This window comes from Bifidobacterium sp. LH_491 (assembly GCF_056356495.1).
On sequence record NZ_JBKEUI010000001.1, the window covers coordinates 1,095,758 to 1,153,428 of the forward strand.

Consider the following 57,671-nt stretch of genomic DNA (forward strand, 5'->3'; position numbering starts at 1 on the left):
CCCGACATGTGCCGCATGCGCCGCATGTGTTTTGAAGTCCTCGAACAACGTGCGAATCGCTTCAGCCGATACGAACGCCACCGACATGTCGAAAAAGTCGCTGCCGGCCAGCTCGTCACCCAACGCCTGCCCCATGGTGTCGCCGGGATGGTTGGCGATCAACCGGGGAGCATACACGCCCGGGACATTATCATTGTGCCGAACCAGCCCGGACGTCACATCCTCCAACAGCGATTGCTCAACAGACATCGTTTCCCTTACTTTCCATCAGCGCTGCTTCCATTACGACCATTACGAGAAACAGACAAGTTCTACGCTCTGAGCATCCGATAGACCCATCAATCGGAGAGGGCACAGCCACAGTCCTCCATGAGAAGTGACACTGCTTCTTCATCCGCAGGCGCCCACGCCAGCTGCCGTAGATCTTCCGGATCCATCCAACACACCTGCTGATGTTCCATAGCATGCACTTCGCCGCGCGCCAGACGGCAGACAAACACGGCAAGCTCCACCACACCGAAGTCATAGCGTTGTGTCGACACGCACAACCGCCGTCCCACTTCGATCTCGCATCCCAATTCCTCGATGATTTCACGATGCAGCGCCCGCTCGGGCGTCTCACCTTGTTCGATCTTGCCTCCGGGAAACTCCCACAATCCCGCCAACGGCTTTCCTTCAGGACGGCAAGCACACAATACCTTGCCATCGTGTATCACCGCCGCACCCACCACACGAATCACGGCGTCGTCCGAACGTGAACTGACACAACCATGCGCGTGATTCTCCGCCCCATTTGCTGCCTGAGATGGCATAGGGTGCGCTTCATCTGGCTCGATCATACGTTTCCTTTCCCCGATCAGCATCCCAGCACGTCCACTCTTCAATGTGGAACACCTGTTCGGATCATCAACCAGGATAACGCATATGCTTCAACACACCGTCACAACACCCGATATGGCGGCGGGGGTTCGCCAGCACCATACGCCAACGAACCCCCGTCAATCATGCATCGCGATCAACTTGCAGCCGCACCACACAGCATCAACCGCACACCCCGGCATCCCCAACCAGCCGCTATCTTCCCGCTAGACGGTCAGCGTATCCGCTCCCCCGCCACTGACACCGTTGCCGCCAGCAAAGCCGAGCATCTGGTCGATGACCGTCCATGCGGAAATGCCATTCACCCACATCCACAGCATAAGCAACGACACCGCCACGTTGATGATCACCGCAGCCAGCGCCAGGCCAAACCCACGCATATGGAAGGTGCGCGTGCGCCACAACGACAGACACCCCATAATCGCTGGCAACACCGGCACGGTCAGCGCCACCGAGAACACAAATGCGATGATCGCATACGCATCCCAACGTCCATACAGCATATTCTGCGCCGGATCATTCACATCAATGCCTTGGAAATACCGCGGCGCATACCCCGGCTCTCCAGGAAGCGGGGCATTGCCCACGCGACGCAGCGGCGCACCATTGGACAAAGCCGGCATCGGCTGACCGTACGGCTGCGGCTGACCAGGCTGCTGATAGCCGGGCTGCTGGTATCCCGGCTGCACATACGGCTGCTGCGGCTGATATGGCTGTTGGGTTGGCTGCCCCGCGGGCTGCTGCGGCTGCACATACGGCGCTTGGCCATACGCCGACGGCTGCCCATACTGCTGCCCGTACTGCGACGGCGTGGAGTGCGGCATAGCCTGCTGAGGCTGAGGCTGCACCGGCTGCGCGGCAGGCTGTGGCTCAGGGCGTCCGTACACATACGGGTCATAACCGGCCGCGTATTGCGACGCCAAGGCGCCATATTCCGGCGGTTGCGGCGCAGAAGACACCTGTTCTTGCGCATCATTGAGGTCTTGCGAATCGACCATTACCGTTCCTTTCGCCTGTTCTTACCGCGCCCGGCTTCGTCGCGAAGCCAATCAAACGCCTACCTCACGATAACCGTGGCGTCAAAGCATGCTTCGACGCCACGCATGTCCATTCCATACGCACAACATTACGCGGTACGCAGTTGCGCGCCCAACTGGGCCGCACGCTCCACAATAGCCGCCCGAATGGTTTCGCTATCCTGCGCGTCCAGCGTGCGGTCAGCCGAACGGAAGGTCACCGCAAACGCCAGCGACTTCACACCCTCGCCAATCTGATCGCCTGTGAACACGTCGAACAATTCCACATTTTCCAGCACATCGCCGGCAGCCTCTTCAATGGCTTCCTGCAACGCGGCGGCACTCACCTCAACGGGCACGGTGAACGCCAGATCCTGCTTCACCGGCGGGAACGAGGAAATCGGCTTCGCCTGCACCGGCTTGCCGCTCAAGGTGGCGAAAAGCGCCGTCATATCCAACTCGAAGGCAGCGCTGTGCACCGGGAACGACAAGGCCTCATTCACCCGAGGATGCAATTCGCCGACCATACCAACCACAACGTCACCAGCCAACACTTCGGCGGCGCGACCCGGATGCCAGCTTGCCGGCACATCCTGCGGCCGGGGCTGACGCAACGCAATCTGCGCGCCCAGACGATCGGCCACGCGACGCACGGCCTCCACCGCATCCGTCCAATCCACGGCACGACGCTCACCCAGCCAGCCGGTGTTCACCGCCAAGCCGGTCATAATGCCCGCCACGTGCATGGGCTGGTCGGGAAGACCTGCATCCAACGCCGCCAATTCCTCGTCGCTCGGACGCACACCGCCCGGCAAGGCAGGAATGGCGGGAGCCTGCGGATCCCAGTGATACACATGACCCAACTCGTACAGGCGCACATCCTGCATGCCGCGGCCCAGATTCAGCTGAACCGTACGCGCGAGGGTCGGCAGAATATCACGACGCAGGTAAGGACGATTGCCGGCCAAGGGGTTGGCGATCTCGACGCTCACCTTCGCCGTCTTTTCCTCGTCATAGCCGAACGCACGGAAGTCTTCCGCACCTACAAACGGGTAGGTCAGCGCTTCGACCATGCCGTATTCGGCAAGCTCGTCGGCCACCCAACGGCGATGACGCTGATCGGCGGTCAAACCGACGGCACCCTCGACCGGAGCCGGCGGAACCGTCGTCGGAATCTCGTCGTAGCCAACCAGTCGCGCCACCTCTTCGACCAAGTCGCACGGTTCGTTCAAATCCGGACGCCATGTCGGCGGTGTCACCGAGAAATCGCCATTGCCACCGCCAGCGACCAGGCAGCCGATATCAGTCAGTATGTCGCTAATACGGTTCACATCGATTTGCAATCCGGCCACACGCTCCACCTCAAGCGCCTTGAAGACGATGGGGCGACGCGGTTCGGTGGCGTCCACATCCGTGGGGGTTGCGCTGGCTTCGCCGCCGCCATACGTGGTCAGCAGTTCGACGGCCATCTGCGCTGCGGCCGGCTGCAGCTGGGTATCTACGCCGCGTTCGAAACGACGCGACGCCTCCGACGGAATCTTGTGGCGACGAGCCGAACGGGCAATCGACACCGGATCGAAATGTGCCGATTCGATCAACACATTCGTCGTCTCCTCCGTCACCTCGCCGTACAGGCCACCCATCACACCGGCGATGCCCAGCACACGTGAGCCACGACGGCCTTCGGGAGAATCCGTAATCAGCAGGTCTTCGACACTCAACGCATGCTGCTTGCCGTCCAACGTCGTCAAGGTTTCGCCCTCATGTGCACGGCGTACCACGATAGGCCCGCAAATCTTATCCAAATCATAAGCGTGCAACGGCTGGCCCAGATCGAGCATGGTGTAGTTGGTCACATCCACCGCCAGTCCCAGCGAGCGCATGCCGGCACGGGTCAGACGACGACGCATCCAATTGGGCGAAGGCGCCTGCGCGTTCACACCGCGAATCGCCCGGGCATAGTAGCGGTCGCATCCGGCAACTCCGTGAATCGGCGCCTCGTCCTCGATTACCACTTCCATGTCGCGATTCTCCACGCGCACGCCCTCGGTAACCGGAGCCTGCTCATTCAGCGCCAGCACCGGATCGGTAAACGCCGCCCCCGTGGAATGATGATATTCGCGGGCTACGCCGCGATACGAGAACGCATAACCGCGATCGGGCGTGATGTTGATTTCCAGCAACGGCTCGTTCAGATGCAGCAGACTCATAGCGTCATCGCCCGGCTTGAGCGCCTCATACTCCTCGGGTGTGAACCCATAGTTGCGCAGCAGGATGATGCCGTCATGGCTGTCACCCAAGCCAAGCTCACGTTCGGAAGCGCACATGCCGGCCGAAATATGGCCATAGGTCTTGCGCGGCTCGATACGGAAGTCTCCCGGCAATACCGCGCCCGGCAGCGTCACCACGACCTTCTCGCCTGCCGCCATGTTCGGCGCACCACACACAATGCCTCGTGGCACCTTGTTGCCCTGCTCGTCGACTTCGTTGTATTCGTCACCGACGTCAACATGACACCAGTTAATCGTCTTGCCGTTCTTCTGCGGTTCGGGCGTGGCATCCACCACATAGCCCACGACGATCGGACCGGTGAGCTGCGAGGCATGGATCGCCTCCTCCTCCAAGCCGACGCGCACCAAATCCTGCGCCAACTGTTCCACCGTCAGATCCTGCGCGGTCTCGACATGCTCGCGCAACCAATCAATATCGATCATAGGCATGGCTGTCACTCCCCCATCACAAACTGTTTGCTGAATCGCACGTCGCCCTCGACCAGGTCGTGCATGTCGTTAATATCGTGGCGCAGCAGCAGCGTGCGTTCCATGCCCACACCAAACGCGAAACCGGTATACACCTCCGGATCGAGGCCGGCGGACTTGAGCACGTTCGGATTGACCATGCCGCAACCTCCCCATTCGATCCAACCGGGGCCGCCCTTCTTGTCGGGGAACCACAGATCCAGCTCGGCGCTGGGCTCGGTGAACGGGAAATAGCTCGGACGTAGACGGCTCTTGGCTTCGGGGCCGAACATCGCCACGGCGAGCTTATCCAGCACGCCCTTCAAATCGGCCATAGTCAGATGCTTGTCCACCGCAAGCGCCTCGCACTGATGGAACACCGGCGTATGCGTGGCGTCCAGTTCGTCCGTGCGGAACACACGGCCCGGGCAGGCGATGTACAGCGGCACGCCGCGCGACAGCAACGCACGCACCTGGTCTGACGAAGTCTGCGTGCGCAGCACCATGTTCGAACCGACGAATCCGGCCGAATCCTTCGCCTGATTGCCCTTGACGTAGAAGGTGTCCTGCATTTGGCGCGCCGGATGGTCGGGGCCAAAGTTCAACGCGTCGAAGTCAAACCATTCGGTTTCCACTTCCGGACCTTGCGAAATCTGCCAGCCCATGCCGATGAAGAAATCCTCCACATCCTCCATGAGCTTGGCCAACGGATGACGCGCACCCAACGGCTTGCGAGACACGGGCAGGGTCATGTCCACGGTTTCGCTGGCCAGGGCGCGTGCTTCCTCCTGCGCCTTGACTTCGGTTTCCTTGGCGGCGAAGGCACGACCAAAATCGGCACGCAGGCCGCCCAACAGCTTGCCCGCTTCCTTCTTCTGCTCCACCGGCAACGCACCGATCGCCTTGCTGGCACGGGTCATCATCGAATCCGCACCCGCATACTGCGTCTTGATGGACTTCAACTGCTCCATAGTGGAGGCGCTTTGGATTTTCGCAATGCCTTCGGCAACCGCTTCGGTTACCGCTTGGGCATCGAACACCGCACTTTCTGCCACGACAAACCTTTCTGTCTGATATTCGCCAACCCCGCCAAAACAGCGATATGACAACGGTTGAACGACTTTACATTGTTCCAATATGACTCGACATGGCCAGCCCCATGAGCATCACCGCCGCACTGGTTGCCAAATTCAAGGATTCGGCTTGCCCGTATAGGGGAATGGACACGATTCGGTCCATGGCTTCCAACAGTTCCTGCGGCAATCCTCGCGCCTCGTTGCCAAACAGTACGGCCTTGGGTTCGGCTACGGCCGCACGATCGGACAACACCAACGGCAGGGATTCCACCGGCCGCTGCGGCGTGCCGTACACATCCGCGGCATACAACGCCAATCCTCGTGTGCGGCACCACGTGCACCACTCTTCAGTGCTCATGGAAAGTACCGGCACATGGAATAGCGAACCTGTGGTGGAGCGCATTACCTTGGGGTTGTACGGATCGACGCAGTCGTCGACCAACACCACTGCCGCGCAACCGGCGGCATCCGACACACGAATCACCGTGCCGGCATTGCCCGGATCGCGCACCTGCCAAAACGCCGCCACCATATCGCCCGGATTGGTGCGCGTCAACAGGGTTTGCGCGTCGGCCCGCAGCGCCGCAGCTTCTCCCACGGCCAGCACTCCCTGACAGTCGGCGCTCATCCGCGCCATCACATCGGCGTTTGCATAGTGGACATACACGCCATCGCCACGCCCCAACCGCGCAATGTCGCGCATCAGGTCGACGTCAACCATCGAAGCACCGGTACGCTCGTCCAGCCCAACGTACACGTCGCTCACCGCATCCGGTCGGTACCGCACCGCCTCGCGCACGCACTGCGGGCCTTCGATAAGGAATTTTCCCGCACGTTCGCGGGCCTTGCGGTCGGCGAGCGCCGCCACACGTTTGATACGCTCGGCGCGTGGGTTCGTCAATGTTCCTGAAGTAATGGGCATGGTTCTTACCCTACCGCGTGCCCCCTGACGGCACGAGATGCCCAGCGAATCTTCAGCAAGCCGCCAGTTATGTTTCAGTAGCCACGAAGCCAATAACCAATCACTGTATCTATTTTGATAAGCGTTGGCGTTTCGTCGTGACGTTACTTCGCCATGACGGCATTTCGCCGTGACTTCATCTGCCCCTTTACTTATGAGGAGACGCATGTTCATCATTCGCAACGCGTGCCGTAGTGTGTTACGCAGCAAAGGCCGCACCATATTGATCGTTATTATCGTCGCCATTATCGCGACGGCCGCCACGATTGGTCTGGCCATTCGTCAGGCGGCGCAAACCGCACGTGACGAAGGATTGAGCGATACCACCATTACGGCCACCATCAGCGTGGATCGGGACAAGCTTCTGGGCAATGCCAAGCCGGCGGGCGATGCCAACGGTTCGGGCAGCACCGGTTCGGACGGCGCTGACGCCAGCGGCGATAACGGCAGCCGCACACCGCCCGATTTCGACGCCATGCGCGAAAGTCTGGCCGGTAAACAGCTCACCCTCAAGGATTACAACACCTATGCCAAGGCATCGAAGGCCGTCAGCGACACGTATTACACGCAAACTACCTCGCTGGACGGCACCGACACCTTCCAGCCGGTGACCGACGATACATCCAGCACTGACACGTCGAGCACCGACACCGGCGGCACAGCTTCCGGCAACAACGCGCCGCAGAATATGGGTCCCGGCGGCATGGGTGGCATGGCAGGCATGGGCGGCATGTCCAGCGGCGACTTCCAGCTGGTCGGCTTCTCCAGCGATACGGCCGTGGCCAACGCCGCCAACGGCAGCTTTACCATGAGTTCGGGCAAAGTGTTCGGCTACGACGCCGCCTCGGACGGCGATGTGATCATCAGCAGCACGCTGGCCAGCTTCAATAATCTCGCCGTGGGCGACACGTTTACCGCCACCATCAGTTCGTCCGCAACCACCGACTCTGATTCCAGCAGCACGGATGAGGCCGCCACCCATACTTTTACCGTCGTCGGCATCTATACCAACGACGACACCAACAGCGGTCAATCCGTGGGGCCGTCTCGTTCCGGAGCGTCCGACCCGGCCAACGCCATCTACACGTCGACGCGCACCATCGACGCACTCAATCTTGGAGATGACAACGCCGCGCAAATCAACTACACCTACGTGTTCAGCGACAAAGCCCACTACGAAACCTTTGTCAAGGACGTCGCCAAGGCGGGATTAAGCGATGACTACACCGTATCCTCCGCGGACGTCGACCAGTACGAGGCCAGCCTGATTCCGCTCAACAATCTCGCCTCCTTCGCCGTGACGTTGCTGATCATCGTGCTTGCGGTCGGAGCCATAGTGCTCATCGTGCTCACCCTGTTCAACGTGCGCGAGCGCAAATATGAGATCGGCGTGCTCACCGCCATCGGCATCAGTAAGCTGAAGGTGGCCGCCCAATTCGCCGTAGAGCTGCTGGTGGTGACGGCCATCGGTCTGGCCATTGGCATAGGCATCGGCGCGGTCGCTTCGGTGCCGGTGTCAAATCAACTGTTGTCCAGCCAGGTGGCACAGCAGCAAAGCGAACGCAACAGCCAACAGGCGCAGTTCGGTCGCGATATGCAAGCCGGCCCCCAAAATGGATCGCAGGATGGGTCACAAGCTACCCCGCAAGCCAATTCGTCCGGCACGTCGACAGACAATGGCGACAAACCAACCAATCCGCCATCAGGTATGACGGGTGGTTTGCGCCAGGCGGTGAATTACGTTTCTTCCGTACAGGCCTCCGTGAATCTCACCGTGGTGGCACAACTGGCCCTCATCGGACTGGGACTCACCCTGCTTGCCGCCCTGGGCGCGGCAAGCGTGGTGATGCGCTACGAGCCGCTGCAAATCCTGGCCGACCGTTCGTAACTACCCTGTGGCATATCGACCAGCAGGATTCACCAATTCATATATGAGGAGTACTTCATGAGCATATCTACCAACCCATCTGACACCACCGTCGGCAACACAACTATGGGCGACACATCTAGCGACGTCGCCGGCACGCCTCCTTTGGCCGCACTGGCCTTGCATCAAGTGAGCTACGCCTACACCAAAGGCGGCAAAACCGTGCTGCGCGACATCAGCCACGTTTTCCACGAAGGCACGGTACATGCCATCACCGGCCCTTCCGGCGCGGGAAAGACCACACTGCTGTCGCTGATCTGCGGATTGACCACCCCCACATCGGGCACCGTGCGATATCGCGGCAACGACCTAGCCACACTGAACCGCTACCGCTACCGCAGCCACGACATCGGTGTGATCTTCCAAAGCTTCAACCTGCTGCCTGCGTTAACCGTGGCCGAAAACATCACGCTCTCCATGGATGCTTCCGGCAAACGCTTCGATCAACCCAAGCATGAACGGGTTCGCCAGCTGTTGGCGCAGGTGCATCTGCCCGAAGAATACGCCAACGAGCGCATCCTGCACTTGTCCGGCGGCGAACAGCAGCGCGTCGCGATCGCACGGGCGTTAAGCTACGACCCGTCCATCATTGTGGCAGACGAACCCACCGGCAATCTGGATATGGCCACCCAAGCGGACATCATGGATATTTTCCGTACCCTGGCACACGAACAGCATCGGTGCGTGATCATCGTCACGCACAGCCCGCAGGTCGCCCAGGAATCCGACGAAGTGTTTGCGTTGGCACCACTGAAACAACGCACCGCCACACACCGTTAGCCACTCGTCGAGGCTGGCTATTCGCCAAGGAAAGCAAACGTGCCGCCCCATACGGCGCTCAGCAACGCCACCACCGGAATGGCCAGGCACACTGCAACAAACACCCAATCACGCGCGCGCACCACGCTCACCCGAGCGTGGCTGCGCGGCCAGGGTCCACCAAACCCACGCGCCTGCATGGCCGTGGCCAACATGGTCGAACGACGAATCGACAACACCAGCAAGGCAAACGCCTGCGGGAAAAACGCACGCACCTTACTATCGTCGCCAAGTCCGCGGGAGCGCCGCGACGCGGTCAACGCCAACCAATCGTCCTGCAACACGGAAAACAGCCGCATGCCCGCCAAACCGCCATACACAAACCGATCCGGCAACCGCAGCACCTGACTCATCGCATCCGCCAAATCGGTGGCGTCAATCCCCAGCACCGCAATAATCGCCGGTATGCCGATGGCCAAAATACGCACGCCGGTGGCCAACGCCAGCCAAGCGGAACGATCGGTAATCTCCATGACACCCCACTGCCACCACACGTCGCCGCCCGATTTGCCATACAGCAACACCGCCAACGCCGACCCGGGAGCTCCGATGAACACCGGCCACGTGGAACGCACCACACGCCACGGCGTAAAGCCAATCGCCATCAGCACCGCCAGTTCCACCAGCAAGGCCACCGACGTCGACAACCAATCAAGACTGAGCAGCATGGGCAGCGACACAGCAAACGCGCCGAACAGACGGAACACCGGATTGATGGATGCCAGCAACGACGAACGACTTGACGGCTTGGGATCCTCCACACGCTCGCGCACCGCGCTTACCGGTATCGTCGCCACAGGGCCAACGTCATCGGCATGGTGTGATTCATCTTGTGATGCTTCCCACTCCATTGTACTGTCGCATGGCACCAATTCGATGACCCTGGCACCCAAAGCCGTAACCAAATCACGGTCATGTGTGACGACGATAATGCTTACGCCATCGCCGCGCAACGCCTGAATCAACGTCACCATCTGCATCCAGGTGCATCGATCCTGACCAAACGTCGGCTCGTCCAAAATCAGCACTTTCGGAGCCGCAGCCAATGCCGCGGCCACGGTCAGACGACGCTTTTCGCCACCCGACAAGGTATAGGGATTCGCATTCGCATATCGTTGCAAATGGAATCGCCGCAGCAACGCCAGCGCACGCTCGCGCGCCTCGTCCTCATCCATGCCAGTGCGCAGCGGCCCCAGCATCACCTCGTCCAACACACTGCCGCAGGCAAACTGATGTTCGGGATTTTGGAACACATACGACACCCGACTCGCCAAATCAGTCGAGCTCCACCCATTGGGCGACAAGCCCCGCGCGCCATCCGCCAACGCCTCGCAGGCGCGTACCTGCCCGGACACCGGCTCCAGCAAACCAGCCAACGTCAAGGACAATGTGGACTTGCCCGCGCCGTTCGCCCCCACCAATGCGGTAATCTGTCCGGCACCAAACACCACGTCAATATGCTCTGCGACGGCCTTGCCGTCACGTCCGATCGCCACATCATGCGTAGACAGCAGTACCTCGCCCGTGCCAACCGACGGCTCATACGCCGGCTCGCCCTCCACCCGCATGCGCACGATCTCATCCGCCTCGCGTCGATAGCGTCGTGGCACCCAAATGCCCAACGCGGCAAAATCCACGCCGGACGCGCCGAACACCTCATCCGGCGTGCCATCCGCCACGACCACCGTGCGCCCGTGCGCCTCGTCACCGCCATCCGCACCGGGCTGCGCCACCGTCTCGGTGCCCAACACCACCACACGGTCAATGATGTCGATCCACGGTTCGGCATGATGCTCGACTAGCATCATAGTCGCATGCGTGCGATCCAGCACATCACGCACCGCGTCCACCACCTGGCACACGCCCGCGGGATCGAGATTGGCGGTCGGCTCGTCCAACAGCAGCACGCCGGGGCGCATGGCCAGCGCACCCGCCAATGCCAGCCGCTGCATCTGCCCGCCACTGACATGCATGGTCGAGCGGTGCAGCTGCAACCCTTGCAATCCCACCGCACCAAGCGACTCACGCACGCGCTGCCAAATCTCGTCGCGCGGCACATCCAGATTTTCCGGACCAAAGGCCACGTTATCACCCAAACGCTGGAAAATGGCCTGCGCGTCCGGGTCTTGCAACACCAAACCGACCCGGCCACGAGCCTGGGCCACCGGCACGCCATCCACCAGCACGCGCCCCTCGCACACGCCGCCCTCTTCATCCTGGACCACACCTGATTCATCCCCGCTATAAGCACCCAGCAATCCGGCGGCACCCTCCATCATCGTGGACTTGCCGATGCCGGAAGCCCCCAGCAGCAATACCCGCTGACCGGCTTCGACGCTCAAGGACAGTCCTCGCACGGCGAAATCGCGGCGGGACGCATGACGATATCCCCAATGGTCGAATACCAACGAAGCACTATCAGCAAGACGGGTATGCTCAACGGACAACGAATCAGGCATGGTCATAGCTTTCTGACGAAGATTAACGGATGGCATGCTCTACACGCGTCGCACGATTGCGCGTCGCGTGATGCGTGACTCACTATGCGCCAACCGCATGCACCTCACGACCCGAAGCGAACTTGTCCAACGCGCCCGTCTTGGCCACCGCACGATACAACAGCCACATGCACAATCCGGCCACCAACGCACCGGAGATCACGGTAGTCAGCAAATACACCGCGCCATAAGGGCCGGCCACATCAACGGCCTGCAGACGCGACAGGAACGAATATCCCCAGCATCCCACGCCCGACAACGCACCGGACAAGGTCACCGTAAGCATCGACCATACGCGATAGCGCAGCGCGACGAACACCAATTCAGCGAATAGACCCTGCACCAGCGCTATCATAAACGTATCCGCGCCACCCCAGGAATTGCCCAGCAACGCTTCCAACACACCGGCCACCAACTCCGCAAACAATGCGGCACCAGGTTTGCGCACGATGACCGCGGCCAGAGGCCCCGCAAAGAGCCACACGCCATTGAGCACTCCGGCCAATCCGGGCACCACGGCTTGCAACACGCTCCACGGCGCAGTGGTGGCAATGGAGGCAACCCAATAAATCAAGGCGCTCACCACGCCGATGACCGACGCAACGGCGATATCGACGACGCGCCACTTCAATACTGGTTTGGCAGATACTACAACAGTAGACATAACAGTGCCTTTCTCGCTTGCGCACCGACTTTCGGCGCGGCGTTTGAGGCACGGGAACAGAACGACGTCCGTGCGCCGGCATTACCCGGTATACGTTCAATCGGTCGAGGAAACCCTCATCTCAGCCTTCCGCCGCGCACCGTGCGCGACTTCCAGCCCCCGTGTCTGACCACGAGTGTAGGACACCCCCGGGTCATCGGCATGTCGCGCGTCATCACGCGGCGCATATGCGACGGCGGCTGGAGCCAACCGGTAAGGTCAACTCCAGCCGCCGCATCCCCATGCGTCAGCGCGCGAGCTTATCGAGCAGCAACGCTTCGGTAATGATATTGTTGCGCAAGCCAGACAGGCTAATGGATTCATTCGGGCTATGCGCGTTCGCCTTCGGATCTTCCGGGCCGGTGACCAGCACCTGTGCGTTGGGGAAAATCCGCTGCAATTCTGGAATGAACGGAATCGAACCGCCCTCGCCCTTGTTCACCGGAGCGACACCGAACGCCTCTTCCATGGCTTCCAACGCATCCTTGGTGGCTTCGGCAGAAGGATCCATCGCCCAACCCATGCCGTTTTCCAGACATTCGACCTGCACCTGGGCGCCGAACGGCGCATGTTCGCGCAGGAAATCGGCCAACGCCCGCTGCGCTTCTTCGGGGCGCTGCCCCGGAGCGGTGCGCATCGACAGACGGAACGTCGTAGACGGGCTGATCACATTGAACGAGCCCTCCACCGGATGCGCGTCGAAGCCGATTACCGTAATGCTCGGCTTCGTCCACATGCGCGATGCCAACGAACCCGTGCCGGCCAAGCGGTAGGAGTCCACCACACCGGCATCGGCGCGCACATCGGCCTCGTCCAGATCGCGCTGCAAACCGCCGACCGGCTCCTGGGCCGCCACACCGGGCACGCGCACATCGCCCTGCTCGTCATACATGGAGGCAATCAGCATGGCCGCGACCGTATTGGCATCCAGAATCGGCCCGCCGTACTGTCCCGAATGCACCGGATGCTCCAGCACCTTCACCGTCACATCCACGCAGGTATTGCCGCGCAGCGACGTGGTCAGGCTGGGAATATCCGCCGACCAATTGCCCGAATCCGCCACGATGATCACATCCGAATCGAACTCATCGCGATGGCTTTCGATAAACGGAATGAAGCTGGGCGACCCCATCTCCTCCTCGCCTTCGACGAACACCTTGATATTGACGCCCAGATCATCGCCCAACGCTTGCAAGGCACCGCAGTGAATGGCAATGCCGCCGCCATCGTCGGCAGCGCCGCGTCCATACATACGGTCACCCACCGTCGTGGCTACAAAGGGATCGGTCTGCCATTCGCCGGCATCCGGCACCGGCTGCACATCATGATGCGCATACAACAACACCGTCGGCGCCGCTGGGTCGACGATACGCGAGCCCACGACCTCCCACGCGCCATCGCTGCCATCCTCGTTGCGCGCCTGCTCAACACGGGCGTCAATGCCCACCGCACGCAGCTCGTCGGCGACGAACTGCGCCGAAGCATGCATATGCTCGCCGGTAATGCCATCGGCGGAAATAGCACGCAACGCGATCTTACGAGTCAACACATCGACAATGCGCTGCCAATCCGCCTCCACCAACGAACGGATCTCCTCCACACTTTTGGATGCCATATCGCTCCTTTTATCATCTCATGCCCCATGTGCCCTCACGCCACACGACGACATGCCTACCTATCCGCGCACGCCCCGCACGCCGGCCACGCGCAATCGCGCCTGGAACACCGGCCTTCCCAAGACATAGCGTCTAGACGTCACCGTAACCTGCAAGCATGACATGGAATCCTTTCAAGAAACAGGATGCCGCGCCACAAGACAGCGCGGCGGACGCGCACCCCGAAGCCACCGCCGGCAAGGGACGCCCCACTCCGAAGCGTAAACAAGCCCAAGCGCAAAACCTGCGTCCACTCGTTCCGCAAGACCGCAAAGCCACCGCACGCGCGGCAAAAGCACGCCGACGTCAGCGTGAAGACGAGCAGTATGAGGCCATGCGCACCGGCGACCTCAACCACATGCCCAAGGCGGAGCGTCTCCCCGACCGCATCTACATGCGTGACTACATCGACGCCCGGTTCAACCTTGCTGAATTCTTCGTGCCGATTGCATTCATTATTCTGATCGCCATGATGGTGTTCTCCGCGATCACCCCCGTCATCGGCATCGCCATCATGGTGCCGCTGTATCTGTATCTGCTGGCCGCCGTCATCGACATCGCCATCATGTGGCGCGGCCTGAAGAAGAAGCTTATCGCCAAATTCGGCCCACAAGTCGTCGCCAAAGGCCGTCGCTCCTTCTCCTACGCGATGGGACGAGCCATCCAGTTGCGACGCTGGCGTCTGCCCAAGCCGCGCCATAGCAAGCGCGGCCATTGGCCCGAATAAACCACCTCGGCAATACCATCGAACGGCGGCCGTTGGCGACACGCTCGCCAACGGCCGCCGCATATCGTGGCACGCCGCACACATAGTGTTCCGCATTGTTCACCAGCCCCCAACGCACAACACCGGTCAGGCCACGGGTAGAGTTGTTGATAGAGTGTTGGATTAGTGTGTTCACCTCAATTCCCAGTAAGGAACGTGATGGCCAGCAAGGACGATAAGCCGCAAAAGAAGCAAGGCACTATCAAACAAATCATTCAGGTGTTCAAATACACCCACGCGGACGACCAGGCACTGCCATGGCTGCTGCTCGCCGCATTCGCGGCACCCCTCGTGGTGTTCATCATCCTGGGACTGGTATTCCACTGGTTCTGGCTGACATGGATTTTCATGATGATTACCGCCGTCATGTTGGGACTGTTGTTCGCGACCATGATGCTGACCCGTCGTGCCGACCGCGTGGGCTACCGCAAGATCGAGGGACGACCCGGAGCCGCCATCAGCGTTTTGGGTAACATCAGCCGTGCGGGATTCAATTTCCCGCAAGAGCCAGTCTGGATCGACCCCAAAACTAAGGACGCCATTTGGCGCGGTACCGGATACAACGGCATCTACTTGATTGGTGAAGGCGACTACACACGCATCATGCGTGCCATGGATCGTCAGGAATCCCAGATCAAGGGCGTGACCGCAGGATCGTCCATTCCGGTGTATCGCCTACCCGTCGGTTCAGGCTCAAAGCAAATAGCCCTGCGCGACCTGCGCAAGGCAGTGCTCAAATGCAAGACGCTGATTCCCGCCAACCATCGGTGGGCCTTCATGAACAAGATTCACCCCAAGAGCCGGTTCATTCTTACCCAGGACGAGCTCAAGACGCTCAACGAGCGACTGCGCACCCTGCAGGCCAAGTCGGCATTCGGCATCCCGAAGGGCATCGACCCCATGCGCCCGCCGAAGATGAGCCGTCGCGCCATGCGAGGCCGGTAAGCTCCCTGATCAAAGGTTCCCCACGAATGCGGGGAACCTTTCTTGTATTCCGCCAAACTTGCATCCTCCAAAGTCCCCACCGACCGAACGCATCGAATGCCAAGGACGGGATGAAACATATTCGTAACCCAACCCGCGAGTAGTTGAAATTCAACCACCTAGACTAGTACCCCGAACCACCACTACGAAAGGAGCGGTCAGTGACTGCACTTGAAACCAAGGCCGATACCGAGGCGTTGATCAACACCGAAGGCATCGAATATGTGTCCGTACGTTTTACCGATCTCATCGGCGTCCAACAACACTTCACGGTTCCCGCCAGCGAGTTCCTCAAGGACGCCTTCGAGGAGGGCATGCCTTTCGACGGCTCTTCCGTCGAAGGCTTTCAGGCCATCAACGAATCCGACATGAAACTCATCCCGGATGTCGCGACCGCCTATGTCGATCCGTTCCGCAAGCACAAGACCCTGAATGTGGCCTTCTCCATCGTTGATCCGCTCACCGACGAACCGTATTCGCGCGACCCGCGTCAGGTGGCCGCCAAAGCCGAAGCGTACCTGCAATCCACCGGCATCGCCGACAGCGCTTCCTTCGGAGCCGAAGCCGAGTTCTTCCTGTTTGACAAGGTGCGTTACGAGAACAGCATGCAGCGTTCCTTCTACGAAGTCGACTCCATCGAGGCTCCTTGGAATATGGGTAACGACGTCGAAGCGGATGGTTCTCCCAACATCGGGTTCAAGAATCGCGCCAAGCGCGGATACTTCCCAGTGCCTCCCATCGACCATTACCAGGATCTGCGCGACGACATGGTTTCCAACCTGCAGAAAGTAGGGCTGACGCTCGAGCGTGCTCATCATGAAGTCGGCGCCGCCGGCCAGCAGGAAATCAACTACCGCTTCAACACCCTGCAACATGCGGGCGATGATTTGATGAAGTTCAAGTACGTTATCCACGAAACCGCAGCAATGGCTGGCAAGGCCGCCACGTTCATGCCCAAGCCCATGGCCGGCGACAACGGCACCGGCATGCATTGCCACCAGTCGCTGTGGAAGGACGGCAAGCCGCTGTTCTACGACGAGACCGGCTACGCGGGACTTTCCGACCTGGCCCGCTGGTACATCGGCGGTCTGATCAAGCATTCCTCGTCCGTGCTGGCATTCACGAACCCGTCCATCAACTCGTACCGTCGCCTGGTACCTGGCTTTGAAGCGCCGGTCAACCTCGTGTATTCGGCACGCAACCGTTCCGCGGCCATCCGCATCCCCTTGGCGGGAACCTCGCCGGCTGCCAAGCGCGTGGAATTCCGCGCCCCGGATCCGTCGTCCAACCCGTTCCTGGCATTCTCCGCACAGATGATGGCAGGTCTGGACGGCATCATGAACCATATCGAGCCGCCGGCACCGATCGACAAGGATCTCTACGAGCTGCCGCCGGAAGAACATGCGGGCATCAAACAGGTGCCGGCTTCCCTCGATGAGGCGCTCAACGCGTTGGAAAACGACCATGACTTCCTCACCGCAGGCGACGTCTTCACCGAAGACCTCATTGAAACCTGGCTGGACCTCAAGCGCGGCGAAATCAATCAGGCTCGCCAGCTGCCCACGCCACTGGAATACGAACTGTACTTCCACATCTGACGGATAGCACCGTCAACGTGCAAGGCCCCGCCCAACGCATCACGACGTTGGACGGGGCCTTTATCTATGCGATACACCTGTGGCACGTATCTTGGGCGTATCCTAACATGTCTTGACGCCCTTAAACGCCATCGCGCATTGCCGTGCGAAGTTGACAACCGCCATACGGCGACGTTCCGATACTATTCGACGTCGATGCGGCGGTCGCGGAAATAATACTCTTCGTCATGCGCATTGATGGGACGCATGACCCGGCACGGCGTGCCTACCGCCACCACATTCGCCGGAATGTCGCCGGTGACCACGCTGCCCGCGCCGATTACGGTGTTGTCACCAATCGTCACGCCCGGCATCACCAATACTCCCGCGCCCAGCCAGCAGTTGGCGCCGATGTGGATGGGCGCGTTGTACTGGTAGCCTTGACGGCGCAGCCGCGGCAGAATCGGGTGTCCGGCGCTGGCCAGCGTCACATTCGGGCCGATCATTGCATGGTTGCCCACGTAAATGTGTGTGTCATCCACCAACGTCAAGTTGAAATTCGCGTACACATGACTGCCGAAGTGCACATGCCTGCCGCCAAAGTTGGTATGAAGCGGCGGTTCGATGTAACAGCCTTCCCCTATCTCGGCAAACATGTCGTGCAGCATCGATGCGCGTAGCGCCATTTGCGTCGGGCGCGTCATATTGAAGTCATACAGCCGGTCAAGCGCCGCCGTCTGCTCGCGCACTATCTCCTCGTCATCCGGCAGATACAACTCCACCGTATGCATCTTGTCCTTCATGCTCACAGCGCCCGTCCTCCTCGTCGTGCACGCACCGTGCATGCATCTGTGCAGTCAAAGCCGTACCAGCATCACAGCATGGTACATCGTTAGATTATCCGTACACCAACGTACACCCATCCCTGCCGCGCCGATGCCCCACGCCGCGCTACCGGCCTTGGCTTACCGGCGATGTACCGCCGCCGACACACCGCGCTCACTCAAGGCCTTAGGCAACTAGCTATGCCCGCTCATCCATCAGCGACTTGGCCAGCGATGCAAACGCAGCGGCCAACGGCGTATCAGCCAACGTGCCATCAGCGTTCAACACCACAGGGCGTCCGGCTTCCCCGCTTTCACGCAGGTCCGGTTCCAATGGCAACTGCGCCAACAACGGCACCTCATAGCCGAGCGCATGGGTCAACTGCTCACTAACGCGACGGCCGCCACCTTCACCGAACAGGGCGATGCGTTCGCCGCGATGCTCATACCAGCTCATATTCTCCACCACACCACGCACCCGCATGGGGATCTGCAGCGCCACCAGCCCGGAACGCACCGCCACATCGGAGGCGCTGGGCTGCGGCGTGGTCACCACCACCACTTCGACATTGGGCAAGGTTTGCGCCACACTAATCGCCATATCGCCTGTTCCCGGCGCCAAATCCAAGATCAACACGTCAGGATCGCCCCACCACACATCGGCGAGGAACTGCTCCAACGAACGCTGCAAACGCGGGCCCCGCCACAGAATCGCACGGTCGGAACCGGCGAACACACCAATCGACATGAGTTTGACGCCCCACGCGGTTACCGGCATCAACATGCCATCAAGATTGGTTGGCTGGTCGCGCACGCCGAATATACCCGGCTGGGAAAACCCGTAGATATCCGCGTCGATTACGGCTGTGTCATAACCCAACGCCGCACATGTTGCCGCCAAATTTGCGGTTACCGACGACTTGCCGACACCGCCTTTGCCTGAAGCCACGGCGATGATGCGCGTGCGGTTGGACGGCTGGACGAAGGGATTACGGTTGCGTTCCTCTTTCAGACGGTTCACCAATGCTGACAATTTGTCCTCGCTCATGGACGACACCTCGACGTGTGTACGCAACTGCGCGTGGGGATATCGTTGCGCCGCTTCGACGATACGATTGACAATGGTTTCGGACAACGGACAGCTGGCCACCGTGAGCTCCACACGAATGTCGACCTCATACACGCCACCACCGCAAGGCCGCACGTCAATGCCTGCGATCATGCCAAGTTCCGTCACCGACTTACCCAGTTCTGGGTCGATCACCGTGTTTAGCAGCTCGTACAGCGCGGTTTCAATCTCGTGGCACTGGTCCATGCAGCTCCTACCATCCTTTCGTTAGTCCATCCACCACCCTAACGCGAGCGCCGCCACCACGCCAGAGTCCGGTGAGTATTCCATCATCATGAACACTATATGGACACTGCACCACATAATGAACTTGTTTCCTTTAGGCTGACTACCACGTCGACGCAACACCATACGCCTTGCAAGCGTTCCATCAACGTATCAGGAGTTGTCATGTCTAACACCACCGTACTGCCCGAAAACCCGCAGCGCCATGTCACGGATGCCCAACAGGAAGCCTTGCGCGAATTGGCCGGTGTCATTGATATCAGCACTCACGATGACGCGTTGAAATCAAGTTGGACGGACCAGGGAGGTTGGGCTCCCGACCATCTGCCGTTGGCTGTCGCTTATCCGACCTGTGTGGAGCAGGTGCAGGCGGTGATGCGCTGGGCAAGCAAGCACCATATCGCCGTGGTTCCCAAGGGCGCAGGCACGGGCGTGGCCGCCGCAAGCTCCAGCACCACCGGCCAGCTGTCCTTGGATATGACCCGCATGAACCGGATCCTGGAAATCAACGTCGACGACGCCACCGCCACGGTAGAGCCCGGCGTCATCACCAAGGATCTGGACGACGCGGCCCGCGCGCACGGCTTGCGTTACGCGCCAGATCCCGCATCGTATGCGAGCTCCACTATCGGCGGCAATATCGCCACGAACGCCGGAGGCCTGCAATGCGTCAAATATGGCGTGACCAGCGAGTCGATCATGACGCTGGACTGTGTACTCGCCAACGGAGAACTGATTCATTGCGGCCACAAATCCATCAAGGGCGTAACCGGCTACGATCTGGTGCATCTTATCGTCGGCTCGGAAGGCACGCTGTGCGTGGTGGTCGGCGCCACCGTGCGTCTGCACGCCGTTCCTCAAGAGCGCGCCACGCTGGCGGCCTACTTCGATTCCATCACCGATGCCGCCAAGGGCGTTACGGCCATTCTGCGCAGTGGCGTCACGCCGTCACAGCTGGAATTCGTGGATGGACCATGCCTCAAACAAATCGACGTCGTGCACGGTTCGCAGTACGCCGATTACGGCAACGCACTGATCATCGCGGAAAGCGATAGCATCGGCGCCGCCGCCGAGCTGGATATCATGCGTCAGGCGGTCGAAGGGCTTGCCACGGCGATTCGCACCACCACCGACCCGCAGGAAGCTGATGATCTGGTTGCCGCGCGCCGTCTCGCCTTCCCCTCCATCTGCGAGCTGGGCCATGTCATCACCGAGGATATCGCCGTACCGCGTGGAGCGCTGGCCGATGCCGTCGCTGATGTGCATCGCATCGGCGAACGCCACGGGGTACCGATTTTTATGCTGGGCCATGCCGGCGACGGCAACCTGCATCCGCTGGTACTGGACAACGGCACCGATGCGGTCGACCAGGTGGTCGATGAGATCATGCATTTGGCAGTGAAGTACGAAGGCACGCTCTCGGGCGAACATGGCATCGGACATATCAAGAATCCGTGGCTGGATATCGAGCAGTCTCCGGCATTACGGGAACTGCAGCATCGCATCAAGGACGCCTTCGACCCGGAGCATCTGCTCAACCCCGGGTGCGCCATCTGACGGGCATTACGCCGGTTTGATCACCAACAGGCGAGGGCGGGCGCCGAAGAATTCGACACTCGCCCTCGCCGTATGCCGTCGCATGACTACTCGGGACGACCCGTCTGCAGCAGCGTTCTAAAACCATCCTCATCCAGCATGGGAATGCCCAGTTCCTCCGCCTTGGCGGCCTTGGACCCGGCGTTAAGACCGACCACCACATAGTCGGTATTGCGGCTGACCGACCCGGCCGCCTTGCCGCCACGAGCCATAATGGCCTCCTTCGCGCCCTCGCGCGAATATCCTTCCAGAGAACCGGTGACCACTACCGTCAATCCTGCCAACACCTGCGGCAGCTCATTGCCGCTCATGGCCTGGCTGGCCACACCGGCTTCACGCCACGCGCGCAGTACCTCGCCATGCCAATCACCCTCGACACGCGCGGCGGCAAACCATGACACCACCGACTGCGCGATTTCCGGCCCCACGCCATCAATGGCCAGCAGCGCTTCCTCGTCGGCGTTCGCAAGAGCATCCAACGTCCCGAAATGCGCGGCGATCAACCGGGCTGTGGGCGGCCCCAAGCGGCGAATCGACAATGCCACCAGCACCCGCCACAAATCCACATGCCGCGCCTTGTCGATCTCCTCCAGCATTTTGCGCGTATTCTCGGCGGGTCTGACCACCACGGGCTGCAACACCGTACGCCCATCGCGCGTGGTCTTGGTAATTTCCTCAACCACCTGCGCATCCTCAGGCACGTCGAATCCGGGATAATCCGCATTCGGGTCATCTTCGGCCGCTTTGCGAGCCAACGCCGGCGTGGTCCAGAACGCCGGCACCTGATGCCACAGGCCGGAACCACCAATGCGCTTGCGCACCTTCTTATTGCGCCCTTGCTCGGTGCGCACGGTACGCACCTCGACGATCGGCGCCTCGCGCCACACCATCACCTTGCGCAACGCATCGACGTCCAACGCAAACAAGCCTGCTTCGTTGGACAATACCGGTTGCTGCGGCAGGGACAACCGCAACCCTTCGGCAGGCTCGTACGGGGACGGTTCCTGCCCCGGTTCGACTTCGATTTCCGTAATATGCGGAGCGTAGGTCGCCGTCGATTCAGGACGGTTTTCCTCCGGATTGGTCAACGCAATGGCACTTTGCTCGCCCAAATGCTCAATATCGAAGGCCTTGCGCGACGCCAGGTTGATCACACGCTCGGTAAGCTGGGCTGGACACGATTCCACATTGGCGCAGCGAATGTCCTTGTCGCCTTCCTTCGCCGGAGCCAACGGTCCGCCGCACGATGGGCACCGCGCGGGCATGACGAAGGCACGCAGCTCATCCTCACGGCCCTTGCGCCGTTCCAACACCGGTCCCACCAATTCGGGAATCACGTCACCAGCCTTGCGCACCACCACCGTGTCGCCGATCAGCACGCCCTTGCGCTCCACTTCATACGGGTTGTGCAATGTGGTGCGCGAAACGGTCGAACCGGCCACATACACCGGCTGCAATATGGCCACGGGCGTGACCCGTCCGGTGCGGCCGACCTGCACGGTGATATCCAACAACTGGGTATTGACCTCTTCCGGTGGGTACTTGTACGCCACCGCCCAGCGCGGCGCACGCGAGGTCGCTCCCAACCGGCGTTGCAGTTCCAGGTCGTCCACCTTCACCACAATGCCGTCCAGCGCATGCTCGATATCCGCACGGTGTTCGCCGTAATACTCAATCATGGCCAGCACTTCGTCGAACGACGACACCACACGATTGTGCGACGAGACCGGCACGCCCCATTTGCGATACCACGCATAGGCCTGCGACTGGTCGGCAATCTCCTCCTCATGGCCTTGCGCCCAACGCACCATGCCAAGTCCATGCGCGTAGAAACTCAGCCGCCTGGTGGCGGTGATACGCGGATCCTTTTGCCGCAATGACCCTGCGGCGGCGTTGCGTGGGTTGGCGAATGGCACGCGCCCGGCTTCCTCCTGCTCGTCGTTTAAGGTACGGAAATCATCCCAACGCATGAACACTTCGCCGCGAATTTCCACAAATTCGGGGATCTCGTGCGGGTCTCCCCCCAGATTGTGCGGAATGCCTTCGATGGTACGCACATTCAACGTAATGTCCTCGCCGGTCACGCCATCACCGCGCGTCAATCCCTGTTCCAACACGCCATTACGGTACAGCAGATTCAGCGCCAGCCCATCGATCTTCACCTCGCAGCTCATCGGCAACGGCTTGCCTTCGGGCCACTGGGCGTCGCGCAGGGCGCCATCATACCAGGCACGCAATTCCTCTATGGAAAAGACATCATCCAAACTCATCATGCGCGAGGGATGCCGCACCGAGGTGAAATCATTCGAAAATGTGCCGCCCACCCGCTTGGTCGGCGATTGCAGGGAATCCAGCGCCGGAAAGGCGCGTTCCAACGCCTGCAGACACCGCAAACGCGCATCGTAGGCGGCATCCGAGGAGACGGGATCGTCATCGATATAGTAGGCGATCTGATCGGATTCCACCCATGCAGCGACCTTCGCCCATAAGCGCGCCGCCAATTCGGCGCTCATCGCCGACACATCCACGCCGTCCAGGCGCATGGCGTCGGCGTCCGTGGCCTGCAAGCCGGCCACCCAAGCCGCATCCGGCCGATACTTCACCGAAGCGTCCGCAGACGCGCCGGCACCGCCCCGCCTCGCCTGCGCATCATCATCCATATCGAACAACAGCGACTCGTCCACATGCCCGTCGTATGCCATGCCCGGTTACCTCCCATCGCGGCCCCACAGCCACATTCATGCCGATTGTACGTCACCGCCCATGCCGGCCTAGCCTGCCAGCGAGCGTTCCGCTACGAGTTCAGCGAGCGCAGGAACTGCGCCTGTACCACATCGATGCCTTCGCCATCATCCATACGTGCCGCCGCCACCGACAACGTGCGCGCCACCACGAACATGCCGCGATCGACGCAGATTCGCGCGGCATCGCGCACGATATCGGCCACCTGCGTATGCGGCCATACCGGCACGTCATTCGTGCGAAGCACCGTTTGCGCCGCCGCCACCGTATCAGGCACCGGTATGCACTGCGATTCCGCGCGGCTTCGTAATTCATGTAATTCCGCACCCAACATCGCCACAGCTCCAGGTGCAATATGCTCGCTCATCATATAAGCGGCGACTGCCACATCGAATCGATCTTGCATCCATGCCGTATAGGCAAAACGATAGTAGGCGAACGCCGCATCCTCCCGGTCAAGCGCGACGCGCAAAGCATTCAGGCATGCGGCCGACGAGGACACCCAATCCTCGTCACGAGCCAACTGCAGCGCCAACTTCATATGCGACAGCGGGTAGGACGGTGCGTAGGACACCAGCATATTCAAATGCCGCAACGCTCCCTGAACGTCACCCGTGTGCATGAGAATATCAGCCAATTCCATATGCGCGTAAAACAGGTTGTCTGGAATCAACACAGTATGCTCGCCCACTGTGGCAAACAGTCTATTGTAAATCACCCGCTCCGCATAGGAGTTGAAATACCGAGGCACGCCGTTGCAACACGCGAAACGCTCATCCAAGGTTTGCACCGCCTGAGACAGGACTTCCACGGCTTGGCCCATGTGTCCGGAGAACAGAAGGTCACGTGCGCGCAATCGTTCCCGATCCAGCGTCTGCGACCATGCGTCATCGCAATCGGGCGTATCCACGCCATCGATCAACGCACCAGTTACCTGCTGCGCCATCGTATCGAGTTCGGGGTCTGCGATGTCGCGGATGATCGCCATCGCCTGCTGCGCTTTGTGCGCCGCCGCATCGATACTGCCTGCGATACGATGGAATTCCGCACAGGCGCGTTGCAGCACGTCCACTCGCTGGATCGACAGTCCGAATGTGTCCGGCGTGCCGAGAATACGAGCCGCCGCATCGTCGAGTTCGACCTGCGACAATTCCGGCTCCTCCTGCGACCCGCGCGGGGCGTACTGAGCCTCATGGATGTCACTTATCGAGTCGATAGGCGCCAAAGCACCTTCTTCGGTATAAGCCATGAGCGCATCGAACATCCCATAGGTCTCCTGCGGATGTGACAAACCGTCTTGCTCAAGACGACGCAATAGTTCATCGCGTTCAAACGTCACCGTCACCAATTTTCGGGCGGTGGGATTGCCCGGCATCATGGTCGGCTCCTCACCAGACGATGTCTGCGCCGCATCGGGTATGTCAGCGCGTGGCGCCTCAACCGATCTGTCCGACGTTACCGTATGGTCGTCGCTCGTTGCCTCCGCGCTCGACATGGTGTCATGTTGTTCCTGCTGCGGATCGGGCAACGCCAACGTCATGCTATCCAGTTCTATGCCGCGAACCATATCAGCAAATCGTTGGTCAATCAGCATGCCGTCAAGCCCATCCATGCCATCCAGCTCGCCGGAACCGTCCGTCCCGTCACGCTCCTGCATCGCAGACGATGCATCGCCATCGGATTGTGCGTCGTGCAACGGATCACCAACCCCCATCATGCCTCGGCTGGGATCGCCATGCACGTCACCATCCTTGGGATCGGCCTTGGCATCAGCCACGTCGGCGCCGCCCAGACGGGCACGCTCAAATACGCGCATCACACGCTGCAACGAGGCGGCCATCGCGTTGTCCTGTTCAGCCACGATTTCCTCCAGGCCGATGGAATCGATGTGTATCGTCACCTCGCGCACCCGTTCATCTACACCGAACGCCAGCGCAGCGAGCATCAGTCCAAGACGTAAGTTATATCGCGCGCTCATCGACGCACGCATACGCTCGTCGGCATGCACCCACGCGCGCGTGGGCTCGTCATACACCGTGGTCGGCATCATCGCCACACCCGCACTGGTAAACGCAATCGCAGCCTTGCCGCCTTCCACGTCATCGCGGAATTCTACGTCGAATCGATACGGCACTCGCAGCCCTCGCACCAATGATGCCAAGGTCTGCCGATACACCCATTCGCCGCACCCAGCGCCATGCCCATCGGTCGGGTCGGGATACCGCTCGCTCATGCGTTGTGCGGCTTGCCGAGCATGATCCACCATTGCCATCACCGGCTGCGTGCCGTCTTGCACAGACGCATCACCGTCATCTTTCCATGGTTGCAACGCCGGATTATTGAGCAACGTCATATCCATCTGCGCTGCCTGCGCCTGCGTCACTGTATCTTCCGTAGGCGCAATCCCTTGTCGCGCGTTGCGTTCTAACCATGCGCTTACCGCTGCGAACCGGTTGAGATTGCCTTCGATACGCAATGATTCGAGCACTGCCGGGAACGCCAACGCCGTATCCCACGAGAAGAAATAATTGCCAGTTTGCTCGGATGTATGCAGCCGCAACGGTTCCGCACCATGCCTGGCCCGCAATCCTATGGAAGGATCCAACGCATCCACCTCGCGCATCAACGCCACAAAATGCTCTTCCAACCCGGACACGCGCAACCCATGCGCCCTGGCGGACACAGCATCGCGCACACTGCGTCGAATTGCCCCCATCGGTGCCTCACGATGCAATCTGCGGAAAATGTTGCCCGCGCCGAATCCAATCAACAATCCTCGCATATCAGGCAGAAGGTAGGCTGCCACAAAACCGATGGTCAACGCGTCGCGATAGGCCAGTCCCTCACATCGGCGCGCGGGAAGCTGAGCACGAAGCTGCTCAAGCGTATAGCGTCCGTCACGGCATGTCCACGAGGCCAGCCACGCCATACGGCCCGTGGGATCCTTGCCAATCATCACCCCACGATCAGGACTGGACGCGGCAAAACCACCCCGTCCATCGGCGCCGTCAGATCGCCGAGCACGAGGGCGCAACCCGCCGATACCACGACGCGCCGCATGAGCGGTAACCTCGCCATCAGGCGACACCAACGCAAAAGCCGGATCCATTCCATGGGTATCGGGATGCAGGTCATCGGTGAAAAACACACGGCCATGTTCATCGGCAACCGCAATCTGAATGAACCGACGGCGCGACACAAACACACCTATACGAAATAGCCCCGACTCACGCCCCATGCACAGCCAGCCGAACCGCAGCCCGCTACCCTGCTCATCCAAATCCTCGAATATGCGGCGCTCCCGCCACGCCTCGACCCGTATTGTCTGCCGACGCATCATCGCCCCCAAACGATGGTCCAACGACTCATCGCGCATCCCTTCGCCACCAGACGACGAACGGCGGCGCGCGCGCAGAACATTACGCACGTCGAACAGCGACGACACAGTGATATGAGGCATATTGCTCATTGTTCCAACGCAACAAGACATGCGCGACGCCCCGGCCTCCACAGGATAATCGTAGCGAGCCGCACTCTTCGCGTCGCATCTACGCGGTTGCCCGTACAATGGGATGCCGTGCGTATCTTGTCCTTGCCTCGTATTCGCCACCGTTCGCTTGCCTACGTCATCGTGGCGACGGTCATTATTGTCGTGATGGAAACGGTGGTATGCAACCTACCGTTTTGGACGACTATGGGCGCAAGCACCGATTCCGTGTCGGCTTACAACACCATGGGCTCGGGACTACAACGCCGAGACGACGGACTGCTGGTCGTCACCGACCCCACGCAAGCCTTTATGCAAACCGCAGCGGACGGCACCTCCGATTACGCCCGTCTCGACGTCACCCCACTCCCGCAGCACCCCGATGCCGATGTGCAACGCAACCTGCGAAGCACCTTCCACATCCGCCTAGATAGCGACAACCATGTAGGCCGCTCCACATCGGTCAACACCGACACTCCACGCTCACTGTACGTGCGCACTACGGCGCACCACATCATTCGTCTGTGGGTTCAGGAACCAATCGGCACCATCATCCCCCTGACGGCGGTACGCGCAAACATTCATGTTCCTTGGTCTTTGGATTGGTGGCGTGTAGGCGTCATGGCAGCAATTGCCTGCTGCATCGCCTTGTGGAACCCATTCTCCCGCTGGTGGCGCATACCGTTGAACACCACAAGCCGACGTCAGCGGTGGGCATTGGGACTTGCATTGGGCGCGGTAGGTGTGGCCACTGCAGTCAGCGTAGTGCGCCAAATCATGTTCTCCGCACCATTGGTGTTTCATCAGCAGGGCGGATACACCTATGACTTTGATCAATATGGGCATATCGCCGATGCGCTGCTGCATGGACACACATGGCTTGATCTGCCGGTACCCGAGGCTCTTGCCAATGTCGACAACCCTTATGATGTTGCCACGCGCAACCAACTGCTGGCACAAGGCGTCAGCCCTGTGTATTGGGATTACGCCTTCTATCAAGGGCATTGGTACTCATATTTCGGCGTACTGCCCGCGGTGATACTATTCGTCCCGTATCGCCTGTTCAGCTCGCTTTGGATCAAAGGCGGCGCCATGCTCCCGACCTCCTGCGCGGTATTGCTGTTGATGTTCGCCTTCGCCGTGTTCGCCTGCCTGCTTACCATCCGTTGCGTGCGTTGGATATGGCCACACACCTCACTGGCATCCGTCACCATGGCCATCGCCGTGGTGCTATTGGCGTCCAACGCCAGCTATCTATGGTTCCGCACGAATTTCTATTCCGTGCCCATTGCCGCCTCCTTGGCATTGTCGTGCTGCGGCTTATGGCTGTGGATGGGGGCAGTGCGCGGCTCGTTGAGCACACGTGGTGCCACCGACTGGCATGTCGGACGAGCTCCCGCCCTGTCGCTGCCGCATGTCGCAGGAGGCGCAGCCTGCATCGCCGCCAATTTCGGATGCCGTCCATCGTTCTGCCTGACGGCACTGTTGGCCCTACCCATGTTCTGGCCGCAGATTCGTACTTTGCTAAGTCAATGGAGACGCGGTGTCGTCACTTGGCGCACCGCATGCCGTGCTCCGTTGTCCATGATCGTACCCGCCGCGCTTGTGGTCGCGCCCCTGGCTGCCTACAATGCGGCGCGTTTTGGCTCACCGTGGAATTTCGGCAACACATACCAAATCACCGTTGCCGATATGACCGCACGCACCACTTCTTGGGATACCATACTGCCTACCATCGGCTACTACCTATGTCTGCCGGTTCGCTTGATAGGACAATTCCCCTTCATCGCCCTCTCCCCCACGCCATTACCGCAGTGGGGGTTTGCCGAACCGATGGTGGGCGGATTGTTCATGCTGTGCCCATTATGCTCGTTGGCGTTGTTCCTGCCGATTATGCGCCAGCGCTTACGCTATACCGGTTGCTGGGGCATCGCCACAAGCATGCTCGGCCTGTCGCTGGCTTTGATGCTGTTCGATGCCTATGAAGGCGGGTTGGGCTGGCGGTATATGGCAGATTTCGGTTGGTTGATGGCACTGGCGAGCCTGCCGGTATTGCTGCGAGTGGTGAACTATCGACCGCTGGCCGCGCATCGCCGAGGGGGGTTTGATACCGACCTGTCACATACCACCTGGAAATTGACCACCCAGGCAAGTCGCCCCATAGCGGTGCGTATGATGATGGCGGTTCGACGCACGCTGGTGGCGGCACTGCTGGCGGCCGGGATAGCCGTTACCATCGGATCCTGGCTGGTGATCGGCCGCGATGACGCGCTTATCGCGAACGCCCCCACACTATGGCATGACATACAATCATGGCTATTATGACGTATTATTGGGGATAGTCAACACGATTCTCAGGATATTGTCAGTCGCATACCAGCATTTTGCCATCCCATTATGACGAGATACCGGGGTTTCCCTGCCGTAGCTTGGACATAGTAGTGCATACTATAGTGTCCGCAACACGCTACCGCCCATGGAGAACAATATCGTGATACAGCCCTCTTTACTGATGCAACGTCGTCATGTTCGTCACACTCTCACCGTGGTGATCACACTCCTGCTAGTCGCCGGATGCCTGCTGGCCCAAGGAGACGTTTCCGAAGGCGTCAACGCCAGTCGCGTAGCCACGCTCAACGCCCGCATCACCAACATCTACACGACGCAATACCAGCAGATGGCCGACGATACGCTCGCAGCCAAGCGCGACAAAGCCTCGCATGACTTCGACCATATCTTCCTGGAAGCGAACCCCTATGGCACGAACACCACGTCACTGTACGCCTACTTCACTACCGACGATCCAACCAGCGTCTCCTACACAGTCAGCGCCGAAGGCTATCCGGATTTCACTCGCACCGCCTACCAGGACCAGCAGTATCAAACCACCCACGAATTCAGCGTGCTGGGACTGATCCCCCAAGTCACCAACACCATCACCTTCACCGTCACCGACAAGCAGGGCAACACCGACACCCGCAGCGTGACGCGCAAGGGTCCCAAGTTGCTCGGCGTGGAGGAAATCCAACTCGAACGCACCGCAATTCCGGCCTCCAGCACCGACCTGGGCGACGGCCTGTACGCCATTTTAGGCAATGACAGCAACGAGCAGGACTTCATGTTCTACTATGACACCAACGGAGTGCTGCGTGGCGAAATCCCCATCATGTTCTACCGCAGCCATCGGTTGCTGTTCGATGACAACGGACTGATGTGGTTCTCCGCATCCACCCACACTATGGTGGGCATGAATCGTTTGGGCAAGTTGGAGAAAATCTACAATCTTGGCGACCGATTCATACTGCATCACGACTACGCCTTCGACCAGGACCAGAATATCGTGCTGCTGGCCACCGATCTGACCCGCGAGGACCATGCGGTGCAGGATCAGATTATCAAACTCGACACCACCACCGGCAACGTGACGCTACTGTTGGATTCAGGTGAGATGTTCCCCGAATACAAGAATCTGACCGAACATGCGGGCATCGACGAATCCGATCCCACCGCCACCGGACGCTGGGATTGGATCCATTACAATACCATCCAAATGCTGCCCGACGGCTCGGCGTTGCTCTCTGCGCGCGAGACCTCCACCATCATCAAAATCAAGGATTTGGAAACCAATCCGACCTTGGATTACATGATCGGCGAGTCCAGCGTGTGGGACGGTACCGATTACACAGATGATTTCCTGACCAAGGTAGGTAACTTCTCCGACACCGGAGGCCAACATTCCATCACATATGTGTCCGACCCTTCGCTGCCCGCCGGGCAGTACCGGCTCTATATGTTCGACAACAACTACGGGTATGCTTCCACACGTCCCAATTTCGACTGGTCGGTGGTCAAAGGCATCAATACCGGCAAGTTCGACCTGGAGAATGTTCATTCCCAATACCGTGAGTATATTGTGGACGAAAACACCGGCACGTACACCGAAGTCAACCAATTCGATGTTCCGGCTTCGAATTACGTCAGTTCGGCGCAACAGCTCGATAACGGCAATATCCTTATCGATTCAGGCGGACAAGGTCTCATCGGCGTCTACAATACTGCAGGAACCTTGTTGACTCAATATCGGATGAAAATCAACGTCTCCTATATTTACCGCGTGTACAGCTACGATTTCTCTGGATTCTACTTCGCCTGATGTCACATGCCGACGGCAGGGGATCGACATTCGATTATCGGTCATCGGCATTCATCCCATCGACGGTGGGGTACGTCATACGTTTTGGCGTGCCCCTCCCTGTTTTAACATGGCATTTACAATGCGGCATACATTGATGCCGTTACCACAGACCGTTTCCATTACAATAGAAATCATGGATTTGCTGCATCGTCTGCGTCGTTCGCCTCGCGTGCGGCTTCATGCCGAAGACACCGTCCAATGGCAGCTGGACGGCGCCGGTTACACATATGAGGACGGATCGGTGGGCTTGCGGCCCACTTCGCTTACCTTGACCGAAAACCGCATCGCCGTCATCGGCTTGAACGGGTCCGGCAAAACCACCCTGCTCCGTCTACTCGACGGCTCTCTCACCCCGAGCACCGGGAACATCCTCATCCAAGCCGGAAGCTGGCAGACCGATACCGCTTCCTCCGCAAGCCGCCGGAATATCGAATACATTATCGGAAAAGTACGCCGTGAGGAATTGGACGAATCCTTGGTACGCGCCGACCGATTGGAAAACGGTCTTGACGCCTCTCTGCGTCGCGACGTGCGTGATGCCACCGACCGTAGCAATCGCATCGCCGACGTGTTGGCGCAATACGGCATATCCGATCTCGCTCGACAACCCGGCATGAGCCTATCCGCCGAGCAGCGCCATCTAGCGGCGTTTGCCGTAGCATCTTTGCGACAGCCAGCCGCCATCGTCGCCGATGAGCCCACCAAAGGCTTGGACGAGCGCTCCAGCGCGACTGTAGCCCGCAATGCCTTCACCCATACGCACCAACTGATCATCGCCACTCATGATATTAGCTTGCTGGACGGCCCCGTCTACGGTATCGAGCGCGCGCTGGTCCTCCACGAGGGCTCGGTGATCTTCGACGGGCCGGCAAGCGACGCCAGCCAAACATACGCCGCGCTGATCAAGCGGCTGCGCCAACAGGCGTAATCCGGCGAGCCGCAGCCACAGCATCCGACCCATCGGACGGCGCTCCAGACTGGGCACAGCAAGTTATATGGCCGCCAATTCGTCGCGCACCGCCCGCAACAGCACCTGCACGCCTTCGACGAACACCGATGGTTCGGGCAGCAACGACACCGCCATGTATCCATTCGTCGTCATGTCGAACAAGTATCCCGGCTGTCCCGTCCAGTCATATGCCGCAATCATGCGCGTGACCAATGCATTGTCGTCAATGCAGCTGGGCACACGCAGCAACGCGCTCCACCCGCCCTCGGTACGCAGCGCCGATACCGGCGCGGACTGGTCGGCGGACAACATGGCGTGCAACGTGTCCAGATTGTCGCGCACACGGGCACGTACCATGGCGGTATGCCGTGGCAACAACGCCAACAATCCATCCACACGTTCGTCGATCAGGGCGCTCATCGGCAAATAGTCATCGGCAACCACGTCCAAGGCGGCACAGGCCTGCCGCACGTCATCATCCGGGCCGCTCACCTCGATCCATCCGATTTTGGCGTGAGGCGCGGCCAATAATTTGGAGCATCCATCCAGCGCGAACGTCAACGCCCGAGACTCCCCCGCCCAACGACGGCGGTCGTCAAAGGCATCCAACGCATATTCGTAAAACACTTCATCCGCGATAATGGCAATATCGCGTTCGCGGCACCACCGTACAATCGTCTCGCGTTCCGTGGCACGCATATACGAGCCAGTGGGATTATTCGGATTGATCACCACCAGCGCGCGCACCTTGCCCATCGACGTATCATCCAACAACGCGCGCAAGGACGGCAAATCGATATACCACGACCCGTCATACGCCAACCGGTAGGTACGCACGTTGACACATTCCAGCCGGGCGATGGATTCGATCAGCGGGTACCCCGGCGTCGGCGCCACGATCACGTCCCCCGGATCGCACAGCACTTTCATCAGCCACGAATACGCCTGCGAAGTGGAGTTCAAGGCATACAACGTCTCAACATCCACCGTGCGTCCATCACGTTGCCGCATCATCGCCGCCAAAGCCTGCCGCATATGACGAGGGCCGCGTGGGTCGGCATCATACTGCTGAGGCAATACGTCTGGTGACAACCCATGTCTGGTCGGATTGGCGTCATTGAGCGAACGCAGCGCCACTCCCCTGGCGCGAGCCTGACGTTCCGCCATAGCGATGGGATTCAATGCCGTCGTACCAATACGCGAAGAACAATACACGGCTCTTAGCTTAGCCCCGACCGCTGCCAGCACCTCAACTGCGACACGAATCCTCGACAGGCCATACCTCGGCATATCAAGTAGAACTTGTCTGCGCGGCAACCGACGTTTCCGCACCGTAGCCGCCACATAATCGCACACGGTCCCGCTGCCGACCTGCGGCAACGGGACCGTGCATATTCACAACGCCCTAGTGCGTCATCTTGGTGCTGGCGTAGTATGCAGCGCCTACAATACCAGCCTCATTGCGCAAGTTGGCAGGAACCATCGGAGTCTTGACATCAACGAACGGCAAGAACTTCTCGCTCACGCGGCTCACTCCGCCGCCCACCACGAACAAATCCGGGTTGAAATACTTCTCCAGCAAGCCGTAATACTTGGTCAGGCGCTTCGCCCACTTCTTATATCCCAAGCTCTGCTGCTCACGAATCGAGGAAGCGGCATACTTCTCGGCATCGCCCTTGCCCTTGGGCAATTCGATGTGTCCCAGCTCGGTGTTAGGAATCAGCACACCATTGTAAATCAGCGCGGTGCCGATGCCAGTGCCCAACGTGGTGGCAATTACCAAGCCGTCATGCCCCTTGGCAGCGCCGAACTGCTGCTCGGCCAAACCGGCGGCATCGGCATCGTTCACCACGGTGACGGGGCGACCGCATGCCTCGGAGAACACCTCGGTAACGTCCACGCCGATCCAGGATTGATCAAGGTTGGCCATAAAGTCCAGTGGCACGCCCGGCTTGATGGGCGCGGGGAACGCAATGCCCACCGGAGCCGACTCGGGAACCTCAAAATGTTCCAACTGTTGGCGAACGATTGCCGCCACTGCCTTCGGGGTGGAAACTTCAGGGGTAAGAATCTTCAAACGCGGTTCAGCGAACTCACCACGCTCCAAATTGACCGGGGCCGCCTTAATGCCCGAGCCACCAATATCAACGCCAAAAGCCTGCGCTGTCTCAATCATCGTCGACCTCTCCTGTCACGGTGTGGTTTATGTATGTTGAACCGGTATGGGCATTGTAACTCTCCACGAATACGACACGCACATTTTCGGTAGGTTTTTGCAAACGTATTCACCTAAGCTTACGCCAACATACACCGTTATACTGCATATACCCGCGCAACGCCCAATACCCACGCCATAGGGACATCCGACCTGCATGACCCATACGACCGTTATGGGCCGGATACGCCGTCCACCTAGCGCTTCGGACCTTCCAACGGCGGCATGGGCCGCCACTGCGGATCATGCAGCAACGCCCTCGAATCACGCCATCCGCGAGCAATCTGCACCAACCCCGTACGCCAATGCTCACGGTCCACCGCCAGCAGACGAATCACTTCCTTGGCTGCAGTAGCCAACGTTCCCAACGCGAACAACGCCGGACGATAATCACCGAACGTCATGAAGTACCGTGCCATGTACCCCCGGTTGCGCATGATGTGATACCGGTTCACATCCGACGTGGAGTTCAACTGGCGCACGCCGGCGATATCCCAATTGCCGATCTCACGGGTACGGCGCAGCACTACGTCGGGCACCACAATGGGATCGGTGACCTTACTGGCACGATAGCCATACATAGTGTCATCCCAATAAATGAAGAACCTTGGGTCAGGCAAACCGATGCGCTCGACCACACGACGGTTGAACAACCCGCCCTCGAAGCACAGCGTGTTCATCACGCGGTAACCGGCCGGGCCGAATGCCGCCGGCGCGATGGGATTGGGAATGCCCAACCCAATCATGAAGTCATACTGCCAGTAGAACGGCCCGCCATCGTAGTCGAAACGGCTGCCCTGGATCACTTCATGACGATCGGTCCAGCGCGCCAGCTTGCCAATGGCGTCCGGCAGCACCGCCACATCATCGTCCATCACCCAAAACCATTGGGCACCCAGTTCATATGCTTTGGACACACCGGCACTGAAGCCACCGGCACCACCCAGATTCTCGGTTTGCGGAGCATATACCACACGCGACTCATTGCCCGTGGCATCCGGCACGGTCGTGCCCCACTGCGAGGTAAGCCTTTCGGCAAACTCACGAACCATCGCCTCGGTGCGCGGGGAACTCTCGTTGTCCACCATCACCACGCGCCAGGGAGCGTCGTCCAATTGCGCGATGGAATCCATCAGAGTCGACAAGAGCTCCTGCCGCTTGTATGTCACCACCACAATGGCTAATTTGTCAATACGCGAGGAAGAACGATGCTGTTGTGTCATAGTTCCTATTCTTGCACCCGCCCCCGTCCACCGCCACCAACACCCTGACGGCAATGTGGACAACGCCACAGCCACGACATAACGGCAAAGCTTGCATCCGCCAGCGCAATACGGTATAGCTGAAAGGGCAAGTTTCAGGAAAGGCGAAATTCCTTACTGGCGGTGATGCGCACGTACGCGTGCGCCAGCCCGCGAGCCGCGCAAGCGGCCGATCCGGTGCGATTCCGGAGCCAACGGTTACAGTCCGGATGGAAGAAACAAGGAGCTCACCATGAGCGCATCTTTACATACCCATACTCGTACCCACGGTACCGGCGTCAATGATTCGGGACGCTGGTCCACCCGTCGCATCGCCATCTATGCCCTATTCGTGGCGCTGGCGATTGCCTGCAGTTTCATCGAATTGCCCATTATGCCGGGCGTGCCGTGGCTCAAATACGATCCGTCAGGCATTATCTGCCTAGTCAGCGGCTTCGCCTTCGGACCATCCGCCGCCGTATTGGTCAGCGTGTTGGGATTCGCTCCGCACGTGTTCATGGACCCTTGGGGCACGCTCATCGCCATTGGCGTGGCGCTGGCCTTAAGCGTACCGGCTAGCCTGGTGTACCGCCGCTGGCATACCCGCACGGGCGCTCTGGCGGGCATCATCCTCGGCGCCGTATGCGCACTTATTTTCGCCTTGGCGGCAAACCTGCTTATCACACCGCTGTACGCGCATATGAGCGTCGGCCAGGTCGCCGCCATGATCGTCCCGATTTTACTGCCGTTCAACCTCATCAAATTTACCATCCACGGCGCGGTGACATTCTTGGTCTACAAACCGATTTCGCAATTGGTGGCCCGCTGACGAGGCAGTCCGCATGCGTAAATACGACAGCACGACGTCACCCGATACCGACAGAGCGGACACAGCCGTCATTGCCCATGCGGCACCCGTCGTAGCGGAACTCTCCCATGTGTGGTTTCGCTACGACACCCCTGCCGGCCCCATCCACACCTCCACCGATGCACACGGCGGCCCCACTAGCGATCACACCGAAACGGCCAGCGACGCCGCATGGGCGTTGCGCGACATCAATCTCACCATCCATGCCGGCGAACGCCTGTGCCTGATGGGAGCCAATGGTTCGGGAAAATCTACCTTGGCGAGGCTGCTGGCGGCATTATCCTCCCCGGATGAGGGCACAGTCACACTGATGGGCCATGCCGTCTTCGATGACACCGGCATCCATGCCGACGCTTACCGCCAGGCGCGACGGCATATTGGCATGTGCCTGCAACAGCCAGAAGACCAAATCGTCACGACATGCGTGGAAGAGGATGTGGCATTCGGCCCGGAAAATCTGGCCATCGCCCCCGAAGCCATCGGCGACCGCGTGCGCCATGCACTGCATTCAGTGGACATGGATGCCTGGCACACGGCAGACCCCTCACATATGAGTGGCGGACAGCAACAGCGCATTGCCATCGCCGGCATGATTGCCATGCACCCAGACATGCTGATTTGCGACGAACCCACGGCCATGCTTGATCACCAAGCCCGACAGGCCGTCATGACCATACTCGATCGTCTCCATGCCGAAGGCGTCACCATCGTGCATGTCACACACGACCCTGCGGAAACCTTGCATGCCGACCGGATCATCACCCTATCGCAGGGACGCATTGTCTCGGACAAACAGCTACGACAGACTGCCGAGCAAGCGACAAATCTCGATGCAGCCGATATCTCCCCCGGCAACAAAGCACCCGCATATGGCGTCAGCACCCATGTCCGCCATGACGCCAACGGCCGTACCGAACGGTCCAGCCACGCGGACGATATCATTGTTATGAACGGCATAACCTACCGCCATCCAGGCGCAGATTATGCCACGTTGGAACACTACTCACTATCCGTGCGACGCGGAGAAATGCTTGCCATTATTGGAGACAACGGCGCCGGCAAATCCACCGCGGCGCGACTGATGTGCGCTTTGGCAACACCACAGTACGGCAGCATCACGGTTGATGGCATCACACTCGCCACCTCTCGCGGACGCCGGCGCAGCCGCGGGCTCGCACGTCGTGACAGCCGACGGCTACGGCGCACCATCGGATATGTCATGCAGCACCCCGAACGCCAATTGTTCGCCGAAACGGTGGAACAGGACATTGCCTACGGGCCGCGCAACCTGGGATGTTCATCTGACGAGGCGCTTGCCCGAGCGCGTCAGGTCATGGAATATCTGCATCTGACCGCTTTGGCGCATCGCTCGCCGCATGCACTCTCAGGCGGGCAGCGACGCATGGTCGCCATCGCCGGTGTGCTGGCATGCCAGCCGTCCATCGTGGTGATGGACGAACCCACCGCCAGTCTTGATCGCAAGTCAAGCGAACGCATGTGGGACCTTATGCATGAATTGCGCCAGCAAGGAATCACCATCGTCATCGTCACCCATCGGCACGAGGAAACGGTCATGGCCGACCGTGTGGTACGACTTGAGCCCAATAGTCAGGCCGAACGACATGCCACCGGGCATGAGCGCGAGCACAACGCGACGGACACCGCGGCACGGCAGCTCGACCCGCGCGCCATCTTGCTCGGCTCATTACTGATGATGTTCAGCGCGTTCCTCATCAAGACGCCCTGGCAGCTGGCGTGGGCGGCATTGTGCGTCGGCGGCCTGATATGGCACGCACGCCGCCACGCGATTGCCATCCTTGCCCGACTGCGCGCCCTGATTGTCATGCTGATCGTCATCGGCGCATGCAACGTGCTGGTGGTACGCAGCGGCCACGTATGGTGGCGTTGGGGTGCATTGACGGTAACCAGCGATGGTGTGGCCACGGCGGGACTGTATACCGCGCGTTTCGCCATGGTGCTGATATTGGGTGCCATCGCCATGGCCTATGTAACCCCTACTACATCCACCGAGGCTGTCGCCACTCTGCTCTCGCCGCTGTCACGCATCGGCATGCACCCCCAGGAAAGTGCACTGGTCATGACGCTCGCACTCCGTTTCCTGCCAACTCTAGGCGGCGAAATACGCGCAATCGTAGATGCGCAGGCAGCACGCGGCGGAGCCATCGAATACGGCTCCCCCCTAAGCCGCATCCATGCACTGGCAGCCATCGTCACGCCAGTATTCGTCGGCGCTCTACGCCATGCCGACAATCTCGCCTTGGCGCTAGACGCCCGCTGTTACGAATCCGGAGCGCAACGCACCCACTGGAAACATTTGCAATGGCAGATTACAGACACCATGTGCATGCTTGCGGTCGTGTGTTATGTGGCGATATTACTGATACTAAGTCTTGTCTAGCACCCGACCGCAACGATCCCAACGATTGCCATCATTGTCTTTGCAAGACCGTGGCTCGACCATGAACCGACAATATCGAGCGCACGCCAATGCGGCTCGAGTCCGGTACGCCGCACCATGCCCATGCCGCGTGGATGAGATCATGATGGTCACGCGCCACTCTGGTCGGCGGGCATAGTTCGCAGTGTGTCATGAAAATCTTCAATCATCGACTGCAGCGTGATTTCTTCCATGGCACGTCTGACCGCATCTTCAATCTTGCGATACGAAGGCTCCAATACCTTACGGATATTACGCGCAACCGGACAGGGGCGTTCATCGCAATGATGGATTCCAATAATGGAATTCACACCATCCGGATCAAGCGCGGAATAGATTTGGTATAGAGTGACCTGAGACGGGTCAACGCATAATCGCGCCCCGCCAGTCCCGCGAGACACCGTAATAATTCCCGCCTTGCGCAACGCACTGAGAATAGTGCGAATTACCACAGGGTTGCTTCCCGTACTTTCCGCCAAAAGAGTACTGGTTACTTTTACCGCGTCTTTCGCTTCATGGATAAAAATCAGACAGTGAACCGCGACGGAACATTGCACGCTTATCTGCATAGACGGGTTATGTCCTTTCACAACACAAGCAACACGTTTTGATGTAATTATTGACTTTACATCTTTGAGGCGCTACGCTACTTAGATGTAAATTCATTTGTTACAACCGATATTTTACCGACTCTTGCGCAAAAAGCAAGAAGAAGCATAAGGCCCAGCCGACCACAGAGAAAGGCTTCACATGAAAGCGGCTCAAATCATGCGCTACTCACAGAAAATATCCACAATGCCCAACGATATAGCCAAACCTGAAATTTCAGATTCCGAAGTGCTGATTCAGGTAAAGGCAGCAGCGGTCAACCCGGTGGACCTACTGATCTCGAGAGGAAGCGTAAAACTCATCCAGCATTATCCTATGCCACTGACCCTGGGAAACGAATGCTCGGGCATCATAGTCCAGGCCGGCCGCAACGTGCGCAATTTTCACGAGGGCGACAGCGTTTATGCACGTCTACCGATCAACCGCATTGGAGCATTCGCGGAATATGTAGCGGTCGACCAAGATGCCATCGCCAGCATGCCGAAAGGCTATGACTTCAATACCGCCGCCGCTATTCCATTGACCGGATTGACGGCATATCAGGCCATCACCGAAGAACTGGAAGCACGACCGGGGCAAACAATTCTCATTCCCGGCGGATCAGGTAGCTTCGGACAAATAGCGGTTCCTATCGCCAAGGCATTGGGACTGAAAGTAATGGTAACCGGCAATGCACGGGCAAAAGAGCGATTCCTCTCCATGGGCGTCGATCGTTATCTTGACTACAGAACGGAACGCTACTGGGAACTCTTGTCCGACATCGACCACGTAATCGACACGTTGGGACCGACTGAATTCGAACACGAATTGTCGGTTTTGAACAAGGGCGGACGATTGGTAAGTCTGCGAACCGGCCCCAACAAAGCATTTGCCCAACGCCATCACTATGGCAGTCTGAAAAAGTCACTGTTCGCATTCGCCGGCCACTCATACGACAAGATCGCCAGAAAGCAAGGCAAAGAATATCGCTTCATCTTTGTCCGCTCCGACGGAAAACAGCTGCGACAAGTAACCGAAATCATGGAAAACATGCAAATGAGACCCGCCATCGACTCACGGATATTTCCATTGGATCAAACCAACGAGGCATTGCGGCTTGTCGACAATGGGACAATCAACGGAAAAGTCATAATCCAACCATAAAAAAGCGCAGCCGTGACCACGCGATGACCATTTGCCCTTATGCATGCGATCGCGAAATAGTACGCCGCCCTCCACCGACATGAACGAAGACGGCAACCGTCGGGCGCGCGGAAATATTGCCCCTGTCGCAACCCACGCGGAAGTAGGTGACTTTCCCGCAACGCCGCACGGATACACACCAGGCGTCAATGGCACTCACGAATACATATGGGGCGCATATTCCGCCGAACCCACACCATACGACCCCGTCAACGCCCTGCCGCTACTCGCCACGCATGGCGATGCGCTTACGGTTCAACCAATACAGGCCGTAGCATAAGGCAATAAAGATGATTTCAGATACCAGCGCCACCCACTGTTCGGGATCAAGCGCTACCAATACGCACGACAGCACGCATAAGCCGAACGCCAACCAAGACACCACCGGAAATCCCGGTGTGCGATACGGCAGTTCGTCAAGCGTATGCCCATCACGCAACCATTGCTTGCGAAATCGAATCTGGCACCACGCCACTACGGCCCATACCACTACCGCAGACAAACCGGAGATACCCACCAAAATCAGATATACGCTCGATGCGGCCACCACCGAAGACAGCAACGCCAGCAACCCTCCGGCCATGCTCACACATAACGCCAGCACCGGCGCGCCATGACGATTCGTCGCGGCGAAGCACCGAGGCAGCATCCCCTCGTTACCCAAGGACCACACCATGCGTGTGGCGGCATACAGTCCCGAATTCGACGCGGACAGCAATGCGGTCAGCACCACCGCATTCATAATGTCACCCGCATACGGCAGTCCGATGGCGGAAAACACCATAACGAACGGGCTTTCGTCCACACCGGCATCCTGCCACGGAATCAACGCGGACATCACCACGATGCTGCCGATGAAAAACACCAGCAAACGCCACAGGGTCGTATGAATCGCCTTGGGCACCGCCGTCCGCGGATCGCGTGTCTCCCCTGCGGTCACCGCCACCAATTCCGTACCCGAAAACGCAAAGTTCACCGTCAGAATCGTGGCAAATACCGGAGCGAACCCATTGGGGAACAATCCGCCGTCCACCACATTGCTCAGCCATGGCGCATGATCGTGCCCGCTGATGGAAATCACCCCGGTAATGGCCAGCACGCCAACCAGCATAAACACGACGATGGCGGCGACTTTCACCGATGAGAACCAAAACTCGGTTTCGGCGAAAAACCGCACCGACAACGCATTGACGATAAACACCACCACGATGCATATGGCGCTCCACACCCATGCGGGCGTATGCGGAAACCATCGTTGCATCAACAGTCCGGCAGCCGTAAATTCCGACCCCAGCGCCACCGTCCACGTGATCCAATATTGAATCGCCACCACAAACCCCGTCGCCGGGCCGATATATCGGGTGGCATATACATGAAACGAACCGCTGACCGGCATGGCCACGGACAATTCGCCCAGACACAGCATCACCAGATACACGATGAGACCGCCAATCGCATACGCCAGAATCGTGCCGAAAGGCCCTGCCTGATGAATGGTGTACCCGGAACTGACGAATAGTCCGGTGCCGATCACGCCACCCAGCGCGATCATCCGCACATGACGGGTTTCCATGCTCCTGCGCAGCGTCGTGCGCGAAGCCGCATCACGTTGCCGTGTGTCATGAGCCATTATGGTGCCTTCTTTCATCAGCCATACCGGTTATATGCCTATTGCCAGACACTGCCGTCCGCCCCATCGAACCGACGCCAACGCCATCAATACTGCATATATACAAAGTTGCGTATAACAATATACATGTTGGGGCGACGACCTGCTATCATGCCAAGTCGACGGCGAACATCAGCCACGGAAGGGGAATCATGCTGCGCACCTGCATGCGATGGCTTACATACGACCTGGTGCTTACTCTTTCAGCCATCGCCGCGATTATATCCAGCGTCATCGTGCCGCCCGACGCGCACTACGCGGGCTATATCGACGCCGACACGCTTATCGTACTGTTCGCACTCATGCTGGTGATGGCGGGACTGCGGCAATTACAGGTCTTCACGCGCGTAGGACACGCCTTGGTGCGCCGCGTACACACCACACGCGGCATCGCCCTGACGCTGGTACTGCTGTGCTTCCTGTCAAGCATGCTGGTTACCAACGACGTGGCGCTTATCACCTTCGTTCCTTTCGCCATGCTGGTGCTCACCATCACGGCAATGAACCAATCCAGCTGCCTTATCGTCACCCTCATGACCATCGCCGCCAATCTTGGCAGCATGCTCACCCCCGTAGGCAATCCACAAAATCTCTTCCTCTATGGTTTGTCCAACAGCGATATCGTGACGTTCCTCGGCATCACCGCACCGTATGTGCTGGTTTCCGGCATAGCGCTTGTCGCGGCCTGCGTCCTCACCGTACGCAACACCACCATCGACGCGCCGATGCAGAGCGAGCCCTATCACATCGATCCGAGGTTGTACGGCTACCTCATACTCTTTGCGCTATGCCTGTGCTGCGTCGCCGGATGGCTGCCGCATTGGACGCTGGCCATCATCGCCATTATCACCATCGCCCTCCTTGACCGGCGTCTATTCGCACACGTCGACTACACACTGCTGCTCACCTTCGTATGCTTCTTCATCTTCGTCGGCAACATCAGTCGCGTCGACGCCCTGCACCAATGGCTTACCGAGCTGGTCAACGGCCACGAGCTACTCACCAGCGTTGCATCCAGCCAAATCATCAGCAATGTGCCGGCCGCCGTGCTGCTCTCCGGGTACACCCCTCATGTCAATGCGCTGATCGTGGGCACCAATATCGGCGGATTGGGCACGCTCATCGCTTCCATGGCCAGCCTGATCTCCTACAAGCAAATGGCGGCGAATCACCCCTTGCGACTCAAGCGCTACACAGCGACCTTCACCCTGTGGAACCTTGCGTTTCTCATCGTGCTCTACCCTATGGCAACCATATTGCTCGCACGCTAAGGCGCATTCCGCAACCGGCCGCTGTCCGAGCCATCGCACGACCCGCACCATACGTCATTCAGGAACACGCAGGCCCCAACGCAAACGGCTCATACCCCAGCGCGTCATCCCACTGCGGCTTCCACGAGTAGTGCATGGCATACGCCGACTGCCAGAACATCACCTCATGCTCGACGCCGGTCACGAAAATCTCCTCCAGTTCACGCAGCCGCGACTCGTCCAAGGATGCCGCCAACCGTTCGATCTGTTCGACCAGCCACACGGTGCTGTCCCAAAACTCATCGGAGGCATACATGTCAATCCAACTGCGATACGGATTATCCGGCAGCCGATCGGCAAACTGACGCGCCAGCCGCACGCCATAATCGGCATACACCCACGCGCACGGCAGCACAGCCACCAACACATCCACCACGGGCCGCGCATACGCGATGGCAAGAATATTCGACGTATAGGCCCGCGCAAACGCCGATTGACGCACCTGATCCATCTGCTCCCGGCTCACCCCGTAACTGGCCATGTAGGCACGATGCACGGAAGTCTCCACCTCGATGATCTGCCGTTGAACGCGCACCATATGCTCGGCGATCTGCGGGTCATCGGTTTTCGCCACCACCAACGCATGCACCTTGGCATATTCACGCAAATACCGGAAATCCTGCAGCAAATAAAACGCGAACCGCTCACGTGCCAACGTGCCCGCGCCCAGTTCCTGCACGAACGGCTGACCATAGCCATCGCGCCACACCGCGTCGGCGGCAGCCCGAAAACGCCGCGCCAACGGCGGCACCTGCCGGTTCGGCCACGCAGCATCGCAAGCCACCCGCCCCCAAGCATCGTCATACGTACCGGATTGCCGCATATCAATAGCATCACTCATATCATGCCTCCCTACGATGGTATTAACCAAACAGGTTCAAAGGGTCAGGCCTGTCGCCTTTCTCAACCCGCAACGGGTTCCCCTGCATTCCTGCGTTATTGTTGCACCACATGGCGACCAAGCGCAAATAGAGGGCTTGCAGTATGCTATTAAGGCGGCCGGCAGCCGTGGATATTGCCGGCGCGAGCAACCGTCCCCCAACATGAAAGCGTCCCCATGGCACTGACCAAGAAGCAGACCAAGCAATTGCGCGCCCTCGCCAACCGGCTCAATCCGATTCTGTGGGTGGGCAAAAACGACGTAACCGAAGCCAGCCTGACTCAGGCCGACGAGGCGCTGGAGCATCACGAGCTCATCAAGGTGGTTGTTCAGGACGGCTCCGGCCTGACCGCCAAGGAAACCGCCGAAGCGTTGGCTGAGCCATTGCACGCCGATATCGTACAGGTCATCGGCAATCGCTGCGTCCTATTCCGCGTCTCGCAGCGCAAGAACATCGAGCATATTCGCCTGTGCCGCGACTAAGACGGTCGACGCCGTCGGCGACTGCCTGCAATCCGCTATGCCACAACGCTCAACCGACTTTTTACGAATTACCCCATCGGCTCGCGCTCAGCCAGCGCGAGCCGATGTCAATTACGATTGCAGTTAGGCACTTTTACGGTTAGACGCGATTACGCTATACGACGTACCACTGACGAATCGACCACTAATGTGCCACAATAATCATATGAGCGAAACCTATGATCATGCTGCATTACCCACCCGCCTCGACGCCGGCACCCCAGCCCCCGACTTCACCCTACCCACCGATGACGGTGGCACCTTTACCCTATCCGAGCATCGCGGCAACCGCGTGATTCTCTACTTCTATCCGGCCGCTATGACTCCGGGATGCACTACCCAAGCCTGCGATTTTCGCGACAACATCGCCCGCTTGACCTCCTACGGGTACACCGTGGTTGGCATTAGCAAGGATCCGGTGGACAAACTGCGCCGATTCCGCGAACGCGATCATCTGCCCTTCACCCTGCTCAGCGACGAAACCCTTGAGATCCATCGACTATTCGGCGCCTACGGCGAGAAGAAACTCTACGGCAAAACGCATATCGGCGTCTTACGTTCGACATTGGTCATTGACGAACAAGGCATCATTACCCTCGCTAAATACAATGTGCGCGCCACAGGACATGTGGCCTCATTAATGAAAGCCCTGTCGCGCTAACAACTGCATTGCACATACCGCCGTTACTAACGCCATGCCGCCATAATCACCGGCATGGCGTTCCATATCAACCAGCCGCCTACCACCGTTAGCAACACACCGATCCCTACAAGCGCGCGCACCACAGCGCCCCGTTGAGAACGACGAATAGGCCGACTCACCAGACCATCCGCCTCTCGGTTCGCGCTACCAGTGCCATACTGCTCATGCACGAATCGCCGAACGCCGTACGCTACAACACCCGCCAGCAACAGTGCCAGTCCAAGAAACAAGAGAGGCAGTCCGACAACGATGAGTCCCCATGGAGACAATACGTTGAGCTCAAGCATCATGGCCTCCCATTCCACAATGATGACATTTATGTCGAATATGACATTGTCGTATACGACATTATGCACCACAACGACCAGATGCTCACTCATTCCACAGGATGAATATGCCGCCGCACGCACCGCAACAGATCGTTAAGAATGCCACGATGCAGCACTCATCAGCAGGTGAGCATGCTCGCCATCCAATGCCATCAGCCATGAATTTGCAAGATACTCCCACCTGCGACACGACGATATCATCACACGCGAGCCACCGATATTGATCGGACCACTAATTCATCAGTCAGCCGTCCGCCTACGCGCGCGCAGACGGAACGCCGCCACCAACGACAGCCACGAGACCACGCCAATGCCTACCATCGTCGCAAATGTCCACATACCACCCACCGCAGTGGCGTGCGCCAACACGGCATCCGACTGTCCATCGGCTCCGGCTTGAGCCACAGCGATCATCGTGGAGAACAACGCCGTACCCGCAGCCCCGCCGAACTGCAGCATGGTATTGAACACGGCATTGCCATCCGGCATGAATTCCGGCGGTAGTTCGCTCAACCCACTGGTCATTACATTAGAAAAGCCCAGTGAATAACACACACCGAAAATAAAGTAGAAACCCGACAACGTCCACGGCGTCAAATGCATGGCGTTCACCAGCAACAGCACCGGGCCAATCACCGCAACGCCCAACGCCGCCAGAATCGGACGAGTGGCACCGAAACGGTCATACAACATACCCCCCACCGGCGCGAAGAACGCCCCCACCAAAGCACCCGGCAGCACCAACGCACCGGCGACGAACGCCGACGTGCCCAACGCCATCTGTGCCACATTGGTAATCACATAGCCAAAACCGATACCCACCATCGGCAGAATCGTATACGGCAGCAAATGCAACAGCACTACGCGGTCGCGCATCCAACCGAGACGAATCAGCGGCGAAAACACCCGCGACGACGACCATCCGAAGAACACCAAGCTACCGATACCCACCAAGGCACTGACCACGGCGACCGTCAGACTGCTTGCATACTCCATACCGGACACTGCCTGGCTCATGGCCACACCGCCCTGGTTCAACGCCAACACCAAACCACACAAACCAGCCACGACGGCAACCACCTGCAATGGATTGATACGCGCCTGCTCCACCGGGCGACGCTGTTCGATGCAATACAATCCCAACGGCAGGGACACCAACAGCACCACCGGAATCACCATCATGAAAATGGCACGCCACGGCAGCACGCTCGCCACGGCGCCACCCACCGTGGGGCCAATGGCGGGAGCGACGGTAATCACCAACGAGCCCACGCCCATCAAACGGCCGACCTTGGAACGCGGTGCCTGTTCCAAAATAATGTTGATCATCAACGGCGTAGCCACCCCGGATCCGATGCCCTGAATAACGCGCGCCACCAAAATCACGGCAAAACTATGCCCAACAATCATGATGAAAGAACCACACACGGCCAAGACAACCGCGACGACGAAAATGTGCTTCAGCGGGAAGCGACGCTTAATGAAGGAGGACATGGGCATGGTCGCCGCTACCACCAGCAAATAGATGGTGGTGATCCACTGCACCGTCGCCGTATCCACCTGCAATTCCACCATCAGCTGCGGAAACAACACCGTCATCACCGTTTCCGTCAAAATACCAATGAATGCCAGCGATCCCACAGCCACAATCGAGCCGATAAGCCGCTTGCTAATGCGATCGTCCTGTATCTGTTGCGTCGTCAAAGCGTAATTCTCCCTCTCTCTATGTCACGCCCGCACCGTTTGATGGCGCAGCATGTCCGTCCGCGCGCTTCGGCATGCCACATCACGCAAACTCCTATGCTTACGCTGCCCATAGGCAGCGTAAGGGGGCAGTCGCACAGGCTGCCCCCTTGATGTCGATCACGTCGCAGTCAGCAATACGTCGGACTAGTCGGCGACCAGTCCCAGCTCCTTGAGCTTATTCGTCAGCTGCGGATTCGTGGGTTCCACCAATACCGCGCCATCAGGAAACACAATCACCGGAATGTGGCGTTGTCCACTTATCTCCTGGGCTTTCTCGGCGGCGCCTTCCTCAGCCTCAATATCATGGTGGGTGTACTCAACGCCCAAACGCGCGAATACCTGCTGGGCCCGACGGCAATCGCCGCACCAATCAGCGCCATAAAAATCGATGGTAGCCATCGTGTTGTCCTTTCTTTTCATTATTGTCATACGGCGGACGTGCGCCTAGTGCGACGTGTCGCCTTCCGCGCGCCCCTCAGGTTCAGGAGACGCTCGATGCAGTATTGCGCGTATACGCGCCAACCTCGGCCCAAGCTCATGCTCATAACCTCGGTCACTGGGTTGATAATACTCGCGCCCCGTCAATTCCGCCGGCAGATATTGCTGCGCGGCCACCGCTCCGGGAGCGTCGTGCGCATACTGGTAGCCCTCGTGGTTGCCCCAGCTTTTCATCAACGCCGTGGGCGCGTTGCGTAAATGCAACGGGACTTGGCCGATCAGTCCCGCATCCACATCCGCCAACGCGGCGTTGATCGCCAGATAGCTGGCATTGGACTTCGGCGCGGTCGCCACTGCCACCACTGCCTCACCCAGAATAATACGGGCCTCCGGCATACCCACCATGGCCACGGCCTGCGCCGCCGCCACTGTCACCTGCAGAATCTGCGGCGCAGCCATGCCGACTTCCTCGGCAGCCGCAATCATAATGCGACGTGCGATGAACCGCGGGTCCTCTCCCGCCCGCAGCATGCGGGCCAGGTAATGCAATGCGGCGTCCACATCCGAACCTCGCATGGATTTGATGAACGCCGAAGCCACGTCGTAATGGTCGTCGCCATCCTTGTCGTACCGAATGGTGGCCGCATCCATTACCTGTGCCACCACGGGGGCGGTAATCGTAGGCCGGCGAGCACCCTTACGCCGTTCTCGATCGCCCGTCACCGCACCGGCCGCTGCTTCCAGTATGGTTAGCGCTTTGCGAGCATCGCCGCCGGACATGCGCACCATATCGTCGATGGCAGTCTCGTCAGCCTTGACTTCACCAGCGAGGCCGCGAGGATCGGTGAGCGCCCGTTGCAACAGCGCTTCGATATCCTGCGGTTCCAATGATTCGAGTTTGACCACCACCGAACGACTCAGCAATGGTTTGATTACCGAAAAACTTGGATTTTCCGTGGTGGCCGCGATAAACGTCACATCGCGGTTTTCCACGCTGGGCAGCAACGCGTCCTGCTGTGATTTGGAAAACCGGTGCACCTCGTCGATGAACAGCACGGTTTCCTTGCCTTGCGTCACTAGCCGCTCGTGTGCGCGGGCCAAGACGTCACGCACGTCCTTCACACCCGATGTCACCGCGGACAATTCCTCGAACACACGGTCGGACTGACGTGCCACGATATATGCCAACGTGGTTTTGCCCACACCGGGAGGTCCGAACAGAATCACCGAGCTGGGAGCCGTCAGCGCACCTCGGGAGGCAGGATTCGCCAGGCGACGCAACGGCGAGCCTTCACCCAACACCCGACGCTGCCCCAGCACATCATCCAGGGTCTCAGGCCGCATACGCACCGCTAAGGGGCGCGTCATGTCCCGCGGCGCATCGGTGGCCGCAAACAGATCCTCACTCATGCGTTCCAGTATACCCCACAGATTCGAACAACTGTTCTAATATCTTTGACGGCGAGTCCAGCACCTCGCCGTTGCAACGTTTTCCTATTCGGCGCCTCGCACGTCGTAGTCAAGGAACACCACAGCGCCGCTCTCCTGGGTCGCATCAAGATCGACCACGCCGACGATCGACCAATCGTGGTCGCCTTCGGCATCATCGAGAATCTGCCGTACCCGCCACACATGGTCACGTCGCTCATCCGCGTCATCGATAACGAACCACTCGCCGGAACGGGCCTGCGCATCGGTGTTCACGTACTCATGCTCCTCGTAGAATTCATCAAGCGCGTCCTCCCACTCATGCACGCCGTACCCCCATTCGCCATCCAACGCCGCCAAGGCCTGCGCATCGTCATCGGCCATAAGCTGCACCCTGCGGAACATGGCATTGCGCACCAACACGGTCAAACCACGCCGATCCTCCACCACGTCCGCGCCCGGAGCCGCCGTATGCAGCCCTTGCGCCTCGTCCTGCCCCGCCTGCTCCCATTCATCGACCAAGCTGGAATCAATGGAACGCACCACCACGCGCAACCAAGAGATAATGTCGCGCAACCGCTCGTCGCGCATATCCAGTGGCACCGTACGCGACAACGCACGATAGGCGTCCGATAAATAGCGCAGCAACGTACCTTCGCTGCGGGCAATGCCATAGCGCGCGACGTATCCCGTGAAGTCGGACGCGGTTTCCACCATGTCGCGCACCACTGATTTGGGACTCAGCCAATAGTCATTCGCCCACGGCACATCGCGACGGTATCGGTCGAACGCCGCAGCCAACATATCCTCCAAAGGCTTGGGATAGGTGATTTCGGCAAGACGCTCCATGCGCTCGTCGTAATCCAGGCCCTCCTCCTTCATCCGCATCATGGCGGCATCACGCGCCTGACGCTCCTGAGCACGCAACACCTGGCGAGGATCTTCCAAGGTGGATTCGACCATAGAAATCACATCCAGCGCGTACGTATCCGACTGCGGATCGAGCAACTCCAACGCTGCCAGCAGAAACGGCGACAACGGCTGATCCAACGCGAAATCATCGGGCACATCCATGGTCGTCACATACTCTACGACGCCATCGGGCCGATCGATCGTTTCAATGACTCCCGTATCGGACAACGTCTGGAAAATCTCATCGGCACGCGCATGCAATCGCTGCTTCTCGTCTTCGCGCTGTGCCGAATCATCGATCAGCCGATCCACCCGAACGCGGGCGTCGCCACCTTGAATCACCTCGTTCAGCACCATCGCATGCGTAATCACCATGTGCGGCACCAAGGTTTCCGGATCGGCTTCGATCAGCTTGCCAAACGTGCCCTCGTTCCACGAAACAAAGCCTTCCGGCGCTTTCTTGCGCTTGACTTTCTTCAACTTCTTCGGATCATTGCCGGCTTTGGCCAGTGCCCGGGCATTCTCAATCTCATGTTCCGGCGCCTCGGCGATCACCAGCCCTTCGGTATCGAAACCCATGCGCCCGGCCCGTCCGGCAATCTGATGGAACTCACGTGCGCGTAGCTTGCGCATGCGCGTGCCGTCAAATTTAGTCAACGCCGTCAGCAGCACCGCGTGAATGGGCACATTGATGCCCACACCCAACGTATCGGTGCCGCAAATCACCGGAAGCAATCCTTGCTGCGCCAACTGCTCGACCAGACGGCGATAGCGTGGCAGCATGCCGGCATGGTGTACGCCCACACCGGTACGCAGCAGCCGTTGCAGCAACTTGCCGAACGCCGTCGTAAACCGTACGCCCTTCATCGCCTGCACAATGGCATCACGCTGCTGTTTGCTAGACACGCCCGCACTGGAGAGCGCCTGGGCGGTTTGCACGGCAGCATCCTGCGAAAAATGCACGATATACACGGGAGTATGGCCCCGCTCGATCAGCAGCTCGACGCTGGAGGCCAACGGCTTGTCGGTATAGGCATACTCCAACGGCACCGGTCTCGGCGCATCCGCGATCACCTGCACGTCACGTCCCGTACGCTGCTGCAGATCATCAGCAATGGACGTCACATCTCCCAAGGTGGCGCTCATCAACAGAAACTGCGTACGCGGTAGCGTCAGCAACGGTACCTGCCACGCCCATCCACGCTCTCGATCGCCGTAATAATGGAACTCGTCCATCGCCACACACCCGATATCGGCATGCTCACCCTCACGCAGCGCCCGATTCGCCACAATTTCCGCCGTACAGCAGATAATCGGCGCTTCGGCGTTGATATGGCTGTCCCCGGTGATCATGCCCACATAGTCACGGCCGAACACCTCCACCAAGTCAAAGAACTTCTCCGACACCAAGGCCTTGATGGGCGCGGTGTAATAGGAGCGCCTCCCGGTGCACAACGCCGCGAAATGCATCCCCAACGCCACCAACGACTTGCCCGACCCCGTAGGCGTATTGACAATCACATGATCGCCGGCCAGTAGGTCCATAATCGATTCTTCCTGGTGAGGCCACGGCGTTATGCCCTTGACGTCGCGCACCCATTGGAAAAAGCGCTCATAAATGGTTTCCTCATCCAGCGTACGCTCCTGCCCCCATTGCGGCGCCAACGCTCCCAACGAACCATACGAACTCTCCTGTGCTGTCATGCCGACCAGTCTACCCGATGCCCCGATACGGCGAGACTGGTTGCTCCGCCTCTCCGACAAAGGGCATGACCCGCAAGCCATGCCCCTCATCCACAACGATCCGCGCCATTCCCAGCCGCGACCTGCAACGTCGCCTATGCGACGCCGTCATCCTTGCCGCGCTTGCCGTCCGGATTCTTGCCTTCTGCCCGCGCGCCCTCATGCGAGCGATGCGGGAACCATTCGGGCAACTCGCGCGAGTCGAGCGTAACCTGACTCTCCGGCTGCGTCTCGTCATATCCCTGCACGTATCGGGTATGCCGCCAATGATGGATGGAGGCATTGGTACCGCGATGATGCACGTGGTACTGGCGTTGCGCGCCACCCAGGGGACGTTCTTCCTTCGCCACCGCAATCTGATTGATATTGGAGGGATCCATGATGGCGATGGGGGCAACCGGTTCGGATTCGGTAGGCGCCGCGGTATGCCGGCGCATACGTTCCGGCAGGCTCTCCGCCAGACGAGACAATAGCAGGCAAACAATGAAATACACCACCGCGGCCACTACCAGCGTTTGCAAAATATTGAAGTACATGGACCCCAGCCGGCGCGACTCCTGAAGCAAGTCCGTATACATAATGATGGAGCCCAATGCCGTGTCCTTAAGCACCACGACCAGCTGTGTCACCGCCGCCGGCAGCATGGCGTACACGGCCTGCGGCACCTCGATCTGCATCAACGACTGCGTCGGCGACAGCCCTAACGCCTGCGAGGCCTCGCGCTGTCCATTGGGTAGGTTGCCCACGCCAGAACGCACCAGCTCAGCCACTACCGAACCGTTGTACAGCACCAAAGCCAACACCACCGCCCAATACGACGAATCCGACAGGCCGGCGAATGCGAACCAGCGCCAGAAAAAGATCATCATGAGCAGCACCGGTACGGCACGGCAGAACTCCACCACCAAACCGGATATCGCCCGCACGATGATATTGGGCAACAAACGGCCGATGCCAAACACCAAACCAAACGCCACCGAGCCAACCACGGCCAGGAGCGAAGCCTTCAACGTCATCCACAAGCCCGGCAAATAGAAATCGGTCCACGCCTCGGTTTCCAACGCAGGACGCCACAACTGCCAGCTTAACTGATTCTCTCCCTGCGGCGGATCGCTCAAGCGCCACAATATCGCCGCCACCACAAGCGCCACGAGGACGCAGGCCACGATATTCGCCACACGAATACGCCGCTTACCGCGAGGCCCGGGAGCGTCAAACAAAATCGAACTTTCACGCATACCCTGCATGGTCATCACCTCCGCACCGCGAGCTTATTGGACAGATACGTGGTGACCATGCCGATCGGAATGATGAGTATCACGTAGCCGATGGCAAAAATCAGGAAGATGGACACAATCACATCCGGATGGAACTCGATCATGGTGCTCATCAACGAGGACGTTTCCGTCGTCACCGACGCCGCGGCCGCCACCGTGGAATTCTTCAGCAAAGCGATCAACGTATTGCCCAACGGCGCCACCGAACCGCGGACAGCCTGCGGCAATATCACTTGCGTGGCGGACTGCATGAAATTCAAGCCCAGCGCACGAGCCGCCTCTGCCTGTCCCACCGGCACGGTGTTGACGCCCGAACGTAGCGATTCGCAAACGAATGCCGCCGTATACAGCGACAGTCCGGACACAGCCAACCAGAAAAAGTTCACCGCAAAGATATCGGAGAACCCAAGTTTGAGCTGCGCATAGACTCCTAACACCATAAACACCATGATGATCGTCAACGGCAGATTCTTGAACAACTCCACATATCCGGCAGCCACCATACGAAGGGATGAGACCGGACTGATGCGCATCATCACCAGCAACACGCCAAGTATGGCGGCGAAGAGCGCCGACCACAGCGTTAATTCGATATTGACGACAAAAGCGCCCACCACATCATATTGCGCAAACAACTGCATCAACGAGGCCATATCATTCCCCCTCGTTCGGCGTTGGCGGGTTGTACTGACCATTCGGCTCGTACCCCGTGCCACGAGTGTTGTCGCTGATGGCACGTTTCCACGAACCATCCTGAATCATGTCGGTAATCGCATTGTTGATGCGGGCGGCGAACGCCTTATCGCCCTTCTTGATGCCCACGCCATAGTATTCCTGCGTAAAAGGCTTACCCACCACGCGCAGTCGCCCGCGCGAGGCGGAGGCCAGACCGGCAAGAATGATATCGTCGGTGGTCACCGCGTCAACGATGCCGGAGAACAGCGCCGTGGCACATTCCGCGTAACCAGGCTGTTCCATCAGCTGCACTTCGGAAGCGAACTTCTCTTTCACCGTCTGTGCCGAAGTTGAACCAGTCACCGAGCACAGCCGCTTGCCGTTCAAATCCTCCGGCCCGTTGATGGATGTCTCGTCCTTGCGTACCAGCAGATCCTGTCCGGCCACGAAATAGGGACCGGCGAACGATACCGCATTCTTGCGCTCCGGCGTGATGGAATAGCTGGCGACGATCATATCCACATCGCCGTTTTGCAACATGGCTTCACGCTGCTTGGATGGTGCTTCCTTCCATACGATCTGATCCTCGCTATATCCCAAGTCACGCGCAATGTACTTGGCGACATCCACATCGAATCCCACATACGTACCGGATTTCTTAAAGCCCAATCCAGGCTGGTCGAATTTGATACCGATACGAAGCTTGCCCGCTTCATCGGCACTGCCGCAACCGGCCATGGCCGCCACGCATGCCATCGCACACGCAGCAGCGAGCACGGCGCGCCAGCGGCGACGCCATTGGACGCGAATCGTCATGCTGTTTCCTCTCTACAACTCACCCGGCTGCATGGTGCCGCCATCCACATCAGTGCGTCAGAATCTTGGATAGGAAGTCTTTGGCACGATCGGTCTTCGGATGCTCGAAGAACTCATCCGGGGTAGCTTGCTCCAGAATACGGCCGTCTGCCATAAATACAATGCGGTCGGCAGCCTTGCGAGCGAAACCCATCTCATGGGTGACGCAGATCATGGTCATGCCCTCACGCGCCAATTCCACCATGACGTCCAGCACCTCGTTGACCATTTCCGGATCAAGCGCACTAGTGGGCTCATCAAACAGCATGACCTTGGGACGCATGGCCAGCGCACGGGCAATGGCCACACGCTGCTGCTGACCACCGGAGAGCTGGGATGGCATCTTCGCCGCTTGGGATTCCACACCCACGCGGGCAAGCAGATCCATAGCGAGATCTTCGGCTTCCTTACGATCCATATGCCGCACCTTCATCGGCGCCAACGTCACATTCTCCAAAATGGTTTTGTTGGCAAACAGATTGAAGGACTGGAACACCATGCCGACTTCGGCACGTAGTTGGGCCAGCTCCTTGCCTTCTTGCGGCAGGGGCTTGCCATCAATGCGAATATCGCCCGAATCGATGGTTTCCAAGCGGTTGATGGTGCGGCACATCGTGGACTTGCCCGAACCGGAGGGACCGACCACCACCAGCACCTCGCCTTTGCCGACGGTGAGGTTAATGTCTTTGAGCACGTGCAGATCGCCGAAATGCTTCTCCACGTGGGTTAGCTCGACCAGCGGACGAGCCGAATCGGATGCGCCGGGCACCAGCGGTGCGAGAGGACGCTCGGTTTGCGTAGCAGTTGCTTGTACATCAGTCATGAATGACGAGTATAGCGACACTGTGTTACGGATATCGCCCAAAGCTCACCAACGCCATGTACAACCGGTCCCGCCCCATCTTGCGCAGATGGGGCGGGACCGGTCAGTTACAGGCTGCACATCAGCTGGTGCGTACCGACATAGTCGTCGGACAAGTTCCAGCCGGCTCCGCCTACTCTTCGTCATCCTCCGGCACGTAATCCACACCGGTTTCCGCACGCTGCTCATCGCTAATCGGCGCAGGCGCGTCCGTGAGCAAATCACGGCCGCCGCCCGCCTTCGGGAAGGCGATGACATCGCGAATCGAGGAAGCGCCAGCAAGAATCATCGCCGCGCGGTCCCAACCAAGAGCGATGCCCGCGTGCGGCGGAGCACCATACTTGAAGGCCTCCAGCAGGAAGCCGAACTTCTCCTCGGCCTCTTCCTGGCTGATGCCCAACACCGAAAGTACACGGTCCTGCACATCCTCGCGATGGATACGCACCGAACCGCCGCCCAACTCGTAACCATTGCACACGATGTCGTACGCATCGCTCATCGCATGCTCGGGATCCTGATCGAAACGGTCAATCCAATCCGCCGATGGCATGGTGAACGGGTGATGCATCGACGTCCACTTGGAATGGCCCACGGCCACATCGTCGTCATCCGGATCATCCGTGGACTTGAACAACGGGAAGTCCACCACCCATGTAAAGGCGAACTCGTCAGGCTTGAGCAAACCGGCTCGATCTGCCAGCTCCACACGCACCGCGCCCAGCAGATTCTGCGAGGCCTCGCGAGCACCGGCGGCGAAGAACACCGCGTCGCCTTCCTCGGCATGCACCGCTTCGCGCAAGCCAGCGCGCTCGGCTTCGGAAAGGTTCTTGGCCACGGGCCCCTTCAGCTCGCCGTCTTCAGCGAAGACCACATACGCCAAGCCCTTGGCACCGCGCTGCTTCGCCCAATCCTGCCAAGCGTCGAACTGGCGACGCGGCGTGGCGGCACCGCCCTTGAACACCACGGCACCCACGTAAGGAGCCTGGAACACGCGGAACGGCGT

At 59.3% G+C, this 57,671-nt stretch carries 44 protein-coding genes and 2 riboswitches (2 of these 46 running past the window's edge); of the genes, 15 read left to right on the plus strand and 29 right to left on the minus strand.

Translation table 11 applies throughout. The annotated features are described in order from the left end of the window. The 6 genes from AC1AWK_RS04185 to AC1AWK_RS04210 form a co-directional block, all read right to left on the minus strand. Positions 1 to 249 carry the 5' portion of a DUF3427 domain-containing protein gene (locus tag AC1AWK_RS04185; RefSeq protein ID WP_476568355.1) on the minus strand. It extends 3,066 nt beyond the left edge of the window, so only the first 249 of its 3,315 coding nucleotides appear in the window; the start codon lies at positions 247 to 249; its stop codon lies off the left edge, out of view. An 89-nt stretch (positions 250 to 338) separates the two neighbouring features. Then, the gene (locus AC1AWK_RS04190) at positions 339 to 839 is read right to left on the minus strand and encodes a (deoxy)nucleoside triphosphate pyrophosphohydrolase (RefSeq protein ID WP_476568357.1); all 501 of its coding nucleotides are present in this window, start codon (positions 837 to 839) and stop codon (positions 339 to 341) included. Between the two features lie 246 nt (positions 840 to 1,085). After that, positions 1,086 to 1,877 carry a hypothetical protein gene (locus AC1AWK_RS04195; protein ID WP_476568359.1) on the minus strand — a complete coding sequence of 264 codons (792 nt, stop codon included), beginning with the start codon at positions 1,875 to 1,877 and terminating at the stop codon, positions 1,086 to 1,088. 128 nt (positions 1,878 to 2,005) lie between these two features. Next, the gene (gene pheT, locus AC1AWK_RS04200; RefSeq protein ID WP_476568361.1) at positions 2,006 to 4,615 is read right to left on the minus strand and encodes a phenylalanine--tRNA ligase subunit beta; all 2,610 of its coding nucleotides are present in this window, start codon (positions 4,613 to 4,615) and stop codon (positions 2,006 to 2,008) included. Positions 4,616 to 4,620: 5 nt separating this feature from the next. Continuing rightward, positions 4,621 to 5,688 (minus strand): phenylalanine--tRNA ligase subunit alpha, encoded by a 1,068-nt coding sequence (gene pheS / locus AC1AWK_RS04205; RefSeq protein WP_476568363.1) that lies wholly within the window; start codon positions 5,686 to 5,688, stop codon positions 4,621 to 4,623. Between the two features lie 67 nt (positions 5,689 to 5,755). Next, positions 5,756 to 6,631, minus strand: coding sequence for a TrmH family RNA methyltransferase (locus tag AC1AWK_RS04210; protein WP_476568365.1), 876 nt, complete (start codon positions 6,629 to 6,631; stop codon positions 5,756 to 5,758). A gap of 205 nt (positions 6,632 to 6,836) precedes the next feature. On the opposite strand from AC1AWK_RS04210, the gene AC1AWK_RS04215 reads away from it, so the two are divergent. Continuing rightward, entirely contained in the window at positions 6,837 to 8,558 is a 1,722-nt protein-coding gene (locus AC1AWK_RS04215) for an ABC transporter permease (protein WP_476568366.1), read from the plus strand. 57 nt (positions 8,559 to 8,615) lie between these two features. Continuing rightward, complete coding sequence (locus AC1AWK_RS04220; RefSeq protein WP_476568368.1) at positions 8,616 to 9,377, plus strand: ABC transporter ATP-binding protein; 762 nt, start codon at positions 8,616 to 8,618, stop codon at positions 9,375 to 9,377. 17 nt (positions 9,378 to 9,394) lie between these two features. On the opposite strand, the gene AC1AWK_RS04225 is transcribed toward AC1AWK_RS04220, so the two are convergent. The 3 genes from AC1AWK_RS04225 to AC1AWK_RS04235 form a co-directional block, all read right to left on the minus strand. Next, positions 9,395 to 11,881 (minus strand): ATP-binding cassette domain-containing protein, encoded by a 2,487-nt coding sequence (locus AC1AWK_RS04225; RefSeq protein ID WP_476569609.1) that lies wholly within the window; start codon positions 11,879 to 11,881, stop codon positions 9,395 to 9,397. Between the two features lie 76 nt (positions 11,882 to 11,957). Next, a complete protein-coding gene (locus tag AC1AWK_RS04230; RefSeq protein WP_476568370.1) occupies positions 11,958 to 12,578 on the minus strand; it encodes an ECF transporter S component in 621 nt (206 codons plus the stop codon). 286 nt (positions 12,579 to 12,864) lie between these two features. Next, positions 12,865 to 14,232, minus strand: coding sequence for a M20/M25/M40 family metallo-hydrolase (locus AC1AWK_RS04235; RefSeq protein WP_476568371.1), 1,368 nt, complete (start codon positions 14,230 to 14,232; stop codon positions 12,865 to 12,867). 158 nt (positions 14,233 to 14,390) lie between these two features. Here AC1AWK_RS04235 and AC1AWK_RS04240 point away from each other — a divergent pair, with 158 nt between their 5' ends. From AC1AWK_RS04240 to glnA, 3 genes are all read left to right on the plus strand, one after another. Beyond that, positions 14,391 to 14,999: a DUF3043 domain-containing protein gene (locus AC1AWK_RS04240; protein ID WP_476568372.1), complete on the plus strand. Its 609-nt coding sequence runs from the start codon at positions 14,391 to 14,393 to the stop codon at positions 14,997 to 14,999. Between the two features lie 198 nt (positions 15,000 to 15,197). Further along, positions 15,198 to 15,983 (plus strand): DUF4191 domain-containing protein, encoded by a 786-nt coding sequence (locus AC1AWK_RS04245; protein WP_476568373.1) that lies wholly within the window; start codon positions 15,198 to 15,200, stop codon positions 15,981 to 15,983. 200 nt (positions 15,984 to 16,183) lie between these two features. Then, positions 16,184 to 17,620, plus strand: coding sequence for a type I glutamate--ammonia ligase (gene glnA / locus AC1AWK_RS04250; protein ID WP_476568374.1), 1,437 nt, complete (start codon positions 16,184 to 16,186; stop codon positions 17,618 to 17,620). Positions 17,621 to 17,802: 182 nt separating this feature from the next. Here glnA and AC1AWK_RS04255 read toward each other — a convergent pair whose 3' ends face one another. Beyond that, positions 17,803 to 18,402: a sugar O-acetyltransferase gene (locus AC1AWK_RS04255; RefSeq protein WP_476569611.1), complete on the minus strand. Its 600-nt coding sequence runs from the start codon at positions 18,400 to 18,402 to the stop codon at positions 17,803 to 17,805. 220 nt (positions 18,403 to 18,622) lie between these two features. After that, entirely contained in the window at positions 18,623 to 19,738 is a 1,116-nt protein-coding gene (locus tag AC1AWK_RS04260; protein ID WP_476568375.1) for an Mrp/NBP35 family ATP-binding protein, read from the minus strand. A 204-nt stretch (positions 19,739 to 19,942) separates the two neighbouring features. Here AC1AWK_RS04260 and AC1AWK_RS04265 point away from each other — a divergent pair, with 204 nt between their 5' ends. Continuing rightward, on the plus strand, positions 19,943 to 21,334 hold the full coding sequence (locus tag AC1AWK_RS04265) for an FAD-binding oxidoreductase (RefSeq protein ID WP_476568376.1): 1,392 nt from the start codon (positions 19,943 to 19,945) through the stop codon (positions 21,332 to 21,334). A gap of 86 nt (positions 21,335 to 21,420) precedes the next feature. Here AC1AWK_RS04265 and ligA read toward each other — a convergent pair whose 3' ends face one another. Both ligA and AC1AWK_RS04275 read right to left on the minus strand, forming a co-directional pair. Continuing rightward, positions 21,421 to 24,075 (minus strand): NAD-dependent DNA ligase LigA, encoded by a 2,655-nt coding sequence (gene ligA / locus AC1AWK_RS04270; RefSeq protein ID WP_476568378.1) that lies wholly within the window; start codon positions 24,073 to 24,075, stop codon positions 21,421 to 21,423. A gap of 92 nt (positions 24,076 to 24,167) precedes the next feature. Further along, on the minus strand, positions 24,168 to 27,575 hold the full coding sequence (locus AC1AWK_RS04275; protein WP_476568379.1) for a tetratricopeptide repeat protein: 3,408 nt from the start codon (positions 27,573 to 27,575) through the stop codon (positions 24,168 to 24,170). A 117-nt stretch (positions 27,576 to 27,692) separates the two neighbouring features. Here AC1AWK_RS04275 and AC1AWK_RS04280 point away from each other — a divergent pair, with 117 nt between their 5' ends. The 3 genes from AC1AWK_RS04280 (at position 27,693) to AC1AWK_RS04290 (ending at position 32,725) form a co-directional block, all read left to right on the plus strand. After that, positions 27,693 to 29,927, plus strand: a complete 2,235-nt coding sequence (locus tag AC1AWK_RS04280; protein ID WP_476568381.1) for a hypothetical protein — start codon at positions 27,693 to 27,695, stop codon at positions 29,925 to 29,927. Positions 29,928 to 30,078: 151 nt separating this feature from the next. After that, positions 30,079 to 31,755 (plus strand): aryl-sulfate sulfotransferase, encoded by a 1,677-nt coding sequence (locus tag AC1AWK_RS04285; RefSeq protein WP_476568383.1) that lies wholly within the window; start codon positions 30,079 to 30,081, stop codon positions 31,753 to 31,755. Between the two features lie 175 nt (positions 31,756 to 31,930). Then, positions 31,931 to 32,725 carry an ATP-binding cassette domain-containing protein gene (locus AC1AWK_RS04290; protein WP_476568385.1) on the plus strand — a complete coding sequence of 265 codons (795 nt, stop codon included), beginning with the start codon at positions 31,931 to 31,933 and terminating at the stop codon, positions 32,723 to 32,725. Positions 32,726 to 32,788: 63 nt separating this feature from the next. Here the strand turns inward: AC1AWK_RS04290 and AC1AWK_RS04295 are convergent, their stop codons facing one another. From AC1AWK_RS04295 to AC1AWK_RS04305, 3 genes are all read right to left on the minus strand, one after another. After that, positions 32,789 to 33,913 carry a pyridoxal phosphate-dependent aminotransferase gene (locus AC1AWK_RS04295; RefSeq protein WP_476569613.1) on the minus strand — a complete coding sequence of 375 codons (1,125 nt, stop codon included), beginning with the start codon at positions 33,911 to 33,913 and terminating at the stop codon, positions 32,789 to 32,791. Positions 33,914 to 34,151: 238 nt separating this feature from the next. Next, positions 34,152 to 34,922: a polyphosphate--glucose phosphotransferase gene (ppgK, locus tag AC1AWK_RS04300; protein WP_476568386.1), complete on the minus strand. Its 771-nt coding sequence runs from the start codon at positions 34,920 to 34,922 to the stop codon at positions 34,152 to 34,154. Positions 34,923 to 35,158: 236 nt separating this feature from the next. Beyond that, entirely contained in the window at positions 35,159 to 36,184 is a 1,026-nt protein-coding gene (locus AC1AWK_RS04305) for a glycosyltransferase family 2 protein (protein ID WP_476568387.1), read from the minus strand. Between the two features lie 126 nt (positions 36,185 to 36,310). Continuing rightward, positions 36,311 to 36,448, plus strand: a riboswitch (FMN riboswitch). A gap of 7 nt (positions 36,449 to 36,455) precedes the next feature. Between AC1AWK_RS04305 and AC1AWK_RS04310 the strand changes: the two genes are divergently transcribed. Further along, positions 36,456 to 37,031, plus strand: a complete 576-nt coding sequence (locus AC1AWK_RS04310; RefSeq protein ID WP_476568389.1) for an ECF transporter S component — start codon at positions 36,456 to 36,458, stop codon at positions 37,029 to 37,031. 13 nt (positions 37,032 to 37,044) lie between these two features. Then, positions 37,045 to 39,489, plus strand: coding sequence for an energy-coupling factor transporter ATPase (locus AC1AWK_RS04315; RefSeq protein WP_476568391.1), 2,445 nt, complete (start codon positions 37,045 to 37,047; stop codon positions 39,487 to 39,489). A gap of 149 nt (positions 39,490 to 39,638) precedes the next feature. Here AC1AWK_RS04315 and AC1AWK_RS04320 read toward each other — a convergent pair whose 3' ends face one another. After that, positions 39,639 to 40,097 carry an Rrf2 family transcriptional regulator gene (locus AC1AWK_RS04320; RefSeq protein WP_476568393.1) on the minus strand — a complete coding sequence of 153 codons (459 nt, stop codon included), beginning with the start codon at positions 40,095 to 40,097 and terminating at the stop codon, positions 39,639 to 39,641. A 181-nt stretch (positions 40,098 to 40,278) separates the two neighbouring features. On the opposite strand from AC1AWK_RS04320, the gene AC1AWK_RS04325 reads away from it, so the two are divergent. Beyond that, on the plus strand, positions 40,279 to 41,280 hold the full coding sequence (locus AC1AWK_RS04325; protein ID WP_476568395.1) for an NADP-dependent oxidoreductase: 1,002 nt from the start codon (positions 40,279 to 40,281) through the stop codon (positions 41,278 to 41,280). Positions 41,281 to 41,542: 262 nt separating this feature from the next. On the opposite strand, the gene AC1AWK_RS04330 is transcribed toward AC1AWK_RS04325, so the two are convergent. Further along, the gene (locus AC1AWK_RS04330; RefSeq protein ID WP_476568397.1) at positions 41,543 to 42,949 is read right to left on the minus strand and encodes an amino acid permease; all 1,407 of its coding nucleotides are present in this window, start codon (positions 42,947 to 42,949) and stop codon (positions 41,543 to 41,545) included. Between the two features lie 191 nt (positions 42,950 to 43,140). On the opposite strand from AC1AWK_RS04330, the gene AC1AWK_RS04335 reads away from it, so the two are divergent. Continuing rightward, positions 43,141 to 44,259: an SLC13 family permease gene (locus tag AC1AWK_RS04335; protein ID WP_476568399.1), complete on the plus strand. Its 1,119-nt coding sequence runs from the start codon at positions 43,141 to 43,143 to the stop codon at positions 44,257 to 44,259. 58 nt (positions 44,260 to 44,317) lie between these two features. On the opposite strand, the gene tenA is transcribed toward AC1AWK_RS04335, so the two are convergent. Continuing rightward, the gene (gene tenA, locus AC1AWK_RS04340) at positions 44,318 to 45,139 is read right to left on the minus strand and encodes a thiaminase II (RefSeq protein ID WP_476568401.1); all 822 of its coding nucleotides are present in this window, start codon (positions 45,137 to 45,139) and stop codon (positions 44,318 to 44,320) included. After that, positions 45,130 to 45,233: riboswitch (TPP riboswitch) on the minus strand. It overlaps the preceding gene by 10 nt. Before the next feature lie 122 nt (positions 45,234 to 45,355). Here tenA and yhbY point away from each other — a divergent pair. Together yhbY and bcp are read left to right on the plus strand one after the other, a co-directional pair. Continuing rightward, a complete protein-coding gene (yhbY, locus tag AC1AWK_RS04345) occupies positions 45,356 to 45,661 on the plus strand; it encodes a ribosome assembly RNA-binding protein YhbY (protein WP_476568403.1) in 306 nt (101 codons plus the stop codon). Positions 45,662 to 45,866: 205 nt separating this feature from the next. Further along, entirely contained in the window at positions 45,867 to 46,361 is a 495-nt protein-coding gene (bcp, locus tag AC1AWK_RS04350) for a thioredoxin-dependent thiol peroxidase (protein ID WP_476568405.1), read from the plus strand. A 26-nt stretch (positions 46,362 to 46,387) separates the two neighbouring features. On the opposite strand, the gene AC1AWK_RS04355 is transcribed toward bcp, so the two are convergent. The 10 genes from AC1AWK_RS04355 to aspS form a co-directional block, all read right to left on the minus strand. Then, positions 46,388 to 46,783 carry a hypothetical protein gene (locus tag AC1AWK_RS04355; RefSeq protein ID WP_476568407.1) on the minus strand — a complete coding sequence of 132 codons (396 nt, stop codon included), beginning with the start codon at positions 46,781 to 46,783 and terminating at the stop codon, positions 46,388 to 46,390. 189 nt (positions 46,784 to 46,972) lie between these two features. Next, positions 46,973 to 48,436 carry an MFS transporter gene (locus AC1AWK_RS04360; RefSeq protein ID WP_476568409.1) on the minus strand — a complete coding sequence of 488 codons (1,464 nt, stop codon included), beginning with the start codon at positions 48,434 to 48,436 and terminating at the stop codon, positions 46,973 to 46,975. 186 nt (positions 48,437 to 48,622) lie between these two features. Next, positions 48,623 to 48,877, minus strand: coding sequence for a glutaredoxin domain-containing protein (locus AC1AWK_RS04365; protein ID WP_476568411.1), 255 nt, complete (start codon positions 48,875 to 48,877; stop codon positions 48,623 to 48,625). Positions 48,878 to 48,922: 45 nt separating this feature from the next. After that, complete coding sequence (locus AC1AWK_RS04370) at positions 48,923 to 50,326, minus strand: replication-associated recombination protein A (protein WP_476568413.1); 1,404 nt, start codon at positions 50,324 to 50,326, stop codon at positions 48,923 to 48,925. An 84-nt stretch (positions 50,327 to 50,410) separates the two neighbouring features. Next, entirely contained in the window at positions 50,411 to 52,960 is a 2,550-nt protein-coding gene (locus AC1AWK_RS04375; protein WP_476568415.1) for a DEAD/DEAH box helicase, read from the minus strand. Positions 52,961 to 53,094: 134 nt separating this feature from the next. Continuing rightward, positions 53,095 to 54,246 carry an amino acid ABC transporter permease gene (locus tag AC1AWK_RS04380; RefSeq protein WP_476568417.1) on the minus strand — a complete coding sequence of 384 codons (1,152 nt, stop codon included), beginning with the start codon at positions 54,244 to 54,246 and terminating at the stop codon, positions 53,095 to 53,097. Between the two features lie 5 nt (positions 54,247 to 54,251). Continuing rightward, on the minus strand, positions 54,252 to 54,929 hold the full coding sequence (locus AC1AWK_RS04385; protein ID WP_476568419.1) for an amino acid ABC transporter permease: 678 nt from the start codon (positions 54,927 to 54,929) through the stop codon (positions 54,252 to 54,254). A gap of 1 nt (position 54,930) precedes the next feature. Then, entirely contained in the window at positions 54,931 to 55,767 is an 837-nt protein-coding gene (locus tag AC1AWK_RS04390) for a glutamate ABC transporter substrate-binding protein (RefSeq protein ID WP_476568421.1), read from the minus strand. Between the two features lie 49 nt (positions 55,768 to 55,816). Further along, positions 55,817 to 56,629: an amino acid ABC transporter ATP-binding protein gene (locus tag AC1AWK_RS04395; RefSeq protein WP_476568423.1), complete on the minus strand. Its 813-nt coding sequence runs from the start codon at positions 56,627 to 56,629 to the stop codon at positions 55,817 to 55,819. Between the two features lie 172 nt (positions 56,630 to 56,801). Next, on the minus strand, positions 56,802 to 57,671 hold the 3' portion of the coding sequence (gene aspS, locus AC1AWK_RS04400) for an aspartate--tRNA ligase (RefSeq protein ID WP_476568425.1). The gene runs 930 nt beyond the window's last position; only the last 870 of its 1,800 coding nucleotides appear in the window; its start codon lies off the right edge, out of view; its stop codon occupies positions 56,802 to 56,804.

Coding starts and splice junctions, on each gene's coding strand:
- AC1AWK_RS04190 (WP_476568357.1), bottom strand. CDS start 839: ATGATCGAGCCAGATGAAGCGCACCCTATGCCATCTCAGGCAGCAAAT.
- AC1AWK_RS04195 (WP_476568359.1), bottom strand. CDS start 1,877: ATGGTCGATTCGCAAGACCTCAATGATGCGCAAGAACAGGTGTCTTCT.
- pheT (WP_476568361.1), bottom strand. CDS start 4,615: ATGCCTATGATCGATATTGATTGGTTGCGCGAGCATGTCGAGACCGCG.
- AC1AWK_RS04210 (WP_476568365.1), bottom strand. CDS start 6,631: ATGCCCATTACTTCAGGAACATTGACGAACCCACGCGCCGAGCGTATC.
- AC1AWK_RS04215 (WP_476568366.1), top strand. CDS start 6,837: ATGTTCATCATTCGCAACGCGTGCCGTAGTGTGTTACGCAGCAAAGGC.
- AC1AWK_RS04220 (WP_476568368.1), top strand. CDS start 8,616: ATGAGCATATCTACCAACCCATCTGACACCACCGTCGGCAACACAACT.
- AC1AWK_RS04225 (WP_476569609.1), bottom strand. CDS start 11,881: ATGACCATGCCTGATTCGTTGTCCGTTGAGCATACCCGTCTTGCTGAT.
- AC1AWK_RS04230 (WP_476568370.1), bottom strand. CDS start 12,578: ATGTCTACTGTTGTAGTATCTGCCAAACCAGTATTGAAGTGGCGCGTC.
- AC1AWK_RS04235 (WP_476568371.1), bottom strand. CDS start 14,232: ATGGCATCCAAAAGTGTGGAGGAGATCCGTTCGTTGGTGGAGGCGGAT.
- AC1AWK_RS04240 (WP_476568372.1), top strand. CDS start 14,391: ATGACATGGAATCCTTTCAAGAAACAGGATGCCGCGCCACAAGACAGC.
- AC1AWK_RS04245 (WP_476568373.1), top strand. CDS start 15,198: ATGGCCAGCAAGGACGATAAGCCGCAAAAGAAGCAAGGCACTATCAAA.
- AC1AWK_RS04255 (WP_476569611.1), bottom strand. CDS start 18,402: ATGAAGGACAAGATGCATACGGTGGAGTTGTATCTGCCGGATGACGAG.
- AC1AWK_RS04260 (WP_476568375.1), bottom strand. CDS start 19,738: ATGGACCAGTGCCACGAGATTGAAACCGCGCTGTACGAGCTGCTAAAC.
- AC1AWK_RS04265 (WP_476568376.1), top strand. CDS start 19,943: ATGTCTAACACCACCGTACTGCCCGAAAACCCGCAGCGCCATGTCACG.
- ligA (WP_476568378.1), bottom strand. CDS start 24,075: ATGGCATACGACGGGCATGTGGACGAGTCGCTGTTGTTCGATATGGAT.
- AC1AWK_RS04275 (WP_476568379.1), bottom strand. CDS start 27,575: ATGCCTCATATCACTGTGTCGTCGCTGTTCGACGTGCGTAATGTTCTG.
- AC1AWK_RS04285 (WP_476568383.1), top strand. CDS start 30,079: ATGGAGAACAATATCGTGATACAGCCCTCTTTACTGATGCAACGTCGT.
- AC1AWK_RS04290 (WP_476568385.1), top strand. CDS start 31,931: ATGGATTTGCTGCATCGTCTGCGTCGTTCGCCTCGCGTGCGGCTTCAT.
- AC1AWK_RS04295 (WP_476569613.1), bottom strand. CDS start 33,913: ATGGCGGAACGTCAGGCTCGCGCCAGGGGAGTGGCGCTGCGTTCGCTC.
- ppgK (WP_476568386.1), bottom strand. CDS start 34,922: ATGATTGAGACAGCGCAGGCTTTTGGCGTTGATATTGGTGGCTCGGGC.
- AC1AWK_RS04305 (WP_476568387.1), bottom strand. CDS start 36,184: ATGACACAACAGCATCGTTCTTCCTCGCGTATTGACAAATTAGCCATT.
- AC1AWK_RS04310 (WP_476568389.1), top strand. CDS start 36,456: ATGAGCGCATCTTTACATACCCATACTCGTACCCACGGTACCGGCGTC.
- AC1AWK_RS04315 (WP_476568391.1), top strand. CDS start 37,045: ATGCGTAAATACGACAGCACGACGTCACCCGATACCGACAGAGCGGAC.
- AC1AWK_RS04320 (WP_476568393.1), bottom strand. CDS start 40,097: ATGCAGATAAGCGTGCAATGTTCCGTCGCGGTTCACTGTCTGATTTTT.
- AC1AWK_RS04325 (WP_476568395.1), top strand. CDS start 40,279: ATGAAAGCGGCTCAAATCATGCGCTACTCACAGAAAATATCCACAATG.
- AC1AWK_RS04330 (WP_476568397.1), bottom strand. CDS start 42,949: ATGGCTCATGACACACGGCAACGTGATGCGGCTTCGCGCACGACGCTG.
- AC1AWK_RS04335 (WP_476568399.1), top strand. CDS start 43,141: ATGCTGCGCACCTGCATGCGATGGCTTACATACGACCTGGTGCTTACT.
- tenA (WP_476568401.1), bottom strand. CDS start 45,139: ATGAGTGATGCTATTGATATGCGGCAATCCGGTACGTATGACGATGCT.
- yhbY (WP_476568403.1), top strand. CDS start 45,356: ATGGCACTGACCAAGAAGCAGACCAAGCAATTGCGCGCCCTCGCCAAC.
- bcp (WP_476568405.1), top strand. CDS start 45,867: ATGAGCGAAACCTATGATCATGCTGCATTACCCACCCGCCTCGACGCC.
- AC1AWK_RS04355 (WP_476568407.1), bottom strand. CDS start 46,783: ATGAGTGAGCATCTGGTCGTTGTGGTGCATAATGTCGTATACGACAAT.
- AC1AWK_RS04365 (WP_476568411.1), bottom strand. CDS start 48,877: ATGGCTACCATCGATTTTTATGGCGCTGATTGGTGCGGCGATTGCCGT.
- AC1AWK_RS04370 (WP_476568413.1), bottom strand. CDS start 50,326: ATGAGTGAGGATCTGTTTGCGGCCACCGATGCGCCGCGGGACATGACG.
- AC1AWK_RS04375 (WP_476568415.1), bottom strand. CDS start 52,960: ATGACAGCACAGGAGAGTTCGTATGGTTCGTTGGGAGCGTTGGCGCCG.
- AC1AWK_RS04380 (WP_476568417.1), bottom strand. CDS start 54,246: ATGCAGGGTATGCGTGAAAGTTCGATTTTGTTTGACGCTCCCGGGCCT.
- AC1AWK_RS04385 (WP_476568419.1), bottom strand. CDS start 54,929: ATGGCCTCGTTGATGCAGTTGTTTGCGCAATATGATGTGGTGGGCGCT.
- AC1AWK_RS04390 (WP_476568421.1), bottom strand. CDS start 55,767: ATGACGATTCGCGTCCAATGGCGTCGCCGCTGGCGCGCCGTGCTCGCT.
- AC1AWK_RS04395 (WP_476568423.1), bottom strand. CDS start 56,629: ATGACTGATGTACAAGCAACTGCTACGCAAACCGAGCGTCCTCTCGCA.